Below are 49,713 nucleotides of genomic sequence, written 5' to 3' on the forward strand. Positions count from 1 at the left end.
GTGCGGAACTACCCTGGCGGCATCGATGTGCTGGCACAGGAATGTCGCCCCCTGCTGGGGCATCCCAGCGGCGAGCGCGGTTTCCGGCACATCGCCGACAAGTTCGACACCTTCGAGGGTCATGGGCCTACCTGCGTGAGGCGCTTCGTCGAAGACACGCATGCGCTGGGCGATCGCACCCCCGAACAGTGGCAGCAGGACGCCTTCGGGCAGATCGACGCGCTGCTGCGTGCCATGGCGCTGCGAGGTTGAGTCGCGCGACCATGGACTACGCGCAACTTCGCAATCTGCTGGAGCCTCTGGTCACCGGGCTGAAGGATGCTGGCACCCACACCATGCTACCGACGCTTTGCGAGGAACTGGGCCTGCCTGCGCCTGGCGCCGATGGTTCCAAGCGCGAGCGCATGACCGCCAGCTTCAATGCGGTAGCGGACACGGACCTGCCGATAGTTGCACGCAAGCTGCTGGTGCGCCACCCGCCCAACGCCACCACACGCAACCAGATTCAGGACATCCTCTGGAGCGACAGCCCGTGTCCGCCCATCCCGAAGCGGTACCGGCGCGAGGTCGCGCGCAGGCTCAATCGCGAGGAGCTGTACGGGGATGCCCGCAGGTTCGACGAGCTGTTGGAGCGCCTGTGGATCTTGGATGCGGATGACTGGATGCACCTGCTGGGCGGGAAGCCGACGGGATTGCGCGCTGAAATCCAGCAGCATGTCCATCGCAATCCGGAGGACTGGCCAGCCGAAACGCTGTTCGACCAGTTGGGAGCGTATGACGCATCCGACCGGCGCTTCGCGCTGTTCCTGGAGGGACTGGCTTCGGCCGATGTGCGCCCCGACGAGGCCGCCCAACGCCACTTCGTAGCCTGCGTCAACGAGCCGCTGCGGAGTTGCGGCGTCGAGCTACGCGAGACCGGCTCGGAAGGCGGCTACCCGATCTTCACGCTGGTCTCGCAGCACGCGGCGACCAAGGGCAGGCCGAAGAATCTCATCTTCGCCTCGCCCGACAAGCCGGACCTGCGCTTTCGCGACGCGCTGGACAACGACGTTGAGATCGTCACCAATGCGGACAAGGTGCTTGTTTATGATCGGCCCATCGGCAACGACGGGCTGCGCTGGAACGATCTGCAGCAGTGGTGGGGCGAGGCAGAGCAGATCGCCGATGCCACGCTGGCCAAGCGCACGCTGTACGCGCGCCTCAAGGCCAGCCTGCCACACAACTCCCCGCCACAAACCTTGCTGTTCGATGCCTTCTTCGAGGGGTTTCGCAGTGCCGTTCCCAACCTCCCGGCACTGCTGCCCGAAGTCTGGCTGCATTGGGACCCACGGACGGTCAAGGAGCGAGGGCCGGATGCGCTTCTGCGGTTTCGCATGGACTTTCTGCTCCTGCTGCCCCAGGGCGTTCGAGTCGTCATCGAGGTCGACGGCAAGCATCACTACGCGGACTCCACGGGCAGCGCCGACGTGCAGCGCTATTCGCAGATGGTCAAGGCCGACCGCGAACTCAAACTCGCCGGCTATGAAGTCTTTCGGTTCGGGGCAGCGGAGCTGCAGGTGCCCACGGCGAAGGCTGACGTGAAGACCTTCTTCGAGGCCCTGTTCAAACGCTACGGCGTACCGACGACCTGACAACCCAGGCCCGTGCTGGCCCTCGATGCGGGCCTGGGCCAGGACTGACGACAATTCTGCAGCGCTCCGGGCTTGCCGGGCTTGCCCCATGCCGCATTGATCGTGGCGCTCCAACCCTGGCGGCCTTATACCCAAAGGCTTCGTAAAAGCCAAAGGGCTGGGAAGGGGGCAAGGGAATGGGGCCAAGGGGAAAGGCCCTACCCGAAAAGGCCAAAAGGCTCCCCCGAGCAGCCCGACATCCGGGGTTTGCCATGCTCTCGTTGTTCAAACGCAAACGGGTGCCGCCCACTGCCGGCGCGCCGCCGACGCACACATCTCCCGCCGAGCCCGGCAAAGGGCTGGTGCGGCCGGAGCCGGCCACATCGTTGCTGGCGACGCCGCGCCGGCAGAAGCTGCTGGAACACATCTGGCAGCGCACCTCGCTGTCGCGCCGGCAGTTCGCCACGCTCTACCTCGCGCCACTGGAGCGCTACGCCGAGCTGGTCCAGCAGTTCCCGGCATCGGAAAGCCACCACCATGCCTACCCGGGCGGCATGCTGGACCACGGCCTGGAGATCGTGGCCTACGCGCTCAAGCTGCGGCAGTCGCACCTGCTGCCCGCCGGCGCCACGCCGGAGACGCAGGCGGCTCAGGCCGAGGCCTGGACTGCCGGCACGGCCTACGCGGCACTGTTGCACGACATCGGCAAGATCGCCGTGGACCTGCACGTCGAGTACGCCGACGGCACCGTCTGGCACCCCTGGCACGGCCCGCTGCAGCGGCCGTACCGCTTCCGCTACCGCAAGGACCGCGAATACAGACTGCACGGAGCCGCTACCGGCCTGCTGTATGCACGCCTGCTTGACGCTGCTATCTTCGATTGGCTCAGCGGCTATCCCGACCTCTGGGCCTCGCTGCTGTATGTGCTGGCGGGCCAGTACGAACACGCCGGCACGCTCGGCGAACTGGTCGTGCAAGCCGACCAGGCATCGGTGGCCCAAGAACTCGGCGGCGATCCAAGCAAGGCTCTGGCAGCACCCCGGCACGCTCTGCAACGCAAGCTGCTGGACGGCCTGCGCTACCTGCTTCGCGAGGAGTTCAAGCTGAACCAGCCTCAAGCCTCGGATGGATGGCTGACCCAGGACGCGCTGTGGCTGGTCAGCAAAACCGTCTCGGACAAACTGCGCGCCCATCTGCTGGCCCAGGGCATCGATGGCATCCCATCCAGCAATACCGCGGTCTTCAACGTGCTGCAGGACCATGGCATTGCGCAACCGACACCTGAGGGCAAGGCCATCTGGAAGGCCACCATCACCAGCGACGCGGGCTGGTCTCATACCTTCACGCTCCTGCGCCTCGTGCCCTCGCTGATCTGGGAGACGGCGGTGCGGCCAGAACCATTTGCCGGAACCGTGACGGTCGAGACAGTCCTGGACAGCGAGGACGCGCAGTCCTCTATGACTGTAGCAGCCCCTGTTTCGACCCCAGACCCTCAGGGTGATGTTGTGGCCGAATCGGTTGCCCCATCAATGAATCCGGCCATGCCTCGTCGGGAGGAAAACGATCCACCGGACGCGATGGAGGACACGCTGACGATGATCGCTGTAGTGCCAGGTACGGGGCAGCGTAGCGTTGCGCCCGCAGTAGATTCCAAGCCAGAACCATCTGAATTGTCCGCGCCAACACCATCCCCTTCAGTGCCAGTGGCCACGTGCTCTGGCCGCGTGATGATCACGAACGAACCGTCCGGCGAGCACTTCTTAGCGTGGCTGAAGCAGGCCATCACATCACGCCGCCTCATCATCAACGACGCCAAAGCGCTGATACATACCGTAGCCGATACCGCCTACCTGGTCAGCCCTGGAGTATTCCAGCGATACGCACAGGAACACCCGGAGGTGAATGCGTTGGCGAAGGAAGAGAAGCTGCAAGACTGGCAGTGGGTACAAAAACGCTTCGAGAAGCTGGGCCTGCATCGCAAGCAAGCGGATGGCTTGAACATCTGGACGTGCGAGGTGACTGGGCCACGCAAGTCAAGGAGGCTACACGGCTACCTGCTTCTTCAAGCCCAATCTGTATTCGGTGACGTGCCCCCAAACAACCCCTACCTGACACTGGCTGAATCTCCCTCTCGCTGATATAGCATATAGCCAAAGGATGGTCGATGACACGACGCGCGGCCTCCAGGATCTGGTTGGTCGGCCGACGCCGGCAGATAGCGGCCACGGCCGTCACGCACCAGCAGGCCGACTCGCAGCAGTGATTGCGGAACCGATCAGTGAATTGCCGGCAGGAGCGATCTTCCGCAAAATCGTCTTGTCGAGGGATGCAAGCAAGGCTGTAGCAATTTAAAATAGCGGGGATGCTTGCCAATATTCTGCTTCTTCGTTCAGACAGGCTCGCGCTTCGACAAATCACGGTTGCTGCTGAAATTACAAGGAAGAGCATGCCCGCCATCTATCAACTTGCAGTGCTTGGTTCGCCAACCGATGCCCAGGTTTCTGAGCTTGAAGAAATCGTCGGAACTGCCGTAGGTATGTTCAACTTGCGACTAGGACATGAAGTTGGATGGGAGGTGCGCCCGGAAGGGTTTAACCCCAACCAACAGCGGTCATCCGCTGCGGTATTTTTCGGGGGTGAGAATCCACCCCTCGGCAATGTGGCGAAGTTGCTGGAGCGAGGCATCCCATTACTGCCGATAGCATCCGACGTCAATCGAGTTAACTCAGAGATTCCTGAATTACTGCGGCCTCTCAACTGCTTAGCCTATCACGCCAGCGGTCCACAGCGTGTCGCGACTGCTTTACTTGAGTGTGCGGGGTTGTTACCTCGCCAGCGCCGAGTATTTGTAAGTTACCGCCGAGGCGAAGCCCGTGAGGCGGCCCTGCAACTCTTCGATGCCTTGTCTGCTAGGCTATTCGATGTGTTTCTCGATACGCATGGAATTCCGCCCGCGGAAGATTTTCAAACAATGCTGTGGCATCGCCTTTGCGATTCCGACGTTCTTGTGATGCTTGACACGCCAGGCTACTTTGAAAGCCGCTGGACAAGTGCAGAGTTCGGACGCGCTCTCGCGAAAGGCATTAGCGTTTTGCGGGTTGGCTGGCCAGACTGCACGCCATCCACGCGAACAGCCACAGCCAGTCGCGCAGAGTTATTGACCGACGAAGTAGATGTGGCCACAGGACGCCTAGCTGACAGCGCTGTGGAGCGAATTTGTCTACAGATTGAAGAAGTTCGCAGCCAAAGTCATGCAGTCCGTTCCGTCAATCTGGTGAGTAATTTGCGCAACGCTATTCAAACGATTGGCGGCCAACTTGTCGGTGTTGGACCTAACAAGGCAGTCTATATCCAGCTCCCGGACGGCCGGAATGTTGTCGTTTACCCAACAGTTGGTGTCCCCACGTCGACCACGTTACATGACGCATCCACCAATTCGCCGGATCAATCGGTGGCTGTCGTTTACGATCACGTCGGTTTGCATCCTCGGTGGCTGGGGCATTTGGACTGGCTGGGCCAGCATATCCACTCTGCACGGTGGGTCAAAGCCAGCGAGGCTGGGTGGCAATTTGCAGACTGGGAGGCCTGAATCGTGAGTGCAATCTTCCTTTCAGCTAGCGTTCCACTTGTCGGCCGCGGCTCGTATCACGAAACTGCCAATCCATTCCTCATCCAATGTGCTGTGAGGGAACTGGTCATAGCCGTCATTCGTCAGCACAAGATCGTGTGGGGAGGACATCCCGCTATCACGCCCATGATTTGGAGCATTTGTGAAGATTTAGGAGTTGATTATTCTGGGTCCGTAGTTCTGTATCAGAGCAGGTTCTTCGAGGATCGTTACCCGGAAGAAAACGACCGTTTTCACAATGTTGTCTTCACCGACGCAGTTCCCGATGACAGAGATGCCAGCCTGCTGTTAATGCGGGAAAGAATGCTGTCGCGCGATGATCTCGTTGCCGCTGTTTTCATCGGCGGCATGGAAGGAGTGGAAGCCGAGCATGAACTCTTCAGGCAATTCCATCCCGCCGCCAAAGTTCTACCCGTACCGTCGCCAGGTGGAGCAGCCTTGAACTTGGCCAAAGATCAAGGCTATTTCGCCGATGCGGATCTTGGTGATGTGGACTTTGCGCAACTTTTTCACACGCACCTCGCATTGAACATTCAAGGTGCAGTGAGCTGAATCTCCTCTGCCGATTCACACGAGCCATCAAAGGATTCGTCATGCCACGGAAAGTCTTCTATAGCTTTCACTATCAACGCGACAGTTGGCGCGCCTCCAAGATACGGAATATTGGTGTTGTGGAGGGTAACCAGTCGGCAAGCGATAACAAATGGGAAGAAGTGAAGCGAGGCGGCGAAGCCGCAATCAAGCGCTGGATTGACGATCAATTGCAAGGACGGATATGCACAATTGTTCTGGTCGGCGCCGAAACGGCGAATCGCCCCTGGATTCGATATGAGATTGAGCAGTCATGGAATAGTGGCAAGGGACTCTTGGGGATACGAGTCCATAAGCTGCTGGACCACAACCAACAACCATCAGTTGCCGGGGCTAATCCGTTTGACTCATTTACCTTGAACGACGGTAGAAAGCTATCCACCGTCGTCCGCATGTACGATCCACCGGGGGCCACCAGCAGCGCGGCCTATAACCACGTCAGTGACAACCTGTCGGGCTGGATTGAAGCGGCGATCGCTGCTCGCTAGGAAGCCAGGCCTCTCGTCAAAACAACGACCCAGTGCACATGGGGCGCCCATAGAGCTCCGAGATTTGCTTCTGGAACTGGGTCTGTCCTCCGTAGCTAGGATGCCTTACGCAAATCACCGGTACGGAATCCGTGATGCGATGGGCCGCAGCGGCGGCATCGTTACCGATGGCGACGATGCGAGAGGGGCGTAGCAGGACGATGAGCTGTTGGAGCAGTTCTTCGCCGGCTCGCCTCTCACGTGCGTTGTGCTGCCGGTTGGTGAAAGGATCTCCTGATTCATGCGGATGAAGAGGGAAGACGTTCCAAAGGAAGATGCGAGCATCAATGTGTTCCAGCATGCCCCATATGACCGCTGCGGTTCGCTCGGCTACAGCACCGCCTGTCGTCGGCCGCTCGACGACCTGGTCGAGATTCCAACGCTTAACGTGCTGGCTTATGTGAACGTCGTCGGTCAGGGCTAACCCAGTGCGGCGCCCCCCGCGGTATCCGAGGTCTCGTCCGATCCATATCGCGTCTACGGGTTCCTCGCTTGCACGACGCAACATGGCAGAGAGGGCGGCGGCACGACGACGCGGTGCGTCGCGCCGATCATGAACTACACAACGATCAGAATACGGATTGAAGCAGTCTTCGAACTGCAGCGAAGCAACTGCTTCAACGAATGGGTGGATTTTCATTTTTCAGACCCAAGTGGCATGTATTTGATGGTGCGTTGTTCTCGATTTCCAATGATCCAGCCACCTTGATTTGCCTTGAGTTGGCGAAAAACGGCATACCCCTCCAGGATTGCCTTTTCCCAGAGCTTCAGCGGGCATTTTTCAACTTCGTAACCATTCACAAACTCACCAATGGTCTTGAGAATCCCAAGTGAAACCTTTTCCTGGTTCTCGAAGAAATTCAACTCCTTGGCCCTGGAGAAAATCCAGGCCGCAACCCCTTCTTCAACGACGATGGCCCGACCACTGTCCTGCTCTTCATCGTATTTCGAATTGCTCTTTCGCTTGTGCTTGATCAATGCCCGCATCACAGGCGACCAGTGCAAGATTGCTGCATAGGCAAAGTGAAAAACGTCATGGAACCGGTAGCCATCATGGTCGGCAATGTTGTCGGTCAGAGGGTCACCAATGAATACACCCTTCCATTGGAGATAACTTTTGCCACTGCCTCGTTGGTTGACCCGGATCTTGAAGTCTCTGGGGAGCTGTTCTTCGATTCCAAATTCACTGTCGAAATCAAGGCCGACCAGATCATCAGCCTGCGGCTCCATGAACGCGCCGCGAGCTTTCCGGAGATTGCCGCGAGCCACCTCAGAGAACGCAAGTTCGGCCGCATGAATTGCGTCCAGATAGGCCCGTGCGAAAACAATCAAATCGGTGCGAGCAGGTGGGCTTCCCAGTAGTGTCGCCGCTGACTGCCCCAAACGTACCAAGGTGGTGTCCAACGAAGCAGTCGCTGCGACAGGCACAGCGATGTAGGCCAACGCACCTTCCGTGATGTCACTTGCCGCGCCCACATTCTTGAAGTTGCCGTGGTTTGCTGCTTCTGCGAAGATCTCTTCAAGAGGAATCTGCAAGCGCCTGCAGATTGCAGCCAAATACCATAGCGTGTCGCCAAACTCTTCCTCTGCCGCTTTCTTGAAACCAGGGTAGGCCGTTTTCTCCCGGACATGCTTTTTGGCCGTAGCCATTATCCCGCCGACTTCTCCGTAGAGACCTTGGAGGACAGGATTGAAGTCATTCGGATTGAGCACGTCTGTGGCTGCAATTTCTGCAGCGTAGTCCGAAAGTAAGAGAGAGCCTTCCTTTTTCATCGATCACCTGCGAAGAGTCAGCCATTCGAATGGTGCGCCCTGATAACCACCCACGTCAAAGCTACGAATCCATTGTTCAAGGTTTACAATCAGTTGTGCATCGTCAAAGGTGGTTAGGCCTATTCCAGTTTTACATAGAGGGCGGCCTTGCTGGTCTTTCAGTTCTTCGGGAAACTCTGGCCCCGCTCCTCCAAAATACACAAAATCATTGCTGATTAGAACCCTGTTGACCCCCGTATCGCGGGCGACATGGTCAGGGTTGAGCGAGCCATCGGTGCGGGAGTGAAATGAATCGCGCTGCTGCCAGGCGGCCCCTGGCGCGGCCCTGAAGTAGATATTGTCCCCACAACTTTGCTTCCGACTGCCATTGCGGTACGGCTTCTTGGATTCAAACCGTGGATCTACGCCATATTCGTCAAATGTCATCGCCTCGGTGACACGCATCGCGTACACGAGATGCCCACCTCGTCGAACAGTTCGATCATTACTGCCGCTGCCGACTACCCAGTCACCGATGTCAGCGCCTCGGCGGATACTGGGTTTGCAGGTCGCAAGCGTGCAGTATCCGTAGAAGGGATTGGGTGCGAAACCACTGTCGTACCGCACCACGTAGGAGTGAATGCGCGCCATCAGCAGGGATGCCGCTTGAGTGGAACCGGGGCGCAGGCGCCGCCGTCAGGATTTTCCCACGAGTCCTTCCCGTTGATCGCATCAATGATTGCATCACCATTCCAACCGACCAATGCATCGGCATATTCTTTTAGTGCATCTGGAAGTTCACACTCCTTCTCGCCATGCTCCCAAACACCAACAATACGCTTACCCTGTTTGGCCGCATATTCGATTTCCCAGTTCACCCAATCGCTGTCCTTGGTCTGAGGGGAAACGTAGCAAATGAACACTCCAGCCCAGTTGATGGCAGGCGCGAGGATCTGCGTCTTTATGTAGTGCTCATCTGTAGCATTGTTGAATTTTCCTGTATGGATGGAGGAATCCCTGATTTCCATCCCCTTTGGAGCCAACAGATCCTTGAGCTTTTGGAGCCCGCGATCGTCCTTATGGACATGGCTGATAAACATATTCCTTTTCTCTGTCACCTGTCACCTCCAAAGTTTTCACATGGTTTGAAGATCGTAGCCGCTTCTGCTAAAAGGTCGACGACAGAACGTTCTATCACGTAGCGCGCCGGATTCTCGCCGACCGCCAGGGCATGGAAATGCGCCTTGCCGCATTCGATCTTGGCGTTCTCCTTGTCGCGCAGGTCGTCGGTGAACAGACTGCTCTTGGTCTCCACGACGAAGTACAGGCGCTGCGTGCCGTCCTGCTCAACCAGTACCGCCCAGTCGGGGTTGTAGCTACCAAGCGGCGTCGGCACCTTGAACCAGCCGGGCAGTTTGGCGTAGAGCTTGATGGCTTCGTTCTTCTCCATCGCGTCGGCAAAGTCGCGTTCGGTGGTGGAGTCGTACACGACGTGCTCGTAGATGGACTTCTCCGTGTCCATCAGCATGTTCTTGAGGTAACCGGTCAGCTCTTCCTGATCGAACAGTTCCTGGGCGTAAAAGTGGTCGTCGCCCAATTTCTGGTACTTGATACCGTCGACGAGCGCCAGCCGTTTGCAACGGTTGATCGTCTCCGCAGCGAGTTCAATGAACTGCTGCGGATTGCGCTTGAAGTCGTCCAGCCGCCCGCTGCCAGTCAGGATGCTTGTGATGGTGCGACGGGTAAGCTGGGTGCGATCCTGCAGGTCAGTAAGCAAGTCTGGAAGCTCGATATCCGACTCGTCCAGGACGACAGTTGCCGCGCCAGCTTTCTCTGTAGCCTCCACGCCTGCCTTGCCAATGGCGATGTCGGCCTTGCGCCACTGTAGACGCGCTTTTGCGATAGGCGGGGCCTTCTGCAAGGCGGCGATGCAGTCCGCCACCAGCTTTGCATTGTCGAAATGAACGCGGTATGTCGTCTGGTGCTTGATCCGATCCCACAGCGCCTTGAACTCGTCGCTCAGATAGATGGCTTTGCCTTCTTTGTCCTTGCGCAACGGAACCTGCTGGCGCTCGTCGGCGTTCTTGATTTCCAGACGGCCCGACACCTTGCGCAGCACCTCGGCGATCTGACTGCGCTGCGCGTCGAACTCCGTAGGTAGCGCAAGCGTTCCATCTTTTAGCGCAGTCTTCAGCGAGTCCTGCACCTTACCCTTTGCATCGATGTGGCCGGCGGCTTTCAGGTGCTCCCACAACGCCTTCGATCGATCAACGCCCAGAGGCACGGTCTGACCGCCGGCGCCGGTAACGGCGATGGCGGCGAACTGGTGCTGCTCGACGATGCCAAAGCGGATGCCGGTATCGGCCTCGATTTCCTTCTGCAGGTTCTCGGCGAATTGCTCGTAATTCTCGGTCGCAATCACGGTCAGCGTATTGACCTCGAAACCACGCACCCGCTCACCGTGCTGGTTCACACAGAGACGCAGTCCACGACCGATGGTCTGGCGGCGCTCGCGCTCGGTCTGAATGTCGCGCAGCGTGCAAATCTGGAACACGTTGGGGTTGTCCCAGCCTTCCTTCAGCGCAGAGTGGGAGAAGATGAACTTCAGCGGCGTCTCGAAAGCCAGTAGCTTCTCCTTCTCCTTCATGATGAGGTTGTAGGCACGCTCGGCGTTCTCACGGTTGCCAGCGGTGTTTTCGCTGGTGTCGGTCCAGCCGCCTTTCTTGTCGATGGAGAAGTAGCCGTTGTGGACTTCCTCGGCGGCACTCGCCAGGTCGATTTCGCCGAACAAACTCTGATAGGCGGGCAGCTTGGCCGCGCGACGATATTCCTCTTCGAAGATGCGCGCGTAGTCGCCCTTCACCGGATTGCCATCGGCATCGTACTGGCGGTACTTGTCCACTGCGTCGATAAAGAACAGCGACAGCACCTTGATCCCGAGCGGGCGCAGCCGCTTCTCCTTGTCGAGATGTTCCTTGATGGTGCGACGGATCATTTCCCGCTGCACGGCTAGGGCGTCGACGTCGCCGTGGGCTTGGCCTAGCTTGAGAAAAGCCTCGCCGCCGGGGAAACGCAGCTCCAGAAACTCTTCGTCCTTGGCGGTATTGATCTCGCCTACGCGGAAATCGGCGTAGATCGGGCGCTTGGTGACCTGTTCCAAGTCATCGCCATCGGAAACGGTGAGTTCTTGTCGTTTCACGCCGCCTGCCGTTGCCACGTCGAGTTCCACGCGGGCAGAGATCGTGCCACGACGGCTGGCCACCGAAACCAGCCGGACAAACGGCTTGTTATGGGCATCCTCCACTGTGGCCGAAGCGACCTCGATCTGCTTCACCAGCTTGCGCTCGTAGGCATCCACGGCATCGAGGCGGAACACCATGTGGTGCTTGTCCACGTGGGTGGCGGAATAACGCAGCGTGCACAGCGGATTCATCGCATCGAGCGCGGTCTTGCCCGCGCCCGTCAGGCCGCCGTCCACGCTCTGCGGCTCGTCGACGATCACGACGGGCCGCGTCGCTTTGATCAGATCGATAGGCTTCTCGCCGCCGGTCTTTTCGCTGTCCTTGTAGAGGTTGTTGACGTCCTTCTTGTTGATGGCCCCGACCGTGACCACCATGATCTGGATGTTCGAGCTGGTAGCGAAGTTGCGCACCTGGCCGAGCTTGCTGGAATCGTAGAGGAAGTAGTCGAAGGGTACGCCGGCATAGAGCCCCTTGAAGTGCTCCTCGGTGATCTGCAGGGTCTTGTAGACGCCCTCCTTGATCGCCACCGACGGCACCACGATGACGAACTTCGAGAAACCATAGCGCTTGTTCAGCTCGAAGATGCTGCGCAGGTAGACGTAGGTCTTGCCGGTACCGGTTTCCATCTCGACGGTGAAATCGCCCGAGACAAGCATGCCGGAAGGTGGCAGACCGCCACGCAACTGGATGTCGGCCAGGTTCTGGTGCAGCTCGTCGTCCAGCAACGTGAGGCGATTGCCGACCCCCAAATCGGACTCGGCAACACCCAGCGTCATTTGCTGCGGCACGGTGCCGGGGGACATATCGTCGGCAGTGGCGGGCGGCGCCTTCATCGTCACCGTGAATTCCGTGCGACATACCTCCTGGCCACGGAACAGGTCGCAGACGGCCTCGATGGCTTGCAGCTGGTAGTCGAGATTGGGCTCGAAGTGCAGTTTCATCATCGAACCCTCACAGACTGCGCACGTTCTGGATGCCGTGCTGCTCCAGGATCGCTGCGAGATTGGTCTTGGCCACGTCGTCGGCAAAGGCGCTGTCACGGAACACGCAGGTTGTGTCCCCAGCAGGCGCGAGTTCTTCGTGCCAGGCGACGATGCCTTGCGCCAGCAGCTCTACATCGTCGAGGGAAATGCTTTCGGCGAGGCAGGCCATCAGCACGCCGCTGCCCACCGAATACACGTAGCGGCCCGCGATCGAGCGCTTCTCGATCGGCACGCACAGGTCGAGCCCCAGCTTGAGCAACAGCTCGTAGAGGATGTCCGACTCAGTACGGCCGTCCACCAGATGGTCCTGGTGGGCAAACAGGGTGTGCTCCAGATCGGCTGGGTTCGGGCTCCAGGCGCGGATGTTGGAGGTGTCGAGTTTGAAGACACGGAAGCCGGTGTCGCCGGTGAACATCGGATTGTCGGCTTTGATCTTGGCGGCAGCGCGACGCAGACGCTCCTTGGTCAGTTCGGCGATAGTTCTGGGTTTGCCAAGCTTGTCGCAGAAGTCCGCAGCCACTTTTTGATCTGCGGTCGCTGGATCCAGTGGCTCCGGAAGTTGAACCAACACGAATCGTCGACTACTTGAGTCCGCAGCGTTTCGCAGAAAAGTTGCGTGCCCAGTCGTTCCTGAGCCAGCAAAAAAATCGAGAACAATGTCCTCCGCTTCCGCAGCCTGCTCGATGAGGCTAGCTACCAAGCCAGTTGGCTTGGGAAAGGAAAATACTCCCGGTCCCAGAAGGCTATTGACGTCTCTTGTTCCATCTGCGGTGCTGAATTCCGTAATAACCGAGCTCATGTTCTTATAAAGGCTCCGCATTTCATTCAAGAACAGCTTGTGACGTGGCCGCCCGTCACCATTCGAAGGGAACAAGATCCTCCCTTCAGTGATCTTCTGGGACATCGTCGATTTTTCGTAGCGCCACCCCTTCGGTGGGCAACCGTAATTGATGCCCGTTTTCGGGTCGATCAGATCGTAGTGGAGGTTGGGGCGAGACTCTTTCGTGGCTAGTCCAGTTAGATCAGCACTTCGCCACGGCCCCCTCGGATCGTCATCTGGATTCGAAAACTTCTCTACATCCTTTTCAGATCCACGAAGTGCAACTTGATCGCCGCGTGAATAGCAAACGACGTACTCATGGTCAGTAGAAACGCCCGTTTTCGCACGAGTGTCTTCACTCACCCGAGACTTCCATACGAGCTGTGCAACGAAATTTTCTTCGCCAAAAACGTCATCGCACAGTCTGCGTAGATTCTCCGCTTCGCCGTCATCAATGCTGACAAATATGAAACCATTGTCCTTCAATAGGTTTCGGGCCAGCTTCAACCGCGGATACATCATGTTTAGCCAGTCAGTATGAAACCGCCCGCTGGCCTCGGTGTTGCTGCTGATTTTCTGCCCGCCTTCGACCTGCCCGGTGAGCTCCAGATAGTTCTTGATGTTGTCCTGAAAGTTGTCCGGGTACACGAAATCCTTGCCGGTGTTGTACGGCGGATCGATATAGATGAGCTTGACCTTGCCCGCGTAACTCTTCTGGAGGAGCTTGAGCACCTCGAGGTTGTCGCCTTCAATCATCAGGTTCTGGGTGCTGTCCCAATCCAAGCTTTCATCCGGGCATGGGCGAAGCGTGCCGTTCGAGGGGGTGAGCGCTAGTTGCCGCGCGCGGCGCTTGCCATGCCAGTTGAGGCCATACTTTTCGTCGGCATCGGTAACGGTTGCATCGCCGACCAACGCTTTGAGTACTTCCACATTGACCGCTGCGCCGTTTGGTCCTTCGCTGATCAACTCAGGGAATAGGGCTTTGAGCTGGGCGATGTTGCCGGCCACCAGATCAGCGGATTGGGCCTCGGGGCTGGTCGCTTCAAGTTTTTGCATATTCTTTTCCATCGTCATTCGTTCGATATTTAAAGCTGTTGGCGCGCGGAGGCCAGTTCGGCCAATACACGCTTGAGCGCAAGGTTCAGTTCCACCTGTCGCGCCAGTTGTTTTTCTTTCGCCGCCAGCGTGCGCAAGCGGGTCGCCTCAAGTTCCAGACGTTCGCATTCCTGCAGGGCCTGGCGGCGCGCAGCGGCCTGTTCGGGGCTGTCAGCCGCCTTGAAGTTTCCCGTCAGCCTCGCCGCCAACAAGGCCTGCACGCTATCCATCCAGCCCTGATACAAGCCAAACAGTGTCGCCTGAGGCTGGCTGGCCAGGGACAGGGCAGACGTGAACGCGCGGAGTACATCGGCAGACGGCGCATCGTCTGGCAGGGATGCGGACACCACACCACCGTCCAGCACGACCTTGCCGGCCTCGTTCTGCGCCCAACGCTTGTGCGCCAGCGACAGCGTTAGGCGCTGCCCGGTGTGAAGCAGCAATAGCACCGGATACGGCACTGCGCGATGCAAAAGTTCGGTGAGGCGGACTGCATTTGGGGGTTTGGCCTCCCCTTTGTCGGATGCGCCGCGCAGCGTCAAGGTAAGCACGGCGATCTCCAGGTACTCGCGCAGGTCGTCGCGGTAGTCGGATACGCCTACGGTGGTCGGCTTGAGCGCTGCCACCCACTGGATTTCTTCTATACCCTCATTGATCAGGCGTTTGTCGGCCGCCGTGGGCGCGCCGTTCTCCAACAGTAGCTTCTTCGGTACGCGCTGATCGACCCGGCAACCGTCAGGCAAGCCCAATGCCAGGATGATGTCTTGCGCCGCCAACGTCGGCCCCCTCTTGTTCATGGGGTATCGACCTCGGCCAGGACCACCAGAAAGGCCAGCACCTCGAAGTCGTTGCTGCCGGCGAACTCGCCCTTGATGGCGTGGGTGCCGCCCGGCGAAAAGAGGCTGGCCACCGCCCTTTCCTCGTTCTTGCCGACGACCGAAGCCACGCTTGCTGCGAGCAGCTTTTGCGCGCGGCGCATGTCCTCGCCGTGCTTGGTGACCTTGTCAAAACGGGCGCAAGCGCCAGCGTCGGGTAGCTCCCGTCCCAAAGCCAGACGTTTGAGGCGGTCGAGAACGCGTTTGGCTTGCGTATAGGGCAGCAGCACAGTCCCGTCATCGCCCACGTGAACGAGGTAGTGCGGTGCCAACGGGTAGTCGGACTCCTTGGCCTTGCGCGCCGCCGGCCCCTCGGCGCGCAGGCAGAAGATGACGCCGGGCGGGATGTCGGCGTCGATGGTGGTGGTGACCGCGTAGGCGCCCAGCGGCTGGTTGTCCAGTTTGCCGGGATGCGCCTTGAGGTACTGGGCCAGATCGATACGGAAGTCGGTGAGTGTCAGATCGGTGATCGAGACACCGGTGGACAGGTCTTCCAGATCGATGACCGTATCCTGCAATTTGAGCAGTTGCTTGCGCCGGTACTCCAGATCGTTCATCGGGTTGCCGGACTGCTGCTCGATGAGGTTTTCCTCGCCAGTAGCGGAAACATCCAGCAGCACCATCCGTCCGCTTACGCGTTGCTCCAGGTTGATGTATTCCTCCAGCTCGATGTTGGGCCAGAAGTTGACCAGCTGGATGCGTTCGTTTGGGGAGCCGATACGGTCGATCCGGCCGAAGCGCTGGATGATGCGCACCGGATTCCAATGGATGTCATAGTTGATTAGCCAGTCGCAGTCTTGCAGGTTCTGGCCCTCGGAAATGCAATCCGTGGCGAACAGCAGGTCCAGCTCGCCTTCGGTGGCCAGTTCGGCTGGGCGTTCCTTGGAGCGTGGCGAGAATGTCGTGAGGATGGATGCCAGATCCTTGCGCAAACTCGGCAGCGTGCTTTGGTTGCGACCGGAGCCGGTGACCAGCGCCGATTCGATTCCGAGCGTGGTCTTGGCCCACGGCGCCAGCTGCGCGTAGAGGTACTCGGCGGTGTCGGCGAAAGCGGTGAAGACAATGATCTTGCGGTTGCCCGCGTTGATCGGGCTGCGGCACTTGTTCTCTATCATGTCGCGCAGGGCGGTCAGCTTGGCGTCTCGCGCGGAATCGACTTGCATGGCCGCTGCGAGCAGCGTAGCCAGTCGGTTGCGATCTTCAACCAGATCCTGCTTCCAGCGAATGAGGTCAACGTCACTGAGCAATACCTTGACCTTTCGTCCGACCAGTAGGGTCTCAAACTCGGGATCGTCGATGTCGACGTCGGCGATGTCGATTTCCTCAACGTCGTCAGCATGCGCTTCGATATGCGCCAGCGTGGCCTCTACATCCCGAAGTTGGCGCTGGACGGTGAGCGTGAAGGACGACACCGCGCTTTCCATGCGCTTGAGCACGTTGACGCGCAGGAGATGGATCAGGCTCTCTTCGCGGTCGACTTGGCGGAAGTAACTTTCGCCGCCGCGGATTTGAGTGCTGTACTTCGCGTCATAGGCTGCCTGCTTGTGCGGCAGGACGTAGCGCAATGGCGCATAGCTGGCCAGATTAAGCCGCCGGATTTCGAGGTTGATGTCCCGGATGCTACGGAACTCGCCGGCACGGTCAACATCGGCCTTGATGTTGATCGGCGGCAGACGATCCGGGAAGCGGCCCGTCTCGCCGGTGCCGTAATACTTCTCGATATGCCTGCGCGAGCGGGCGATGGTGAGGTGGTCAAGTAGGGTGAAATAGTCGAAGCCCAGCATCTCGACCAGTCTCGCAGGCGTTTTCTCGGACTCGTCAAGGTTCAACCACCGGTTGAACTGGGCCTGCGCCTTGCGGGTGGTTGCCTCGATGCTGGCAATGCCGTGCTCCAGCAAGGCGGTGTCGTCGCCTTCCGTGACGAAGGCGATCTGGTTGCGCAGATCGGCGAGGCGGTTATTGACTGGCGTGGCCGAAAGCATCAGGACGCGCGTCTTGACACCCTCCTGGATGATCCTGCGCATCAGCCGGTCATAGCGGGATTCCTTGCCCTTGTGCGTGGCCTTGTTGCGGAAGTTGTGGGACTCATCGATAACCACCAGATCGTAGTTGCCCCAGTTCACGTGCGACAGGTCGATGTCGCCGGACGTGCCGCCGTCGCGCGAGAGGTCGGTGTGGTTCAGGACGTCGTAATTGAAGCGATCGGCCGCCAGGACGTTGCGCTTATCGTTGGCCTTGTACAGCGTCCAGTTGTCGCGCAGGCGCTTGGGCGCCAATACCAGCACGCGGTCGTTGCGCAGCTCGTGGTACTTGATGATCGCCAGGGCCTCGAAGGTTTTGCCGAGGCCAACGCTGTCGGCAATGATGCAGCCCCCGAAGCGGTTGAGCTTGTCAATGGCGCCCACCACGCCATCGCGCTGGAACTTGAAGAGCTTCTTCCACACCACCGTATTGCGGATACCTGTGGCGGACTTGACGATGCGCTCCTCGTCCATCTCGTCGCCGCTGTCGCGAAACAGGTGATGCAGGATGAGCGTATAGAGGGTGAACGGATCGCGGTGCTCACCCATGGCGCACAGGGCTTGAATCAAGGCGCTGCGGGTGTCGGGTTGACGGGGCATGGCCGCCCACTGTTGTTCGAGCCACTTGGCAAGTTGCGTGGCTTCGTCAGCGGATTCGGATGCCTGGATCAGGCTCATTGGATTACCGGGAGTCAGCCCGAGGCCATCGGTGCTGAAAGCGAATGAGCCCAACACGACTTGCGCGGGCGTCGCGTCGGAATTGCGCATTACCGCTGCCCCCTGAGGCACCGGCCCCAACGCCCGGCGCAACTCGACCTTGTCGGTGATCCACTTCGCGCACTGGTTTGCCAACCAACGGGCCTGCAAGCGATTGCGCGCAGCTCGGTCGCCTTCTCCGCCGAGGAACTCGAGCCCGTCGTCATCAGGGGGCAGAATCAGCTGAACCCATTCCAGCTCTGACAGCGCGTCTCGCAGTTCGGCGAACGCAAAGAGGGAGAACGAGGGCGTGACGCAGCTGAGCTGATTGCCGCGCTTGAGGTGCGGACGCATCAGATCGATGACCCGGTCTGCGCCGGTGTTATGGATCAGCTTCATGGTCGCTCCCGTTCAGTCATCTATCGACGCTTCTGCATTGGCCTGTGCAAAGCCTGGCGCCAAGATGGCGCTGTGCACACCGTAGATCGCAAGGTAGTCCTTCAGCCACAACCGGTACTCATGGCCGCGCAGACTGTGGTCGGGGGAACAGTCCACACTCCACTTGCGCAGGATGTATCCGGCCGTGGCGGCACGGAGCTTCATCCGCAGCACCCCGTCGCGCATGCCGTAATCCATTTCGGTGATCTCCGGCCGGGGCTGATCGGGATGCGCAACCAGCTCCAGTTCGACGATCCGGGTCCACTGAATGTCTTGATCGCTCATCTCGTGGGGAGCCACTGGCTGCCCCTTGAGCACCATCGGGCGCTTGATCCGGGTGATGACGAAATCCCTAAACTCCTGGGACTTCCGGTCGAAGGCGCGAACGTGCCAGCGAAGGCCGTTATCGATCAGCGCGAACGGGACGATCTCCCGCTCGGTGCGGCCACTGGAGATGGAGTGGTACTCGATGCCGAGCGGACATTCTTGGTGGATCGCCCGGGTCACGCTCGCCAGCACATCCAAGTCCGGGTGGGTAAGCCGTGACGGGCTCTCGCTGGCCACCCACGCCTTGAGCCGCATCGGTTCGCCGTCGCCGAAGCCCTGGGTCAGCCACGACAGCACCCGCTCCGGGGGGAACTCGAATACGGACTGAAATTCTGGTCCCAGGATGTAGGACTTGCCTTTGGAGTCGTAGTCGATGTTGCCTGGCGCCAGCTCCTTGTAAAGCGCAAGATCCCTGGATGCGGCGGCGGCCTGGATGCCAAACCGTGTGACCAAGTCCTGACGACGTATCTCCCCAATGAAACGCACGCGCAACTCCACGAACGCGAGCCGATCGCGTTGTGGCTGGGTTAGATCTGCAAGCTGATCGTTCGACATCCTGGCTGGCTCTTTCGGGTTAGCGAATGCTTGTGCGGGTTATTGCCGGAAGTATATGGTCCGCTCTAGAATCTGTCCATGATGCTTTTTTGATATTATTGTGCGTCGCATTGTGATAACCACTATGGCGCAGCGACGAGAGGACGGCTACGCAATTTTCACAACCGCGGTAGGCTGAGTGGTGCATGACGGAATTTTAATGCCGGCGTGTGCGCGGGAAGTTATGGAGCGCCACTGTGGTCGCGGCGGACATGAGTACAGTCGTTCGCTCGCGAAATCAGGGGCAAGAATCGATGCTATTGCCAGGAAATGGCGTCTCGTGGGAGGGCAAGGATTGGAATTGCGTCATCTTCGCTGCTTCGTTGTCCTCGCGGAGGAGTTGCACTTCACTCGTGCCGCTGAACGATTGCATATCGAGCAGTCCCCACTGTCCCGTACCATCAAAGAACTCGAAGACGAACTTGGCGTGCTGCTATTTGACCGTGATCGGCGCGGTACGCGGCTGACACAGGCTGGCGAAGTCTTCCTCCAGGATGTGCGTCGGGTGTTTTCGACGCTGGAACTGGCCCGTGAAAATGTCAAGGCCGTTTCCTCCGGTTACCTAGGCATTCTTCGAATTGCCGTCCCCAGTGGATGCATCGACCCGCGCCTCTCAACCTTTCTCGCACGCTGCCGCGAGGAAGATCCGGCCGTCGAGATACGCCTAACCGAGACGTCGCTGGCCGATCAATTACGCGGACTCCGTTCAGGGAGCTTCAATTTGGGGTTTGCGTATACCACCAAGGTCGGGGATGGCATCATCGCCGAACCGATCTGGGTTGACTCGGTAGCCGTAGCGGTGCCCGCACGCCATCCGCTGCTCGTGCACAAACAAATCCCCATGGAGGACTTGATACGTTATCCGCTCGTGGTGGCCGATCCCCGGCTATTCGGGAACTGTGATTGCGAAGTGGGTCAATTGCTGCGCGATGCAGCGGTCAAGCTCGATGTCGAATACGTTGCCTCGATGGACATGATGCTGACGTTGGTCGCAGCAGGCTATGGCGTTGGATTCGCGAACGCTGCGCGAATAAAAGTTTTAAATCGTCCCGACATCGTCATGCGTCCCCTCGCGACGCCCAACGTCATTCACACGACCTACCTGTTACGACCGGAAAGCGACCCTGGCGCCCCTGCTGCCATAGCTCTGGATCGATTTATCGCGCGTTTGCACGACCAGCTAGACGAGTGACGGGCAATGCCCCGTTCCTTTGCGCTGGCTATGTTCTCGGTCCCGAGCGCAGGTTTTCCTCCGTCGCGGCGATCAGAGCCGCGGCACTCCTGTTCAGCGCGGCGGCGATTCTGAGGATCAGCGCCAGCGTGGGCATGTGTTCGCCGCGCTCGATCTTGCCCATGTGGGAGCGCTCGATTTCTGCCAAGGCGGCCAGCTCTTCCTGGGCCATCCCCTGTTCCATCCGGGCCGCCCGAACGGCTTGGCCGAAGGCCAAAGCCGGTTCAGGTTCATAGGTCGTCGATCCGACAGGGCGGCCGCGCTGGATAGTACGCTTTTGCATTGGCAAAAGCGTCGAATATCGCCATACTTTTAACCACGTTAAATTTAACTCTTGCTATCATGGCAGGGGGCCGCGTGCCCAGATTTCCTTCATGAAGTGACACCCTTGAGTGCTCCCGACCAATCACCGATTCTGAGGCTCGCCGTATCGGCCGACGCACTGTCGCCACGGCTCGCGAGTCTGCTGGCCCTGCAACGCGCCGAGGAACCGGAGACCATCATCCTGCTGCAGGAGGTTGCCGCCGGGGATTTGGTCCGTGGGCTCGAGGACGGCACCTACGACGTCGGTATGGCCCTGGCGGCCACAACAACAGCCTTCACCATGAACGCACAGCCGCTTTGGGCAGATGAATTGGCCTTGGCGGTTCCGTTGCGCTCGCCGTTGCTTGCGTACCCCGCAGTTTCGCTGGACGCCTTGCTGCACTATCCGCTGCTTCAATGGTGCCTGTGGGCATGTGAAGCACTGCGCCAGCAGGTGGATGCGCGCTTCGACCCTGAAATGCATTCTGCCAAAGATGTCACGTCCTTCGATCTCTTGGCAGTGCTGGTGGCGGCAGGCTTTGCTGTCGGCATTGCGCCCCGCTCGCACATCGCCCGGGCTCGCGGCTGGGGTGTCGCCATGCGTCCACTGGCGAACGGCCCCTATCTCGTCAGCACCCAGTTGCTACGGAGGCCCCACGGATCGGCACGAGCTGTCGAGCGGTTTGCCGAACGGGCGGTGAAGGTGGCAGCTACCGAAGCCGCCTGACCTTGGCATCTGTCGCCCCTTCGGGTATTTCCCGGTAGCTCACCGTTCGACGGTATGCCTTTCAATCGTCCACCATCGGCATTACCGGACCGGCCGCGATGGCCTTTTCAACCAATTGCTGAACGCTCTGCCGCACCTGAATCGAGTATGGCATCGGCGCCAGCGGCTCCTCTCGTTGTGCACACTGCTCCACGACCACCCGCACGGCGATCTTCATGTTCTCGGGCGTCACCGCCTCGATGGGCGGCCGGCTTCCCAAGGCGTCATGCGGTCGCAGCAGGGCGTGATAGATATCCCAGGTATCCACGCCACGGGGCGTCTGCCTAAGGATGGCCTGCACCAGTTGGCGCTTGAGCGAATCGAGCTGCCACACCGGCACCCGCTGGCCCTTGTTCCCCAGTTGAATCGACAGCAGGTTGCCGGCCTGGATCTCGTAGGTGATCCAGCGGCGCGACTTGCCGGCCAACTTGGCGTAGTCGGCCACCACCAGGTTGTCCGGTCCCTCGAAAATTTCCAGCAGCTTCAGCCGTTCGCGTTGCAGCTCGGAGAGCTTCGGCTGCGCGTACTCCGGCATCTCCACGGCCGACAGGCGCTGCGTCGCCGGTGCAATCGTCGGCAAGCTCTGCTCGGTGGGCGCTACCAGCAGGATCGGCGCATGCTGCCCAGGAGTCGGCAGCGGGGTGGTCTGCTGCCCGGCGATCGTCGGCAGGCCCTGCAGGTGGATGGTCAGGTGCATGCCGGCGACCTGCACCTGGTTCTGCTCGAACAGGTCCAGGCGGTCGGCCCAGTCCTGCATCATCACGCGGCGCTGCTCGACGTACTCGGCGTGGTTATAGGTGGCGCTGATGCGGTTGGGGTCGGCGTGCGAGAGCTGGGCGTCCACCCATACCTTCGGATAGCCCAGTTCGTTGAGGGCCGTCGAGAGCGTCGCGCGAATGCCGTGGCCGGTCAGCCGATCCTCGTAGCCCATGCGCTTGAGGGCCGCGTTGAGCGTGTTCTCGCTCATGCGGTCGCTGATGCGTTTGACGCCGGCGAACAGGTACTTCTGCGCCGGTTTGAAATCCTCGAGCATGTAGCGGACGATCTCCATCGCCTGGACGGACAGCGGGACGATGTACGGCGGGATGTCGGTGACGCGCTTGCGCTTTTTGCGGGTGAGCATCTTGCGCTGCTTGAGCGACATAACGGGGATGATCCACAACCCCCGATCCAGATCGAACTGATCGGGCGTGGCCAGGCGCAGCTCACCCGTTCGCACTCCCGTCAGGAGCAGCAGGCGGATCGCCAGTTGCGTTTTCAGCATGCCGCGGTATTTGCGCAGCGTCTGCAGAAACCCGGGGAGTTCGGCCATGCGCAGGAACGGGTTGTGTTCGACCGGCGGCAGCGGCACCGCGACCACGTGCAGCTCGGTGGCCGGGTGGGTCTCCATGGCCGGGATGACGACCATCGCGTAGTCGAACAACTGCTTGAGCCAGGTACGTACCTTCTCGGCCACCGACAGCGAATTGCGCTTTTCGATGCGGCCGACCACTTCCAGCAGATGAGGTCGGGTGACCTCGTAGATGGTCAGCCGCTTCAGGTAAGGAAAAACGTCCTTCTTGAAGACGCGGCGAATCTGCTCCAGCGAACTCTGGCGGCCCTCATCGAGCGTGAGCTGGCGATGCTCCATCCACTTCTCGTAGACCGCCATGAAGGTGTTCTCGCCGGCGAGCTTGATGGCCTGGCGCTTTTGCTTGCGCTCGGTACGCGGGTTGATGCCCCTGGCGACCAGCGAGCGCGCTTCGTCGCGCAGTTCCCGCGCATCGCGCAGCGACAGCTCGGGATAGCAGCCCAGGGAGATGCGAACGCGCCGACCGACCCAGGTATAGCGGAAGTGCCAGGTCTTGGCACCAGAGGCGGAGACGAAGAGGGAAAGGCCGTCGAAATCGGCGATGGTGTACGGCTTGCCGGTGGCTTTGGCCTGCCGGACCGTCATGTCGGTAAGCATGTGTCCAACTCCTGGTAGGTGAGTTGGATGCCATGTTCGTTACCGGGGCCCGGCTCCTCCAGCAACAATGCGCGATGGACGCTTCCCGCATTGATGTACCACTAAATGTACCGTTTTGTACCGGCTGTCAGTGGATTTCGCTGGATGTCACTGGATCGAGAAAAGGAAAAAACCTTAACCGGATCAGAGACTTACAACACTCCTTGGATTTCGGTGGAAGTCCCTGGAAAGTTGAAGTGGAGCGGGCGAAGGGAATCGAACCCTCGGCTCTAGCTTGGGAAGCTAGGGTATTGCCATTATACGACGCCCGCGCAGGCCGACATTCTACGAGCTTGTCGGTCCTCGCACAACGCTCGCGCGCCCACGCTTGCGGTCGCCCGCTCCACGCGGGCGGTACCGGTCGCATGGCTTGGCGCGGCCAGTCCTGCCGGCGGCGGTCGGCGTTTCCGGGCTGGTCACTGTAGCAGCACTGGTGGCATCGGCATCGGGTCGCTGCTCAGCGGGACTGCCAGGATGCAGCGGATGGCAGCGGATGCCGGGTCACTGGAGAACGAGGCTGCCAGCGCTTCGGCATAGTTCGCAGGCGATATCTGGCGGTGGAAATAGCGCGACGTGAGGTCGAGAAAATACGAATCGGGACCCTGTATGAGGTTGGCGCCGATGCGTCGGCCGCCCACCTCGAGGTAGCCGCAGCGATCCTGCACCTGATCGAGAAACGCATCAAAGCGGCTGTCGGGCCGCCAGGCGTCAGGCGCGCACGCGGCTGCTGCGGCGACGAGCAGCAGGGCGAGCGAGTGGCGAATGGTCACCGCTCGCTCGCTCCCCCGTCGCCGGTGCGGGGACGCAGCCGGGTTGCGCAAAGCAGGCGCGACGCAGCCGCCCGTTTCCCCGGTGAGAACCGGCCCCTTGCCTGGCCCGATTCCGCCGGAGACGTCGGTCCGGTCAGCGCGGCACGACACGGGCGTTTTCACCGCTACCCTCGATGAAGACCCGCTGGCCCTGGAACAGTGACTGGTTCGTCGGCTGCGTGACCGAGACCAGGACGCCGTAGGAGGTGCGGACGATGATCTGCTGTCCCTGGACAGGCCGGTCGTAGCGCTTCTGGATCTGGTTGCCGGCGATCGCGCCACCGATGGTACCCAGAACCATCGCCACGTCGCGTCCGCTGCCGCCGCCGATCAGGCTGCCGATGCCGAGGCCGGCGAGACCACCGACAACCGCGCCGACTCCCTGATGCTGGTTGCTCTGCAGATCGACGAAGCTGATCTGCTCGATCACCCCGCTACGGATTTCCATTTCTCCGGGCTGCTGCCCGGGTGCCGCGCAGGCCGCCAGGAGAACCGCAAAGGCGAGCGCTGAAAGATAGGACCTGAGTTGTTTGAACATGCTGGGCTCCTTGAAGGGCGGTTGAGCAGGAGGGGACGGTCGATCGCTGCGATGCAGCCGCTGCATGATACCTCTTTTCCTGCCGAACTTTCGTGTCGGCGGCCGCACACCGAGCGCCTCCAGCGGCATCCCGACCGCCGCTGGCGCCATCCGTGCGCGCCCCGCGGCGGCCCTGCACTCGCCTCACGCGGCACGCCGCTGCCGGGGCCGTTCTGGCAGGGCAATCGCGGAGTTCCTGGCGCGCGACGTATGACGATGGCTACTGTGCCAGGTTGCGGCCCGAGACGGCGACGCAGCCCGCCGAGCCCAGCGGGCACACCGTGACGTAGGTTGCCTTCTGACCGCAACCCTCGACACCGATCGTGTACTCGGCGCGTTCGATGCCGTTCCAGAGGACGGGTTGCAGCAGGTTGGCCGAGAGCACGTAGCCGCGTGCCGTCGGGCACGACATCTCGAACTGGCCCCTGCGTACGGCGGTCAGCAGTGCCTGGTCCTGCTCGCTGGCCAGCATCTGCTGCGGGCTGGCGCAGCCGCCGAGCAATAGCGCGAGACCCGCAGAAAAGAAGATTCCTCGTTGTATGCCTTGCATGAAATCCTCCTCGATCAAGACGCTGCTCCTTGCTCCGGGCGGTACCGGCCGCTGCTGCTCGCGAAACAGGGTGCGCGTGCTGCCGGCGCCGGGAGCGAAAGAATCCGGTCGCCCTGGCCTACCTCGCTGACGCTGCGGCGGCGGTCGCCTGCGCTTCTTCAGCGTCGGCCCCCAAAGCCACCGCGAAAGCCGCCGCCGAACCCTCCACCACCGAAACGGCTGTCGCCGAAGCCGCCGCCGCCACCGAAGCGGTCGGCGAAGCCGCTGCCGCCGCCGTAGCGGCTGCCCCAGCTGTCACCACCGCCCCAGCCACCGGCGGCACGGTCGCCGCCGCCCCAGCCACCCTGGTAAGTGCTTCTTGCCTGCTGTTCGCGGTCAGCCCACGAGGTGTCGCCGCCGGCTGACTGCCAGCCGCCGGCGCCGTGCTGCTGCCAGCCACCGTCGCTGTTGCGGTAGACATTGCCGTCGGCGCCGGCATAGTGGTCGCCGAACAGCCCGCTCGAGGTGTAGCTCTTGGTCTGGCCGGTCCTGGCATCATAGGCGCTGACCGTGTGTTGCGCACTCAGCCCCTGCGGCCCTGCCGTTGCCGTTGCCGTCTTCGTCACCGAGCTCCCCTGCGGGCCGGTGGCGGTCGCGCTCGAGGCATACGATCGCTGGCCGGCGTCGGTATTGTAGGAGCCGGCACGGGCGACGTTGCCGCTCACACCGCCGGCGGTGTCGAAGGTGCGGTCGTAGCCGCGCGTCGCCTGGCCGGTATAGGGGTTGTAGCTCCGCCCGGCTGCGTACGAGCCGCTGGTGCCGGTGCGTGTGTTGGCATAGGTGCCGGCGGCGCTCGTGCCGACACGGCCGTCGGCGCTGGCGGTCCAGCTGCGCGTCCCGGAGTAGACGGTGTTGCCCCAGTGGCCATAGACATTCGCGCTGGCCGAACCGCAGCAGGGATAGCCCCAGTAACCGGGGTGGTAGTAGGCACCACCCCAGTAGGGCGCGGCCCAGGCGGCGGTGGCGAGGCCGAGGCCGAAGCCGAAGCCGAAGCCGACGTAGGGGTTGTAGATCGGTGCGGCAGCCAGTCCCCACGTGTAGGGCGTCGCATACCATACGGAACCGATCCACGGCGTGTAGGTGTAGCCCGTGCCATAGACCACGACGCCGTCAGGGGCGACGACGGTTCCCAGGTAGCCTGGCGTGTAGCCGACATAGACCACCTCGCTGCTGCCCCCGTAGACCTGGACATAGGTCACGTAATGCAGGGGCGAACTCGGCGGGATGCTGTAGATCACCGCCGGTACGCTGCTGGCGACGGTCCATGGTCCGGTGAGTCCGCTGGCGGTGAACCAGACGCCGGCCTGCACCGCGTAGTAGGCGTTCGGGCCGACCTGGATGATCGGCGTCGCGGTATTGCCGACATACTGCAGCGGTGTCCCGGCGATCGCGCGCCACTGCGGTGCACCGTCGAAGGTCGGGGTGAAGGAAGGACCGTTGCGCAGCGGCACGACTGCCGTCTGCGGGATCGAGTTGGCGATCAGCGCCTCCTGCGCCTGGGCCGTGCCGGCGACCGACGCCAGGACGACGCCGGCGGCAGCGTCCTTTGGTATGTGCGCAAAATCTGCCGGCAATGAATTGGCGGCAACGAAGGTCCAGGGGCCGTTGAGGGACGGAGCCCGATACCAGCGGCCGGAAAGCAGGGTGTAATAGTCGTCGTTGGCGGTGTTGACGAGCACATCGGCGGTCGTGTTGTCGGCCCAGAGCAGGCCCGTGCCGGTGATCGGGACGAAGTTCGGTCGTCCCTTGAAGACGATCAGTTCGGCCGGCGTCTGCGTCACGTGGATGGTCGGCACGCCGTTGGCGAGAGACGGTTTCGGGTCTGCCTTCGGCCCGCCGTCGAGCAGGTCCACGATGCCCTTGCCGGCGAGCCCCTGCATCAGGTCGGCGAGCCCAAGCGGTGTCTCGCCGGCGGGCTGCCAGGGCCCGTCGAGCGACGACGCGGCCAGCCATCCATCGTAGACGTGCAGGTACCAGGTGCTGCCCAGACGCGGGCGGGCGATCAGCGCCTGCGTGTTGATCACCCGCTCGAAGCGCGAACCGGCAACTGCCCGAATCACCGGGCTGCCGTCGATCGGCACGAGGATTGCCGGACTCTGGCTGATGATGACCCGTGGTGGCTCGTTGCTCACCGCGACGCTCTTCGGCTTCACCGTCTGCGAGGCGGCGAGCTGTCCCTGCAGCAGGTCGAGAGACATGCTGTCCAGCGCTGCCGGCAGGGCGCCGCGCAACTGCTCGAGGTAGGCGAGACCGTTGTCGGCGACGGTCGGAAAGCGCGCGCGCGTCAGAGTCAGGTCTTCGAGGGCGACAGTGCGTGTCGTGCGATCGACGGCGGTGCGCGCGCTGCCCCAGATGACGCCGAAGGTCTGCTGGTTCGCGCCACTGCCCGGTAGCGACACGGCGGCGCGGAAGGCGAGCGTGTTGCCCTGCCAGCCATCGACCTGCGGCAGGTAAATCAGGGCCGTCGCGTTGGCGAGCGCGACCTGGCGTGGCCAGGCATCAGCCTGCGGCGGCTGTGCGGCAGGCTCCGCAGCGCTGCCGCCGGCGCTGATCGGCGCGCCGCTCGGCAGCACGGCGGGGCCACCGCCGGGGATGACGTCGATCACCTGCAGGGAAGGATTCACCGGTTGCTGGTTGGCACAGCCGAGCGGTCCAAGCAGGGCGGTTGCGATCAGGCAGGCAAGCCCGCCGGGGGCCGGTGTGCGGCGCGTCATCATCATCGGGGTGTCCTCGAGGGGAAGGCTGGCGAGATCAGGTGGCAGAGTATCGCGCTGCCCGCAGTACCGGTCAAGGTCGGCGGTTGCCGTGGCGGCGCGGAGCGGGCTCGCCGGGCAAGGGCTCGTTTCGCCGCGTCGGCTTCCCGGACAGTCGGGCAGGGACCGCAGCACGCGCTGCGAGGTTTGCGCCGACGCCGCCAGTCGGCTAGAGTCGAGTCGCCGCCCGCACGGGTGGCCCACGCCCGTCAATGGCAGGAATCCAGGCAGGAGGTCGGCCGATGCTCACGCTCTCGAACCAGGTCTCGTCGGTGGCGCAGGTGATCCAGCTCGCCGTTGCGCCGGTGTTCCTGCTTGCCGGCGTCGGTGCCCTTCTCGGCGTTCTCGCCAACCGGCTGGCGCGGGTCATCGACCGCTTCCACGTGCTCGAGAAACTGCTGGCCGGCAGCCTGCCAGCGACGGAGCGTGCACAGACGCTGGCCACCATCGTCTCGCTGTCGCGAAGGGCGCGCATGATCCACTGGGCGATCAGCCTCTGCGTCGCCTGCGAACTGCTGGTCTGCCTCGTCGTCGCTGCGCTTTTCATCGGCGCCGAGATGCAGATCGACCTTTCGCGCCCGATCGGCGCGCTCTTCGTCGCCGCGATGCTGGCGCTGATCGCCGGCCTGACCTGCTTTCTGCGCGAGATCGCCCTCGCCACGAGCTTCATCGAGAGCATCGGGCGGACGGCGGCGCGTGCCGATCAGGAAACCTGACACGATCTCCGGCGCTGGCTGCAGCACCGGTCATCGCGTCGAGGCCAGGCACGCGCCCGTGCGACCGCGGGCCGCGGCGGCACTCCGGCACCCTGGTCCGCGGCACTTGCTCGTCGTACCGCGGCTCTTGGCAGCGCCACGGAAGCGCGGCTGTCCGGTGCCGTGCCGTGCCGTGCCGGGGCGCAGCGAAATTGACGCGTGCGCGGGGGGTCGCTATGCTTCCCTGCTGCTGCGCGGCAACCGGGAAAGGATCGGGTCAGCGAGTTGCCGGGCGAGGATGCGTGGGGCGGGAAGGGGTGTCATGGGAAGGGTGGAGGTTCGCGGTCGTCGGCGCCTGCTCGACGACTTCTTCAAGGTCGACGAAGCCGAGGTGAGCTTCGAGCTTGCCGATGGTTCGATGACGCCGCCCGCGCGGCGGCTCGTCTTCGAGCGCGGCGACTCGGTCGCCGCCGTCGTCTACCACCGCGATTCGGACAGCCTGCTCTTTGCCGAGCAGTTTCGCTATCCGACCGTCGGCAAGGGTTCCGGCTGGGTGCTCGAAGTCGTCGCCGGCATGATCGACAGCGGCGAGTCGCCCGAAACCGCCTTGCGCCGCGAGATCGAGGAGGAACTGGGTTTTGCGGTCACCCGCTGCGAGCCGATCGCCACCTTCTTCGTCTCTCCCGGCGGCTCGTCCGAGCGCATCTGGCTCTACTACGCCGAGGTCGGCGAGGGCGGGCGCGTCGGCAGCGGCGGCGGCCTTGCTGCCGAGCAGGAGGAGATCCGCATCGTCAGCCTGTCGACGGCAGCGGCGATGGACGCGCTGCGCGAAGGCACCCTGGTCGATGCGAAGACGATCATCGGTCTGCAATGGCTGCGCGCGCGCGCACTGTCGTAGTTCAATGGCCGGGCGGGCCGCACAGGGAGAAGGGGAACGAGATGCCGAACGAACAGCCGAGCGAGGACACGGGGCGCCTGTGTTTCGTCATCATGCCCTTCGGCGAGAAGGATGATCACGGCAGGCTGATCGACTTCGACGCCGTGTACCGGCAGATCATCAAGCCGGCGGTAGACTCGCTGGGGCAGGAGCGCATCCGAATCCGTTGCCTGCGTTGCGACGAGGTCGAGAAGGCAGGCCTGATCCACGAACGGATGATCAACTTCATCCTCGACGCCGAGGTGGCGGTGGTCGACATCAGCACCGCCAACCCCAACGTGTACTACGAGCTCGGTGTCCGTCATGCGCTCAGGGAGCGGGTGACGGTGCTCATCCGCCGCGAAGGAACGCGCAACCCCTTCAACATCGCCGGCATGAACACCATCGACTACGACGATTCGGATGCGGAGAAGATCGCGCAGGCGCAGTCGCTGATCCGCAGCTTCATTCGCAACGGTTTGCTGTCGAGCACGCGCGACAGCCTCGTCCATGCCGCTGTACCTGGCCTCGAGGTCAGTTCGCGGCTGGGCGCCTTCGCGGCTTCGCGAATCCATCGCCATGCACCGGCGAATGCGCCGGGCAGGGAGATTCGGCTGATCACCGGCAATCTGCGGCATGTCAATCTCGACTCCGGCAGTACCGACGACCAGATCGACATCTGGGTCAGCTCCGAGAACATCAACATGCAGATGGCACGGGTCTTCGATGCCTCCGTCTCGGCGCTGATCCGCTATCTCGGGGCACGTCGCGACGACGTCGGCGATATCGTCGAGGACACCATTGCCGACGAACTGCGCGCCAGGATGCGTGGCCGGCAGCAGGTGAACCCGGGCATGGTGGTGTCGACCGGTAGCGGCGCCCTGGCCGAGTCGCACCATGTGCGGCGGATCTTCCATGTCGCGTCGGTCTATGGCGTCATTGGCGGCGGCTATCACCCGATCGCGCAGGTGGAACAGTGCGTGACGGCAGCGCTGGTGCAGGCCGATCGCGAATCGGCGCGTCTGGAGAAAGCGGGCGAGGCGCCATATCGGTCGATCCTCTTTCCGCTGCTGGCGACCGGCAGCGGCTCCGCCAGCCTGGTCGACAACGCCCGCAGGCAGCTCGAAGCGGCGCGCAACTACCTCGAAGCGCGGGCCATGGCGACCCGGCTCGAGCGCGTGTGCTTCCTGGCGCCGACGAAAAGGCACCTCTCGGCGCTGCAGGTGGCGCTGGCCGAGCTTGGCATCGCCGAGGTGGACTCTTGTCCCGTCGCCGTCGCCGGAGCCGCGGCGCAGGCGGGGCAGGTTGCGCAGGGCGATCGCACGAGCGCTGCCGATTGCGGCCATGCGGGCACGCCCATCCATGATGTGGCCGACGGCGGTCGCTGAAGCGAGGCGCGACCAATGCCAGCCAGGAAGCCACCCGAAGCTCCAGCGCCGGTCGCTGGCGCAGGCGTCACCGCAGCCGCCGCTGCCAACCCGGCGCCCGAACTGCCGATTCCGCCGCAACTCCTGCAGCACCTGCGCGAGCGCCGGCTGCTGCTGTTCGCCGGCGCCGGGCTGTCGGCGCAGGCCGGTTTGCCGACCTGGCGATCGCTGGTGCAGGATGTCGTCGACGCGACGATCGCCGAAACGATGCAGGGGGAGGAGTCCCGCCGCGAGCTGGAGAGCATGATTGCCGCCGGCAAGTGGCTGCAGATCGCCGATCACTGCAAGCTCAAGCTCGGCCCCGGCGAGTACGCACGGCTGCTCGGCGAGCGACTCAGTGACTCGGGCAGGCCGGTGCCCGAAGCGCATCGACTGGCCGTCCGGCTGCCCTTTGCCGCCTGGGTGACGACCAACTACGACAAGCTGCTGGAGCGCGCCTACGCCGAGGAGCGTGGCGGTCTGCCGAAGACCCTGACCAGCCTCGACACCGAAGCTCTCGGGCGTCTGTTGTTCGATGGGGCGCCCTTCGTGCTCAAGGCGCACGGCGATCTCGACAAGCCGGACAGCCTCGTCTTCACCTCGCGCGACTATCGGGACCTGATCCACGGCAATGCGGCGTTCAGCGCCGCGTTCTCGTCGATCCTGCTGACGCACTCGGTGCTCTTCGTCGGCTATTCGCTCGCCGATCCCGATTTCAACCTGCTGCTCGACCGCCAGCTCCTCACCTTCCGTGGCTTTGCTCCGGAGCGTTATGCGCTGATGTCGGGGATCGGCAAGGTCGAGGAGGAGTACCTCTGGCGCGTCTGCCAGATTCGCGTCATCGCCTATCCCGAGGGACGGCATGAGGCGGTTCCCGCCTTCTTCCAGCGCCTTGCCGATCGGCTCGCGGCAGCACCCGCGGCGACCTTGGGCAGTGCTGCGCGGGCGGCGTCGGTGGCCGTGGCGACGCCGGCGCGGCGCGCCACCCGGGCAGCCTCTGCGCCTGCCGCAGCGGCAACACCGGCCGTCCTCGCCCTCGACTGGCGCGAAGGAGCCCTGCAGGCGATGCTCAGTGACCGCGGCAAGGTCGTTGCCACGGCTTCCGGGCCGCGCGAAGCCTGGGCAGCGCCCGCCGCGGCATCGCGCGCGCTGGAGTCAGGAAGCGCCCGCGAAGGATCGCTCGCCGAGTGCAGCGCTGCCCTCGGGCGGACGCTCGGGCCGGTGATGGTGAAGGCGCTCGGCAGCGTGCTGAAGGGCCAGCACGGCCGCCTGCTGCGGCTCGACCTGACCCGCGAGGTCGAGCGCCTGCCGTGGGAACTGCTCGCAGCCGGTTCGCGGACCCTGGCCGAACTGGCAGCCGTCTACCGTGCACCGGTCGGTGTTTCGGAGAGCGCGCGCGGCCTGCCGGCAGTCGGTTCGCCGTTGCGGGCCCTGGTGGTCGCCGATACGATGAGTGCCCAGCCGGCGCTGGCGCTGCCGGGCGCGGCGGCCGAGGGGCGCGCCGTGGCTGCTGAAGTCCGTGGCAGTGGTGTCGGCGAGGTGAGACTCCTGATCGGCCCGGAAGCGACCCATGACGCGCTGGCGAGGGCTTTCGACGAGTTCGATCCCGACGTCTTCCACTTCGCCGGCCATGCCTGGTTCGACGAGCACGAGGCTTACCTCGAACTCGCCGACCGCCACCTGACGGCGACCATGATGCGGCCCTGGCTGACGCGGCATTCGCCGGCATTCATGTTTCTCAACTCGCACTACACGGCGTTCATTCCGGCCGGCGTAGAGGGCCAGGGTGGTGCCCACGCCGAGGCGGTCAGCGCCGGATTGCGCGGGCGCCCCGGCTTCGCCGACCTTGCCATGCGCAGCGGTGTCGGCGCCTTCCTCGGCACCTACAGCGGCGCCATCGACGACGCGGGCGCGAGCGACTTCGCTCTCGTCCTCTTTCGCGCGCTGTTGCAGGGCGAGAGCGTGGCCGGTGCGCTGCGGGCGGCGCGCGCCCTGGCGCGCGAGCAGCGGAGCACCACCGCCTTGCTCTACTGCCTGTACGGCGAGGGCGCGCTGCGACTCGTCGATGCCGGCGAGGGGGCATAGGTGAGCGGATCGGGCTGGCCCGATGGGGGTGCTGATCGCCTGGACGGCAACGGCAGTGCCGCTGCCACATTGCACCGCCTGGCCCTTCAGAAGCCGCCTGCAGGGCCGTTATGGGATTTCGGGATGCGGAGCGTCTCGGGCCGCAGCGCCGGCCGGCCCGCGCCGGCGCTGCCGGCATCAGCGACAACAATGACAACGACGAAAGGATCGCTGCACCATGTCGTCCATCGGCTTGTTGGGAAGATTCGCTAACCAGAAGATCTGGGTGCGCCTGATCGTCTCGATCGGTGCCATGACCATCGTGTCATGGGCGGTCATGATCCTGTGGACGGCGCGCGTCAGCGAGGAGACGGCGATCGTGCAGGCGCAGGACTTCGCGACCAGTGCGCACGACATGGTGCTCGCCGGGCTGACCGGCATGATGGTCACCGGCACCATGCCGCAGCGCGAGGTGTTCATCGACCAGATCAAGCAGCTGCCGAGCATCCGTCAGCTGCGCGTCCTGCGCGCCGAGGCGGTGACGACGCAGTTCGGCGCCGGGGCCGAGGACGAGCGGCAACACGACGCCCTGGAAGCGCAGGTGCTCGCGACGGGCAAGGCGTACTCCGCGGTCGAGGCGACTGGCAGCGGCGATGAGGCACTGAGGGTGATCCGGCCCGCGTTGGCGCAGGAAAGCTATCTCGGCAAGAACTGCACGACCTGCCATGCCGTGCCGCCGGGCACCGTCCTCGGTGCGGTGAGCATGAGGATTTCACTGCAGAAGACGCAGGGGGCGGTCGCGCGCCAGCGCATGCAGACCATCCTTGCGGCCGTGTTGCTGACGGTGCCGATGCTCTGGGTCATCTTCCTCTTCATCCGCAAGGTGGTGACGCGACCACTGGCGCACGGCATGGACGTGGCGCATGCGGTCGCCGCCGGCAAGCTCGACAACCAGATCACGGTCGTCTCGAGTGACGAAGTCGGCGACCTGCTGACGACGATGAAGCGCATGCAGGAACGCCTCAATGTCGTACTGCAGGAAGTCGAGAGTTGTGGGCTGAGCATGGGTCAGTCGTCCTACCAGATTTCATCGATCTCGAACGAGATCGCGAAGGTCAGCCAGGAGCAGCAGAGTCGTTCCGGCGAAGTCGACGGGGCGATGTCGCAGCTCGACGGGATCTCGCGGCAGGCGCTCGCGCAGGCGCTCGCCGCGGTCGAGCGCTCGAATGCCGTCGAGGGCATGGCGCGCGCAGGGATCGCCAGCGTCGAGTGCAGCCTCGAGGCGCTGGAGGCGACATCGGCCAGGGTGGAGCAGGTGTCCGTCGAGATTCACGAGCTGCAGCAGTCGGCGCGCGAGATCGACGAGATCGCCACCTCGATCAAGGATGTCGCCGGACAGACGAACCTGCTGGCGCTGAACGCGGCCATCGAGGCGGCTCGAGCCGGTGAGCAGGGTCGGGGCTTCGCGGTCGTGGCGGACGAGGTGCGCAAGCTGGCCGAACGCAGCAGCAAGTCGGCCGAGCGGGTCGGCACCATCGTCGGACATCTCTCGGGGCAGGTGGGCCGCGTCGTATCGACGATGGACGCCCTGGTGGCGTCGGTCGGCCAGACGCGCGCGGAATCGCGCTGCATGGCCGAGACGATCGAGCGCATCTCGAGCAACGTTGCGGAAACCGTCCGCGCCAACCAGAACATCTCGACCGCCAGCACCCGGCAGCTCGAGCAGTCCAGGTTGTTGCAGCAGACCCTCGACACGCTGTTCCAGACCTTGCGCGAAGCGAGCAGCAAGGTCGAGGTCACCGCCACGATCAGCGACGATCTGCGCGCGGTCGCGGCGCGCCTCAACGCGATCATGGCCAGATTCTCATTCACCCACGTGCCGCTGATCGACAAGGCGCAGCACGAGCAGCGTCGCGCGCCGCGACTGCAGAGCAGCCTGCGGGTACTCGTCGAGCAGGGAGGCGAGACCTTCGACGGCATCACCAGCGACGTATCGCTGGTCGGTGCGCGCCTGCGCCTGGTGCGGCCGATCGACCGCAACCAGGCACTCAGCCTGGCGATCTATCTGCCGTCCCCGGAGATGGCGTCCTACGAGCAGCAGATCCCGCTCAAGCTCGACGCGCGTGTCGCATGGAGCGAGCCGACGAACGGCGACGCATGTCTCTGCGGTGTCGAGTTCGCGGCGCTCAACGAACAGCAGCGCGCCGGTCTCGCCCGCTGCTTCGAGTATTTCGGCAAGCAGCCCGCGTTTTGATTGCGGTGTTGATTCGGTGACAGTATACTAATTCCAGCGCGACCGGACTCGATCCGCCCGGTCGCTGCAGCAAAGGCCGCGCTGTCGCTCGGCTGACGCCCCACGTGGTGGCCGATTCGCCGTCTCCCGACACCGGCGGCGTGGCATCAGAGCAGCGGACTCATCACCTGGATCGCGTTCTCCAGCAGCCGCCGCCAGAGCGGGCGGGCGCGCCACTGTTCGAGCTGCAGGGTCCGCGAGCGCGCTTCGTACTGGCGCTGCAGTTCGCGCACTTCGGCCGCGAAGCGCTGGTCGTAGGCGATCAGCGAGACCTCGAAGTTGAGTTCGAAGCTGCGCAGGTCGAGGTTGACCGTGCCGAAGATGGTGATCTGTTCGTCGATCACCATGCTCTTGGTGTGCAGCAGCCCGTCACGGAAGCGCAGCAGGGTGATGCCGGCGGCCAGCAGGTCGTCGTTGTAGGCATCGCTGGCATAGCGCACGAGCCGCGAGTCGATCCTTTCCGGGACGATCAGGGTGACCGCGACGCCGCGCGTGGCGGCCGAGCGCAGCGCGGTGAACAGCGTCTCGCTGGGAACGAAATAGGGCGTGGTGAGGACGATCTCGCGGCGCGCCGAGTAGATCGCCGTCAGCAGCAGTTCCTCGATGTGACGGGTCGAGGTCTGCGGTCCGGACGGGAAGATCTGGACGCGGCAGTTGTCTGTCAGCGAGAGGATCGGCGGTTCCGGCGGGGCGAAGTCGTGGCCGGTCTGCAGCGCCGTCAGCGACAGCGAAACCGCTTCGAGGGCCCAGGCCGCAGGTCCCTCGATGCGGACCATGGCGTCGACCCATTCGCCGACGCCGGCGTCCTGCTTGAAGAAACGCGGGTCGGCGATGTTCATGCTGCCGGTGTAGGCGACGCCGCGGTCGATGACGGCAATCTTGCGATGGTCGCGCAGGTCGAGGCGGACGAAGAGCGCACGCAGCGGATTCACCGGCAGGATTTCGACGACCTCGACGCCCGCTTCGCGCAGACGCTCGATCGCCGCGGAACGGAAGAACGGCCGGCTGCCCAGGGAATCCATCAGCGCCCGGCAGCTGACGCCGCGTTGCGCGGCGTCGACCAGCGCATTCACCAGATCCTCGACGAAGCCGCCAGGGCTCCAGATGTAGAACTCGAGGTGTACCGAACGGCGCGCCGCGTTGATGTCGGCGAGCAGCGAGCGAATCACCGCTTCGCTGTCGGCGAGCAGGCGCAATCGGTGCCCGGCCATCACCGGCAGCCCCGTCAGACCGGTCGCCAGCCGGCTGATGCTCTCGGCGGCGGGGCTCAGGCTTGCCGCTGCCACCACGTCGGTCGCCGGGATGCCCCGTGCCCAGCGTACGACCTGCGGTTGCAGGTTGATCGCGCGCTGCATCCAGGTCTTGCCGAGGCGGCGTTCGCCGATCAGGAGATACATCAGGGCGCCGACTGCCGGCACCAGAATGACCAGCAGCAACCAGGCGAGCGCGGTGCCGCGCGAGCTGCGGTGGGAGAAGATGCGCAGTGCGACAGCCACCGCCAACAGGATGTAGACGCCGTACAGGAAGCTGAGGAACATGCCGGCGAGTATGCGGCCGCGGTCCGCGAGCGGTCAAGGTGGATCATCATCGAGCCTTGTGATACCGTCTGCGCCGTGTTCCCCGGCTGTTCTGCCATGACTCCGGCTTCGGCGGCAGGCAGGGGTTGCCGGGAGTGACTGTCGTTTCACCTCACCCTTTCCGCGGAGTCTGGATGACACCCGAAGTCAGCCTTTTCATCAGCCTGTTCACGACCCTGCTGGCGATCATCAACCCGCTTGAGGCGATTCCGGTCTATCTTGGACTGATCGACGGCAAGCCGGCCGACGAGCAGCGGCGGGTGGCGCGACAGGCCTGCCTGTACGCGCTGCTGCTCAGCTTCTTCTTCCTGCTCTTCGGGACGCTGCTGCTGCGGGTTTTCGAAGTGCCGCTGAGCATGGTGCGGGTGGTCGGCGGCGTCATCCTGACGCGTGTCGGTTTCGAACTCTTCAATCCGCCAGCGTCTGGTGGCCTCATTCCGCGCGGCAACGAAGAGGGCGGCAACGTCGCCTTCGTGCCGCTGGCGATGCCGATCATGTTCGGGCCCGGCGCGATCGCGACGCTGATCAGCATGGCTTCGACGATCAAGCAGTCTCCGGGAGAGCTGATGCACTTCGTCGCCGCGAGTGCGGCGATCGTCGCCTGCATGGCAGCGACCTGGCTGTCGCTGACCTACGCCAAGCCGATCCTGCGCCGCATCGGCCGGCAGGGGATCGACGCGGCGACGCGAATCGTCGGCTTCTTCGTCGCGGCGATGGGAATGGGCCTGATCTTCAATGGCGCGGTCGAGTTCCTGCAGCCTTATCAGGCCGCTGGCAGGGTGGCGCTGGCGTTGTGAACGCTTTATCATCGCCGGCGAGCGGTCGAGGCGGGGTCTGATGGCCGTGCAGCGAACTTTTTTCGAGGAGGGGAGGACCATGAGGCACTGGGCTTTGATGGCGCCTATCGGCGCACTCGCTCTGGCGGGTTGCGTCTCGCAGCAGACTTACGACCAGCAGGTGCAGCAGACGCAGAAGGCGGTGGCGCTCGAACAGCAGTATCTGGCGCTCAACCAGCGGCTGCAGACGGAAATCGCTGCCGATCAGGTGCAGATCCGGCAACTGAGCGATCGTCTGGTGGTCACCTTCGTCGACGAGATCCTCTTTGCCTCGGGCAGCGCCGAGATGCATGCCAAGGGACGTGCGACCCTTGCCCAGGCGGTACCGACGCTGTCGGCCCTCAGCGGTCACTGGATCAGTGTGCAGGGCTACACCGACAGCGAACCGATCGGCCCGGCGCTGCGCGGCCGCTATCCGACGAACTGGGATCTGTCGGCGGCGCGCGCCGTGGACGTGGTCCGCTACCTGCAGTCACAGGGAGTCGATCCGACGAACCTCGTCGCTGCCGGCTACGGCCAGTACCAGCCGGTGGCGCCGAACGACACGGCTCAGGGTCGGGCGAAGAACCGGCGGATCGAAGTCGTTCTGCGCGTCAAGTGATGCATGGGGGCGGCCGCCGCCGGGCGGCGGCCGCAGCCAGTCTCGGGCCACGAGTACGGAGGAGGGAAGTGATGCGGAACAGGCAGCAGGCGGCCGGACGGGGGCGCGCGAGGCGGGTGAGCGTGAGTATTTGGGGGAGGCGGCTGGCGATGGTCGCGAGCCTGTCCGTGGTCGCCGTCGGCGAGGCCAGTGCCGGCGGCCTCAGTCTCTACGAGGTCGGCACGGCCGACGTCGGCCTGGCTTCGGCGGGCTACGGCGCGCGCGCGCAGGATGCGTCGACGGTGCTCACCAATCCGGCCGGAATGACCCGGCTGGCGGGAACGCAGGTGCTGGCGGCGGCACAACTGCTCTACGGCGACGTCGATTTCTCGCGTGGTTCGGGCACCTCGCCCGACTTGGGCCGCAACGAGGGCGGCAACCCGATCGGCTGGTTTCCCGGTGGCAGCTTCTTCATCACGCAGCAGGTTTCGCCCGACCTGACCGTCGGCTTCGGTACCGCCGGCAATTTCGGTCTGGCGGTGAAGTACGATTCGAGCTGGCTCGGCCGCTACTACGGGCAGGAAGGCACGCTGATCGGCCTGTCTCTGCTGCCCTCGATCGCCTACAGGGTGAATGAGCGCCTCTCGCTCGGCGCGACGGTCAACGCGATGTTCGGCATCATGAAGCAGCAGGTGGCGATCAACAATCCGGGCGCTCCGGGTCGCGCCGACGGCAGGCTCGAGCTGAGCGATCGCGAATGGGGCTGGGGCGTGAACCTTGGGGTTCTCTACGAGGTCGACCCGGCGACCCGGCTCGGCCTGACGTGGAATTCGCAGGTCAAGCTCGACTTCTCGGCGCGTCCCGATTTCTCCGGCGTGTCTCCGGTCCTCGCGGCAGCGCTGGCGAGCCGCGGAGCGTTGCGCGCCAACCTCGATCTCGGCATCTATGTGCCGCAGGGGGTGATGGCCAGCGCTTTCCACCAGGTGAACGACCAGTGGGCGGTCCTTGGAAGCGTCGGCTGGCAGCAGTGGTCGAAGTTCGGCAAGGTGGATGTCGGCATCTCGGACACGAACAATCCCGCCAGCCTGACGACCGACCTCGACTTCAAGGACACCTGGCACGTCGCGCTCGGCGGCCAGTACCGCATCTCGCAGCCATGGCTGCTGAATTTCGGCGTTGCCTACGACTCCGCTTTCCAGAGCGGCGACATCCAGTCACCGTTGCTGCCCGCCAACAGCGCCTGGCGTTTCGGGGTCGGTGTGCAGAACGAGGTCGATCGCTCCTTCAACTGGGGGCTGTCGGCCGAGTACGCGTACGGCGGGACGCTCGACCTGCAGAAGAGCGGCGAGTTGCCCGTCCGTCTCGGCGGCCGTGGCGACGTGGACGGCGCTTACCGGAACACCGGCGTGCTGTTCATGGCCGCCAATTTCAACTGGAAGTTCTGATGCCCGGCGGCGACGAGGCCGCCGGTCGGATTGACGAATGGAGGAATGACATGAAGAAGATCCTTCCCGCCCTTCTGGTGGTTGCGGCGGCGGCCGCCGGCGGCTTCGCCTGGGCGCAGCAGTATCCGCTGCTCGACATGGTTGCCGGCCGGGTCGTCCAGAAGTACGAGCAATCGAGCTGCCAGGAACTGTGGGTGCAGCGGTCGGAGCCGAAATCGCCGCGCGCGCAGGAGGTGCTGCAGATGTTGCGCAATGATCCGGCGCTGCGCACCGAGTTCATCAATCGCGTGGCGGCGCCGATCGCCAATCGGATGTTCGAATGTGGCATGATTCCCTGAGTGGCCGCGCTCCGGCCATTGGTGGCGGGGTGGTTTCCTCGCGCTGGTTTCCTTCTTGCGGAGAGAGTCGATGATCGATCTTCACCATCTGGGGCGGCGGGCCGCGATGCTTGTTGCCGCGTTCTTTCTCGCCGCCGGGATGCACGCCCAGGCGGCCGATTCTGCGGGCGGCAAGGCGGCCAAGCCGGCCAGGGCCACCACCTCGACGAGCCCGAAGGCCGCGGCTGCCCCGGCTGCCGTCAAACCGATTCTCGAACAGCGTGCGCTCGATCTGCTGAAGGCGATGAGCGACCGGCTGATGGCGGCACGTTCGCTGTCATTCACGGCGCAGGTCACCTATGAGCATCCGAGCCGTCTCGGTCCGCCGCTGGCGTTCATGACCATCTCCGAGGTGCTGATGCAGCGCCCCGACAGGTTGCGCGTGCTGACCCTCGGCGATGGTCCGGCCTCCGAGTTCTACCTCGACGGCAAGACGATGACCGCCTATTCGCCGACCGAGCACTTCGCTGCCGTGGCGGCGGCTCCGGCGACGATCGACGAGGCGCTGAAGGTGGCATTCCGGGATGCCGGCATCTACTTCCCGTTTGCCGACGTGCTGCTCGCCGATCCCTACGCCAGCCTCGCCGCCGGTGTGGTGAGCGCGTTCCTGGTTGGCCAGTCGAAGGTCGTTGGCGGGACGACGACGCAAGTGGTGGCCTTTGCCAACAACGAGGTGTTCATGCAGGTCTGGATCGGTGCCGAAGACAAGCTGCCGCGGATGATGCGGGCGGTCTACCGCCGCGACCCGTTGCGGCAGCGCCACCAGATGGAGTTGTCGAACTGGAAGGTCGACCCGGTGGTGGCGGCGGCCGACTTCGCCACGGCGAAATCGGCCAGTGCGGTGGCCATCCCGTTTGCCCATCCGGCATCGAAGCCGGTGGCCGCGGCAGCGGCCAGATCGCAGTAAGGAGAGGAAGACATGAAAAGAATCATGATCGCCCTCGGCGGCCTCGCCGGAGTCCTGTTGCTGGCCGGCGAGGCGGCGGCCTGGGGCTCCGCCAACCGCTTCGGCGGCAGCACCGAACACGTCGCTGGCGTCGGCACCGAGCACACGAATGCCTGGGGTGGCAGTACGGAGCATGCCTTCGGCGGTGGCACCGAACACACCAACGCCTATGGCGGCAGCACCGCCGGCCGCTATGGTGAGGGCGTCGAGCACACCAACGTCGATGGCGGCACGACCGCCGCGCGCTACGGCGACGGCGCCTATCATGTCGCCCCCGACGGGGCTGCAGCGTATCGCCCGCCGGCTCCCTATTACCCGTATCATCCGCCGGCAGCGGTGGCGTACTACCCGGCGGCCGGCTGCGCTGGCTGTGCGGCGGCGGCTGGCGCCGTCGTCGGCGTCGCCGCGGGCGCCGCGGTCGCTTCGGCCAACAGCGCGGCGGCGACGGGCAATGCCTACGCCTCCGGCTACGCCGCCGGCACCGCGGCGACGGCAGCGGCCTACCAGATGGGCGTCAGTTACGCGGCGCTGCCGCCCGGGGCAACGTCGGTGCAGAAGTTCGGCACGACCTACTTCCTCGTCGGCAACACCTGGTTCCTGCCGGCGTACGGCGCCAACGGCGTCTACTATCGCGTCGTGCCTGCACCCTGATGGGTGCGCCTGCAACGCTTGCGGATCGCCTGCCGTCGGCCGGGCATTTGCCACGGGCGCCGGCGGGGGTGCGGCTGCGGCACGCGCTGGCAGGCGCTGGCCTGGTGGCGGCGACGGTCGCCATGGTGCCGGCAGCGGCCGCGTTGAGCAGCGAGGAACTCGCCAAGCTGGCGCAGAATCCGGTCGGCAACCTGGTCAGCGTGCCGTTTCAGAACAACACCAATTTCAACACCGGCCCGCGCGAGGGCACGCAGAACGTTCTCAACATCCAGCCGGTTGTGCCGGTGGAGCTCAACAGCGAGTGGAACCTCATCACGCGCACCATCGTGCCGGTGATCACCCAGCCGGGCTTCACTCCCGGACAGGATCAGACGACGGGGATCGGCGACACGAGCTTCACCGCCTTTCTCTCGCCGGCGCAGCCCAAGAGCCTCATCTGGGGGGTCGGACCGGTCGTGCAGATACCGACGAACAGCAACGACCGACTCGGCAACGGCAACTGGGGCCTCGGGCCGTCCTTCGTCGTCCTCCACCTCGACAAGGGTGATCCGTGGGTCTATGGCGTTCTGGTCAACAACGTCTGGTCGCTGTCGAGCAGCCGCCAGGGCGGCAGCTACAACAATGGCCTGATCCAGCCGTTCATCAACTACAACTTCCCGGGCGGGACCTACCTGACCTCATCGCCGATCGCCACAGTGAACTGGAAGGCCGATGGCGGCCAGAAGTGGACGCTGCCGATCGGCGGCGGCATCGGCCGTATCTTTCACTTCGGTCGCCTGCCGGTGAACATGCAGCTGTCGGCCTACTACAACGTCGTCCATCCCGATGACGGCCCTAACTGGCAGTTGCGGGCGCAGGTGCAACTGATGTTCCCGAAGTGATCGCCGGGCTTGGCCGCTTGCTCCTGCAGCGCGGGCAGGGCGCCGGATATCGCCGTTCCTGTCCTTCGTGGCCAGCAGGGTCCGTTGGCGGGGTTCTTTCAGGGGCAAGATGATGTTGATCGGCTGCGAAATGGCGGACAGGGCCGTCGAAGTGCGCAGCAGGCTGCCGTCGTTGCAGACGAAACAGGCCATCGACATCGACGACATGTTCGTCGGGGTCGGGCACGACCTTCTCGGCAGCGCCCGGTTGATCCACGATTGCTTGGCCAGTTGCCGGACGCTGGGTCACGTGAAGCACGCCGCGCTGCTCAGCCAGCCGCTGCCGGCGCGCTTCGTCGCGGTCTGAAGCGGGCCGGTCAGTTTCTCAGGAGAGGAGTGGAGGGGGATGGACTATCGCAAGCAGTTGATGGTCAGGCCGGGCGAGAACCTCAGCCTGGCGAAGATCGATCCGTCGCAGAGCGGGCCGCACGCTTCGGCCGAGGCGGCGCTGCCGGAGGTTCAGAAGAACGTCGCGCGCATGGACGAGTTGCAGGCACTGCTCTACGCCGATGGCGGGCAGTCGCTGCTCGTTGTCCTGCAGGCGCTCGACGCTGCCGGCAAGGATGGCGTCGTGCGCCACCTGTTCAGCGGCATGAACCCGCAGGGCACGCGCGTCTTCGGCTTCAAGCAGCCGAGCGCCGAAGAGGCGGCGCACGACTTCCTCTGGCGCGCGCACCAGCGGACGCCGGCGAAGGGCGAGGTCGTCGTCTTCAACCGCTCGCACTATGAGGACGTGCTCGTCGTCCGCGTGCACCAGCTCGTCCCGAAGGCCGTCTGGTCGAAGCGCTTTGCGCTGATCAACGACTTCGAGAAGATGCTCGTGCAGAACGGCACGCGCGTCCTCAAGTTCTTCCTGCACATCAGCCCCGAGGAGCAACTGGCCCGCTTCCGGCAGCGGCTCGATGACCCGGCGCGCAACTGGAAGATCAGCGAGTCGGACTATTCGGAACGCGAGCTGTGGTCCGACTACGTCACCGCCTACGAGGAGGCGCTGAGCAGGACCAGCAGCAAGGATGCGCCGTGGTACGTCATTCCGGCCAACCACAAGTGGTTCCGCAACCTCGCCATTTCGCAGATCATCGTCGACACGATGGAAGGGATGGGGCTCCAGACGCCGCCGACGCGTGTGAACCTGCAGGAAATCGCGGCCAAGTATCACGCCGCAGAGGCGGCGCAGGAGAAGCGTTCGGGCAAACCGGCGAAGCGCGTGGCCAAGGCGTAGGCGGCAACCGCTGGCCGCGACTCCTTGAAGCCCGCAACAAGGGGGAGAGGCGTTGCGGCTACGGCCGGCGCAGTCCCGGCAACGTGTTCCCGCACCGTGCTTGCCGACTGTGGCACAAGGCCAGCACTGGCCCGTTGTGACACGACTGTGCTACAGTTGCGCGAGCCAACCATCGGGAGATCGCCATGACCACCACGACCATTCGCCTGCCTGAAGAACTGAAAGCCAGGGTCACGGCAGCAGCAGCGCGCACCGGCACGACGGCGCATGCCTTCATCCTCGAGGCCATCGCCGAAAAGGCGGCGAACGAAGAGTGCCGTGCAGAGTTCGACACCGAAGCCGAGGAGCGCTACACCAGGATGGTCGCCTCCGGGATGGCGATCCCCTGGAGCGACATGCGCACCTATCTGCAAGAGCGTGTTGCCGGCAAGCGGCCAACACGGCCCGTAGCGCGCAAGCTGGCTCGCTGAATGTGGCGCGCCTCGAGATTGCGCCCGAGGTCGTGGAGGATTTCGAGCGCATCGTGGACCACCTCGCGAGCTGCCAGGTCGAACACCCGGAACGGCGCATCGACGAAATCATCGCCGCACTGGATGTGTTGCAGAGCAACCCGCTGATCGGCCGACCCGCTGCCAACCGCAAGCGCGAACTGGTCATCGGGCGTCGCGCTCACGGATACCTGGCCCTCTACCGTCATGTCGCGGAGATCGATACGGTGATCGTACTGGCCGTGCGCAGCCAGCGGGAAGCGGGATACGTGGAGCGGGGCGAGTGAACAGCCAGCGGTGGTGGTACGTCAACTGAATCGGGCAACTGCAGTGATGAGTCGGACGACGGCGGTGCGTGGACCAGGGCGGATGTTCTGTCGGGCAGCGCGCCGTCAACGCCGGCAGTGAGGAATTTCGGCTCGCCGAGCGTCGGGCACGCAGGGCGGCGCGATCGGCTGCGAGACCGTCTTGACGGCGGGTGGCCCGGGCGTGGATACTGCGCCGCGCAGGTGAAGCGCGGTGGCCGGCTGGCGAAGGATGCCGCCAAAGGCCCTGGAGGGCAGGAGCCGGCGGGGCGGCGACCGGCAACCTGCAAGGCGCCGGTCTTGCGGCCGGGCGCCTTCGGGCCGAGCCCAGATCGATCGTGAGGGGACGATGACACAGGAAGGCGAAGAGCAGCGCTTTCGGCTGCCGATCTTGCAGGGGGTCCTGCCGGTTGACCGTGGCGGCCTGACGCGCGACGTCCTGGCCGGGTTGACGCTGGCCGCGCTCGCCATTCCGGGGACGATGGGTTACACCAAGATCATCGGCACGCCGGTGATCACCGGGCTGTACACCATCCTCATCCCGATGGCGCTGTTCGCGATTTTCGGGTCGTCGCGGCATCTGTCGGTGGGCGCCGATTCGGCGACGGCGGCGGTGGTCGCCGCCGGTCTTGCCGGCATGGCCGCGCGCGGCTCGGACGAGTGGCTGGCGCTGTGCAGCCTGCTGGCGCTGATGGCCGGGGTTCTGATGTTCGCCGCGCGAGTCTTGCGGCTCGGTTTCCTCGCAGATTTTCTCTCGCGCACGGTTCTCGTCGGCTTTCTCACCGGCGTCGGCGTACAGGTGGCGCTGCTCGAGGTGTCGGGCATGCTCGGCCTGCAGCGAACGAGCAACGATCCGCTGCTCGAGATCGTCCGTGATCTGCGGCTGATCGGCGAGAGCAACCCTTACGCGGTGTGCGTTTCGCTCGCCGTGCTGGCGGTGATCCTCGGCTGCCGGCGAATCTCGGACCGCGTGCCCGGGGGCCTGATCGCCGTCATCGCCGCCATCGGCATCAGCTGGGCGCTGCGTCTCGATGCCCACCTCGAGACGCTGGGCGCCGTGCCGAGTGGTCTGCCGACGCTCGGCCTGCCGCAGGTCGAATGGAACTGGGCGCTGCTGCAGAAGCTGCTGCCGATCGCCTTTGCCTGCTTCGTCGTCATCCTGGCGCAGAGCGCCGCCACCTCGCGCGCCTACGCCGCCAAGTACAGCGATCGCTTCGACGAAAACGTGGACATGGTCGGCCTGGGAATGGCCAATCTCGGTGCCGGACTGTCGGGGACCTTCATCGTCAATGGCAGTCCGACCAACACGGCGATGGTCGATGGCGGTGGCGGCCGCAGTCAGGTGGCGCAGCTCACCACCTGCGTCCTCGTGCTGCTGGTGCTGCTGTTTCTCACCGGGCCGTTGGCGCACCTGCCGACGGCGGTGCTGTCGTCGATCGTCTTTCTGGTGGCGGTGCGAATGATCGACATCCGCGGGATGCACCGGATCTACGTCGAGGCACGTGCCGAGTTCGCGGTGGCCTTGCTGACGGCGGTCACGGTCGTCGTCGTCGGCGTCGAGCAGGGCATCCTCTTGGCGATGGTGCTGTCGTTGCTCGATCACGTGCGGCGAGGCTACCGGGGTCACAACTCGATCATCGCGGCGGACAAGCGGCACAAGGGCTGGCTGACGGTTCCCCTCGGCGAGCCGCGGCAGATCGCGCCCGGGTTGCTGGTCTACTGGTTCACCAACAGCCTCTACTATGCCAATGCCGGGCAGTTCGCCGAGGAGGTCCTGCGACTGGCGCGGGGCAAGGGAGATGCGCCACTGCGGTGCCTGTGCGTGCAGGCGGCGTCGATCGGCGACGTGGACTTCTCTGCCGCGGCCATGTTACGTGATACCTGCAAGCTGCTTGCGGAGCAGGGGATCACGCTGGTGTTCGCGCACGCTTCGCCGGCCGTGCGCGCGCAGTTCGACCGCTATGGGTTGACAGAGGTCCTGGGTACCGAGGCCTTCTATGGCTCGCTGCGCGCCGTCCTGGATGCCTGGGAGCACCTGCGGGACGCAACCGAGGCATCGCCGCCAGACGCGGCCGGCAGCACGCCGCCGGCCTGATCCCGGGGATGTCGCCGGCGTGCGGCGGCGCCGGAGCGTGTCGACCGCGCTCGTCGCCGCGCGCGATGCGCCGGCCGTCAGGGCCGGTTGGCCGGCTGGCCAGTTGGCGTCGGGGCCCCGCCTGGCCGATGGTGCTGGTGGTGTCGTGTGCGGCGGACCCAGTCCGGCCGGTTGCGCTTCGCATGCTTTCGCTTGCGGCGCCACGCCCCCAGCCAGCCGAGGCTCTTGAACAGCAGGAGGGTCAACAGGAGCGACGCCAGGGGCAGTCCGATGCCGAGGAGGAGGAAGGCATCGCGGGTTGACAGAAGGTGGTTGACCGCCCAGTCGAAGTTCATCCCGAAATAGCCGGTGAGGAAACTGATCGGCAGGAACACCCAGGAGACCACGGTGAGCCGGTTGATCTGCTCGGACTGCTGGTTCGCCCGGTTCGCCACGTGAGCCTCCATCGCGTCGGCGGTACGCTGACGGTAATCGTCGATCAGTTCGACGAGGTCGGCGAGGCGTTCGCTGTAGGTCTGGAACGCTGGCCAGACATTCGCACTGATGCCGGGAAAGCCGCCGATCGAAGTGACCACGTTCTCCACCCGGTCACGCAGCGGCACCAGCAGCCGGTGCAGTGACGACAGTTCGCGGCGCAGATCGGCGAGGCTCAACAACTGCTCGCTGACCGGATCGAGGAAGATCTGGTCCTCCAGCCTGTCGAGGAGTTCGTCGGCGCGCTCGAGGCGCGGGTAGAACCCCGTCAGCAGTTCATTGAGGACGATGAGCAGCGCGTAGCCCGGATCCGCGGCGATCCGGTCGCACAGCTCACGGAAACGCTGGTACGCCGCCTCGGTGCCCAGTGCGTCGCCGTCGAAGGCGGTAATCAACCAGTTCGGCGAGTAGAGGATATGTCCCTCGACGATCCCCTGCGCGCCCGCGTCGGCCCAGGCCGAGATGCGCAGGTACTGTGGGCTCGACTCGAGGTGCGCCGATCGGCCGAAGCGCGGCAGCCACGAACTCAGGGTGTCGTCGAGGTGCAGCACGGACGCCAGTACGGCGAATTCGTCCGCGCTCGCGTTCGCCAGGTCGAGCCAGAAGAAGCCTTGTGCCGGCAGCCTGTCGGCAAGGTCGCTGCCCGACAATGAAGTGCGGACGCCTTGCGCATCGATCAGCGTCGCTCTCACCTACCTTCGATTTCCTGGTTCCGAAAACACCCTGATCATCATCCGTCCTTGCGCCGCTGCCAGCATCGCGTCCCGTGGCGACAGTATACCCGCTTCACCCTGGCCGGCCACGGCACCAGACTGCCGGCCCGGGTCCTCGTGTGGCCGCTTCGGCCGCTGCGACCCTCTCGCGCCGTCCGTTGCGCTGCGGGCGGTGGCAGACGGTACTCATTGACGGCCTCCGGCCCTGCGCATAGGATGCCCGGTTTGCGGCAGACGGGTCACCTGTGAAAGGAGTTGCTCGATGCGACGGTACCGAATCCTTGGCGGCAGAACGGTCACCATGTCCGTGTGCGCGGCCGGGGTCGCGGCGGCCGATGAGCAGGCGGCGGAACAGGCCGGCGTTCGCCGGGTGACGCCGTCCTCGCCGAATGAGTTCGGCACGGCGCAGCCGGTCTCGAGGTGACGAAGAGCGTGTGGTCCGCAGGGATGGCTCGTCGTACGCGGCATCAGTTTCTGGCCCGACCAGGATGGCAACGGGCACAGCGTTGCCGCGTCGGCCTGGGCGGGTACTCCCGGGCACCGGCGGCCGTCGCAGCAGGCTGCCAGTCCGCTGTCGCGGCAGCCTGCTGGTGGACGCCCCTGCGGCTCCTGGTCCTGCTGCTCGGCATCGTCGCTGCGCATCTCGCCAGCGCGCAGGACATCGAGCCGCGCGCCTATTCGAACGCACCGGTTGGCGTCAACTTTCTCATCGCCGGCTATGCCTACACCGCCGGCGCCGTCCCTTTCGACAGCGCGCTGCCGATCCGGAATGCCGAAATGCGGACATCGAACGCCGTCCTCGCCTACGCGCGGGTTCTCGATCTTGCCGGCATGTCGGCCAAGTTCGACGCCATCGTGCCCTACAGCTGGCTGTCGGGACACGCCGAACTGCGCGGGCAGCCGATCGAGCGGATCGTCGACGGGCTGGCTGACCCCCGTTTTCGGCTTTCGGTGAATCTCTACGGTGCGCCGGCGCTGTCGTTGCCCGAGTTCAGGAATTACGAGCAGGATCTGATCATCGGTGCCAGCCTGCAGGTGTCGGCGCCGGCCGGCCAGTATGACCCGACGCGGGTGGTCAACATCGGCACCAACCGCTGGTCCTTCAAGCCGGAAATCGGGATTTCCAAGGTGCTCGGGCGGTGGACGCTGGAATCGCAGGCGGCAGTGACCGTGTTCACCGACAACCGCGATTTCCATGAGGGCAACCGGCGGCGGCAGGATCCCCTCTACTCGTTGCAGGGGCACGCGATCTACAGTTTTCCGCGCGGCATCTGGGCTTCGCTCGACTTTACCTATTTCACGGGCGGCCGGACGACGATCGATGGCGTCCAGAGTTCGGACCTGCAGCAGAACTGGCGGCTCGGAGCGACGCTGGCGCTGCCCGTCGACGTCCACAACTCGGTCAAGCTCTATGCCAGCAGCGGCGTCGCATCGCGTACCGGCTGTTACGTCCCGCCCTATTCAAGCCTCTCCGTCCCGAGCTATTCCGGGGTGAG

At 63.9% G+C, this 49,713-nt stretch carries 42 protein-coding genes, 1 tRNA gene and 1 pseudogene; 26 read left to right on the forward strand and 18 right to left on the reverse strand.

Features of this window, described 5'->3' with window-relative positions; all coding sequences use genetic code 11:
* The 6 genes and pseudogenes from NFW30_RS19220 to NFW30_RS19245 all read left to right on the forward strand — a co-directional run.
* Positions 1-252 (forward strand): annotated as a pseudogene (locus tag NFW30_RS19220) (hypothetical protein); the annotation flags it as partial.
* A gap of 11 nt (positions 253-263) precedes the next feature.
* Positions 264-1,631, forward strand: a complete 1,368-nt coding sequence (locus NFW30_RS19225) for a hypothetical protein (RefSeq protein WP_295372492.1) — start codon at positions 264-266, stop codon at positions 1,629-1,631.
* Positions 1,632-1,882: 251 nt separating this feature from the next.
* Entirely contained in the window at positions 1,883-3,748 is a 1,866-nt protein-coding gene (mobH, locus tag NFW30_RS19230) for a MobH family relaxase (RefSeq protein ID WP_295372495.1), read from the forward strand.
* 308 nt (positions 3,749-4,056) lie between these two features.
* The gene (locus tag NFW30_RS19235) at positions 4,057-5,199 is read left to right on the forward strand and encodes a toll/interleukin-1 receptor domain-containing protein (RefSeq protein WP_295372497.1); all 1,143 of its coding nucleotides are present in this window, start codon (positions 4,057-4,059) and stop codon (positions 5,197-5,199) included.
* A 3-nt stretch (positions 5,200-5,202) separates the two neighbouring features.
* Positions 5,203-5,790, forward strand: a complete 588-nt coding sequence (locus NFW30_RS19240) for a hypothetical protein (RefSeq protein ID WP_295372500.1) — start codon at positions 5,203-5,205, stop codon at positions 5,788-5,790.
* 41 nt (positions 5,791-5,831) lie between these two features.
* Positions 5,832-6,317 carry a TIR domain-containing protein gene (locus NFW30_RS19245; RefSeq protein WP_295372503.1) on the forward strand — a complete coding sequence of 162 codons (486 nt, stop codon included), beginning with the start codon at positions 5,832-5,834 and terminating at the stop codon, positions 6,315-6,317.
* Positions 6,318-6,333: 16 nt separating this feature from the next.
* On the opposite strand, the gene NFW30_RS19250 is transcribed toward NFW30_RS19245, so the two are convergent.
* From NFW30_RS19250 to NFW30_RS19290, 9 genes are read right to left on the reverse strand one after another with little or no spacing between them, the layout of a single operon-like run.
* Positions 6,334-6,996, reverse strand: a complete 663-nt coding sequence (locus NFW30_RS19250) for a uracil-DNA glycosylase (protein ID WP_295372506.1) — start codon at positions 6,994-6,996, stop codon at positions 6,334-6,336.
* A complete protein-coding gene (locus NFW30_RS19255) occupies positions 6,993-8,129 on the reverse strand; it encodes a nucleoside triphosphate pyrophosphohydrolase family protein (protein WP_295372508.1) in 1,137 nt (378 codons plus the stop codon). The genes NFW30_RS19250 and NFW30_RS19255 overlap by 4 nt, the downstream gene beginning before the upstream one ends.
* Before the next feature lie 3 nt (positions 8,130-8,132).
* A complete protein-coding gene (locus NFW30_RS19260; RefSeq protein WP_295372511.1) occupies positions 8,133-8,759 on the reverse strand; it encodes a hypothetical protein in 627 nt (208 codons plus the stop codon).
* Positions 8,759-9,226 carry a TIR domain-containing protein gene (locus tag NFW30_RS19265; RefSeq protein WP_295372514.1) on the reverse strand — a complete coding sequence of 156 codons (468 nt, stop codon included), beginning with the start codon at positions 9,224-9,226 and terminating at the stop codon, positions 8,759-8,761. Before NFW30_RS19265 ends, NFW30_RS19260 begins: the two co-directional genes overlap by 1 nt.
* On the reverse strand, positions 9,223-12,291 hold the full coding sequence (locus tag NFW30_RS19270; RefSeq protein WP_295372541.1) for a DEAD/DEAH box helicase family protein: 3,069 nt from the start codon (positions 12,289-12,291) through the stop codon (positions 9,223-9,225). Before NFW30_RS19270 ends, NFW30_RS19265 begins: the two co-directional genes overlap by 4 nt.
* Before the next feature lie 10 nt (positions 12,292-12,301).
* The gene (locus tag NFW30_RS19275) at positions 12,302-14,227 is read right to left on the reverse strand and encodes a site-specific DNA-methyltransferase (RefSeq protein WP_295372517.1); all 1,926 of its coding nucleotides are present in this window, start codon (positions 14,225-14,227) and stop codon (positions 12,302-12,304) included.
* An 11-nt stretch (positions 14,228-14,238) separates the two neighbouring features.
* Positions 14,239-15,045, reverse strand: coding sequence for a DUF4391 domain-containing protein (locus tag NFW30_RS19280; RefSeq protein ID WP_295372520.1), 807 nt, complete (start codon positions 15,043-15,045; stop codon positions 14,239-14,241).
* Entirely contained in the window at positions 15,042-18,239 is a 3,198-nt protein-coding gene (locus tag NFW30_RS19285; RefSeq protein WP_295372523.1) for a helicase-related protein, read from the reverse strand. The genes NFW30_RS19280 and NFW30_RS19285 overlap by 4 nt, the downstream gene beginning before the upstream one ends.
* A gap of 12 nt (positions 18,240-18,251) precedes the next feature.
* Positions 18,252-19,160 carry a WYL domain-containing protein gene (locus NFW30_RS19290; RefSeq protein ID WP_295372526.1) on the reverse strand — a complete coding sequence of 303 codons (909 nt, stop codon included), beginning with the start codon at positions 19,158-19,160 and terminating at the stop codon, positions 18,252-18,254.
* Between the two features lie 334 nt (positions 19,161-19,494).
* Here NFW30_RS19290 and NFW30_RS19295 point away from each other — a divergent pair, with 334 nt between their 5' ends.
* Positions 19,495-20,391, forward strand: a complete 897-nt coding sequence (locus NFW30_RS19295) for a LysR family transcriptional regulator (protein WP_295372529.1) — start codon at positions 19,495-19,497, stop codon at positions 20,389-20,391.
* A gap of 28 nt (positions 20,392-20,419) precedes the next feature.
* Here NFW30_RS19295 and NFW30_RS19300 read toward each other — a convergent pair whose 3' ends face one another.
* On the reverse strand, positions 20,420-20,713 hold the full coding sequence (locus NFW30_RS19300; protein ID WP_295372532.1) for a helix-turn-helix transcriptional regulator: 294 nt from the start codon (positions 20,711-20,713) through the stop codon (positions 20,420-20,422).
* A 105-nt stretch (positions 20,714-20,818) separates the two neighbouring features.
* Between NFW30_RS19300 and NFW30_RS19305 the strand changes: the two genes are divergently transcribed.
* A complete protein-coding gene (locus NFW30_RS19305) occupies positions 20,819-21,460 on the forward strand; it encodes a LysR substrate-binding domain-containing protein (RefSeq protein ID WP_295372534.1) in 642 nt (213 codons plus the stop codon).
* A gap of 61 nt (positions 21,461-21,521) precedes the next feature.
* Here the strand turns inward: NFW30_RS19305 and NFW30_RS19310 are convergent, their stop codons facing one another.
* From NFW30_RS19310 to NFW30_RS19335, 6 genes are all read right to left on the reverse strand, one after another.
* Entirely contained in the window at positions 21,522-23,447 is a 1,926-nt protein-coding gene (locus tag NFW30_RS19310) for an integrase arm-type DNA-binding domain-containing protein (protein WP_295372537.1), read from the reverse strand.
* A 237-nt stretch (positions 23,448-23,684) separates the two neighbouring features.
* Positions 23,685-23,758, reverse strand: a tRNA-Gly gene (locus NFW30_RS19315).
* A 144-nt stretch (positions 23,759-23,902) separates the two neighbouring features.
* Complete coding sequence (locus tag NFW30_RS19320; protein ID WP_295352959.1) at positions 23,903-24,256, reverse strand: hypothetical protein; 354 nt, start codon at positions 24,254-24,256, stop codon at positions 23,903-23,905.
* Between the two features lie 133 nt (positions 24,257-24,389).
* Positions 24,390-24,833, reverse strand: coding sequence for a glycine zipper 2TM domain-containing protein (locus tag NFW30_RS19325; RefSeq protein ID WP_295352962.1), 444 nt, complete (start codon positions 24,831-24,833; stop codon positions 24,390-24,392).
* 259 nt (positions 24,834-25,092) lie between these two features.
* Positions 25,093-25,422, reverse strand: a complete 330-nt coding sequence (locus NFW30_RS19330; protein ID WP_295352965.1) for a hypothetical protein — start codon at positions 25,420-25,422, stop codon at positions 25,093-25,095.
* Between the two features lie 158 nt (positions 25,423-25,580).
* Positions 25,581-28,181 carry a hypothetical protein gene (locus NFW30_RS19335; protein WP_295352968.1) on the reverse strand — a complete coding sequence of 867 codons (2,601 nt, stop codon included), beginning with the start codon at positions 28,179-28,181 and terminating at the stop codon, positions 25,581-25,583.
* Between the two features lie 275 nt (positions 28,182-28,456).
* Here NFW30_RS19335 and NFW30_RS19340 point away from each other — a divergent pair, with 275 nt between their 5' ends.
* The 5 genes from NFW30_RS19340 to NFW30_RS19360 all read left to right on the forward strand — a co-directional run bounded on the left by NFW30_RS19340 (position 28,457) and on the right by NFW30_RS19360 (position 35,549).
* A complete protein-coding gene (locus tag NFW30_RS19340) occupies positions 28,457-28,930 on the forward strand; it encodes a DUF2721 domain-containing protein (protein ID WP_295352971.1) in 474 nt (157 codons plus the stop codon).
* 301 nt (positions 28,931-29,231) lie between these two features.
* Positions 29,232-29,807 carry an NUDIX hydrolase gene (locus NFW30_RS19345; RefSeq protein ID WP_295352974.1) on the forward strand — a complete coding sequence of 192 codons (576 nt, stop codon included), beginning with the start codon at positions 29,232-29,234 and terminating at the stop codon, positions 29,805-29,807.
* Positions 29,808-29,848: 41 nt separating this feature from the next.
* Positions 29,849-31,213, forward strand: coding sequence for a hypothetical protein (locus NFW30_RS19350; protein ID WP_295352977.1), 1,365 nt, complete (start codon positions 29,849-29,851; stop codon positions 31,211-31,213).
* Positions 31,214-31,228: 15 nt separating this feature from the next.
* On the forward strand, positions 31,229-33,316 hold the full coding sequence (locus NFW30_RS19355) for an SIR2 family protein (RefSeq protein ID WP_295352979.1): 2,088 nt from the start codon (positions 31,229-31,231) through the stop codon (positions 33,314-33,316).
* A gap of 217 nt (positions 33,317-33,533) precedes the next feature.
* Positions 33,534-35,549 (forward strand): methyl-accepting chemotaxis protein, encoded by a 2,016-nt coding sequence (locus tag NFW30_RS19360; RefSeq protein ID WP_295352982.1) that lies wholly within the window; start codon positions 33,534-33,536, stop codon positions 35,547-35,549.
* A gap of 146 nt (positions 35,550-35,695) precedes the next feature.
* Here the strand turns inward: NFW30_RS19360 and cls are convergent, their stop codons facing one another.
* Positions 35,696-37,126: a cardiolipin synthase gene (cls, locus tag NFW30_RS19365; protein WP_295352984.1), complete on the reverse strand. Its 1,431-nt coding sequence runs from the start codon at positions 37,124-37,126 to the stop codon at positions 35,696-35,698.
* Between the two features lie 173 nt (positions 37,127-37,299).
* Between cls and NFW30_RS19370 the strand changes: the two genes are divergently transcribed.
* The 12 genes from NFW30_RS19370 (at position 37,300) to NFW30_RS19425 (ending at position 47,030) form a co-directional block, all read left to right on the forward strand.
* Positions 37,300-37,962 carry a MarC family protein gene (locus NFW30_RS19370; RefSeq protein ID WP_295352987.1) on the forward strand — a complete coding sequence of 221 codons (663 nt, stop codon included), beginning with the start codon at positions 37,300-37,302 and terminating at the stop codon, positions 37,960-37,962.
* 79 nt (positions 37,963-38,041) lie between these two features.
* Complete coding sequence (locus NFW30_RS19375; protein WP_295352989.1) at positions 38,042-38,602, forward strand: flagellar motor protein MotB; 561 nt, start codon at positions 38,042-38,044, stop codon at positions 38,600-38,602.
* Between the two features lie 122 nt (positions 38,603-38,724).
* Complete coding sequence (locus NFW30_RS19380) at positions 38,725-40,026, forward strand: outer membrane protein transport protein (protein WP_295352992.1); 1,302 nt, start codon at positions 38,725-38,727, stop codon at positions 40,024-40,026.
* 50 nt (positions 40,027-40,076) lie between these two features.
* Complete coding sequence (locus tag NFW30_RS19385; RefSeq protein WP_295352995.1) at positions 40,077-40,364, forward strand: hypothetical protein; 288 nt, start codon at positions 40,077-40,079, stop codon at positions 40,362-40,364.
* A 70-nt stretch (positions 40,365-40,434) separates the two neighbouring features.
* On the forward strand, positions 40,435-41,310 hold the full coding sequence (locus NFW30_RS19390) for a DUF2092 domain-containing protein (RefSeq protein WP_295352998.1): 876 nt from the start codon (positions 40,435-40,437) through the stop codon (positions 41,308-41,310).
* Positions 41,311-41,322: 12 nt separating this feature from the next.
* On the forward strand, positions 41,323-42,000 hold the full coding sequence (locus tag NFW30_RS19395) for a hypothetical protein (protein ID WP_295353001.1): 678 nt from the start codon (positions 41,323-41,325) through the stop codon (positions 41,998-42,000).
* Positions 42,000-42,881: a neuromedin U gene (locus tag NFW30_RS19400; RefSeq protein ID WP_295353004.1), complete on the forward strand. Its 882-nt coding sequence runs from the start codon at positions 42,000-42,002 to the stop codon at positions 42,879-42,881. Before NFW30_RS19395 ends, NFW30_RS19400 begins: the two co-directional genes overlap by 1 nt.
* Positions 42,882-42,990: 109 nt before the next feature.
* Positions 42,991-43,227: a hypothetical protein gene (locus tag NFW30_RS19405; RefSeq protein WP_295353007.1), complete on the forward strand. Its 237-nt coding sequence runs from the start codon at positions 42,991-42,993 to the stop codon at positions 43,225-43,227.
* Between the two features lie 39 nt (positions 43,228-43,266).
* Positions 43,267-44,142 (forward strand): polyphosphate kinase 2 family protein, encoded by an 876-nt coding sequence (locus NFW30_RS19410; RefSeq protein ID WP_295353010.1) that lies wholly within the window; start codon positions 43,267-43,269, stop codon positions 44,140-44,142.
* A gap of 185 nt (positions 44,143-44,327) precedes the next feature.
* Entirely contained in the window at positions 44,328-44,612 is a 285-nt protein-coding gene (locus NFW30_RS19415) for a ribbon-helix-helix protein, CopG family (RefSeq protein ID WP_295353012.1), read from the forward strand.
* Between the two features lie 2 nt (positions 44,613-44,614).
* Complete coding sequence (locus tag NFW30_RS19420) at positions 44,615-44,917, forward strand: type II toxin-antitoxin system RelE/ParE family toxin (RefSeq protein WP_295353015.1); 303 nt, start codon at positions 44,615-44,617, stop codon at positions 44,915-44,917.
* A 367-nt stretch (positions 44,918-45,284) separates the two neighbouring features.
* Positions 45,285-47,030 (forward strand): SulP family inorganic anion transporter, encoded by a 1,746-nt coding sequence (locus tag NFW30_RS19425; RefSeq protein WP_295353018.1) that lies wholly within the window; start codon positions 45,285-45,287, stop codon positions 47,028-47,030.
* A gap of 77 nt (positions 47,031-47,107) precedes the next feature.
* On the opposite strand, the gene NFW30_RS19430 is transcribed toward NFW30_RS19425, so the two are convergent.
* Positions 47,108-48,196, reverse strand: coding sequence for a CorA family divalent cation transporter (locus NFW30_RS19430; RefSeq protein ID WP_295353021.1), 1,089 nt, complete (start codon positions 48,194-48,196; stop codon positions 47,108-47,110).
* Between the two features lie 468 nt (positions 48,197-48,664).
* Here NFW30_RS19430 and NFW30_RS19435 point away from each other — a divergent pair.
* The coding region (locus NFW30_RS19435) for a transporter (RefSeq protein WP_295353024.1) at positions 48,665-49,713 on the forward strand (1,049 nt) is incomplete at its 3' end.

Source organism: Accumulibacter sp., from assembly GCF_023806635.1.
Lineage (GTDB): Bacteria > Pseudomonadota > Gammaproteobacteria > Burkholderiales > Rhodocyclaceae > Accumulibacter.

Bases quoted from the DNA above. Each gene is read 5' to 3' on its own strand.
- NFW30_RS19225 (WP_295372492.1), top strand. From the start codon at position 264: ATGGACTACGCGCAACTTCGCAATCTGCTGGAGCCTCTGGTCACCGGG.
- mobH (WP_295372495.1), top strand. From the start codon at position 1,883: ATGCTCTCGTTGTTCAAACGCAAACGGGTGCCGCCCACTGCCGGCGCG.
- NFW30_RS19235 (WP_295372497.1), top strand. From the start codon at position 4,057: ATGCCCGCCATCTATCAACTTGCAGTGCTTGGTTCGCCAACCGATGCC.
- NFW30_RS19245 (WP_295372503.1), top strand. From the start codon at position 5,832: ATGCCACGGAAAGTCTTCTATAGCTTTCACTATCAACGCGACAGTTGG.
- NFW30_RS19250 (WP_295372506.1), bottom strand. From the start codon at position 6,996: ATGAAAATCCACCCATTCGTTGAAGCAGTTGCTTCGCTGCAGTTCGAA.
- NFW30_RS19255 (WP_295372508.1), bottom strand. From the start codon at position 8,129: ATGAAAAAGGAAGGCTCTCTCTTACTTTCGGACTACGCTGCAGAAATT.
- NFW30_RS19260 (WP_295372511.1), bottom strand. From the start codon at position 8,759: ATGGCGCGCATTCACTCCTACGTGGTGCGGTACGACAGTGGTTTCGCA.
- NFW30_RS19270 (WP_295372541.1), bottom strand. From the start codon at position 12,291: ATGAAACTGCACTTCGAGCCCAATCTCGACTACCAGCTGCAAGCCATC.
- NFW30_RS19275 (WP_295372517.1), bottom strand. From the start codon at position 14,227: ATGACGATGGAAAAGAATATGCAAAAACTTGAAGCGACCAGCCCCGAG.
- NFW30_RS19280 (WP_295372520.1), bottom strand. From the start codon at position 15,045: ATGAACAAGAGGGGGCCGACGTTGGCGGCGCAAGACATCATCCTGGCA.
- NFW30_RS19285 (WP_295372523.1), bottom strand. From the start codon at position 18,239: ATGAAGCTGATCCATAACACCGGCGCAGACCGGGTCATCGATCTGATG.
- NFW30_RS19290 (WP_295372526.1), bottom strand. From the start codon at position 19,160: ATGTCGAACGATCAGCTTGCAGATCTAACCCAGCCACAACGCGATCGG.
- NFW30_RS19300 (WP_295372532.1), bottom strand. From the start codon at position 20,713: ATGCAAAAGCGTACTATCCAGCGCGGCCGCCCTGTCGGATCGACGACC.
- NFW30_RS19310 (WP_295372537.1), bottom strand. From the start codon at position 23,447: ATGCTTACCGACATGACGGTCCGGCAGGCCAAAGCCACCGGCAAGCCG.
- NFW30_RS19325 (WP_295352962.1), bottom strand. From the start codon at position 24,833: ATGTTCAAACAACTCAGGTCCTATCTTTCAGCGCTCGCCTTTGCGGTT.
- NFW30_RS19330 (WP_295352965.1), bottom strand. From the start codon at position 25,422: ATGCAAGGCATACAACGAGGAATCTTCTTTTCTGCGGGTCTCGCGCTA.
- NFW30_RS19335 (WP_295352968.1), bottom strand. From the start codon at position 28,181: ATGATGATGACGCGCCGCACACCGGCCCCCGGCGGGCTTGCCTGCCTG.
- NFW30_RS19340 (WP_295352971.1), top strand. From the start codon at position 28,457: ATGCTCACGCTCTCGAACCAGGTCTCGTCGGTGGCGCAGGTGATCCAG.
- NFW30_RS19345 (WP_295352974.1), top strand. From the start codon at position 29,232: ATGGGAAGGGTGGAGGTTCGCGGTCGTCGGCGCCTGCTCGACGACTTC.
- NFW30_RS19350 (WP_295352977.1), top strand. From the start codon at position 29,849: ATGCCGAACGAACAGCCGAGCGAGGACACGGGGCGCCTGTGTTTCGTC.
- NFW30_RS19355 (WP_295352979.1), top strand. From the start codon at position 31,229: ATGCCAGCCAGGAAGCCACCCGAAGCTCCAGCGCCGGTCGCTGGCGCA.
- NFW30_RS19360 (WP_295352982.1), top strand. From the start codon at position 33,534: ATGTCGTCCATCGGCTTGTTGGGAAGATTCGCTAACCAGAAGATCTGG.
- cls (WP_295352984.1), bottom strand. From the start codon at position 37,126: ATGTTCCTCAGCTTCCTGTACGGCGTCTACATCCTGTTGGCGGTGGCT.
- NFW30_RS19370 (WP_295352987.1), top strand. From the start codon at position 37,300: ATGACACCCGAAGTCAGCCTTTTCATCAGCCTGTTCACGACCCTGCTG.
- NFW30_RS19375 (WP_295352989.1), top strand. From the start codon at position 38,042: ATGAGGCACTGGGCTTTGATGGCGCCTATCGGCGCACTCGCTCTGGCG.
- NFW30_RS19385 (WP_295352995.1), top strand. From the start codon at position 40,077: ATGAAGAAGATCCTTCCCGCCCTTCTGGTGGTTGCGGCGGCGGCCGCC.
- NFW30_RS19390 (WP_295352998.1), top strand. From the start codon at position 40,435: ATGATCGATCTTCACCATCTGGGGCGGCGGGCCGCGATGCTTGTTGCC.
- NFW30_RS19395 (WP_295353001.1), top strand. From the start codon at position 41,323: ATGAAAAGAATCATGATCGCCCTCGGCGGCCTCGCCGGAGTCCTGTTG.
- NFW30_RS19400 (WP_295353004.1), top strand. From the start codon at position 42,000: ATGGGTGCGCCTGCAACGCTTGCGGATCGCCTGCCGTCGGCCGGGCAT.
- NFW30_RS19405 (WP_295353007.1), top strand. From the start codon at position 42,991: ATGATGTTGATCGGCTGCGAAATGGCGGACAGGGCCGTCGAAGTGCGC.
- NFW30_RS19410 (WP_295353010.1), top strand. From the start codon at position 43,267: ATGGACTATCGCAAGCAGTTGATGGTCAGGCCGGGCGAGAACCTCAGC.
- NFW30_RS19415 (WP_295353012.1), top strand. From the start codon at position 44,328: ATGACCACCACGACCATTCGCCTGCCTGAAGAACTGAAAGCCAGGGTC.
- NFW30_RS19425 (WP_295353018.1), top strand. From the start codon at position 45,285: ATGACACAGGAAGGCGAAGAGCAGCGCTTTCGGCTGCCGATCTTGCAG.